This is a genomic window from Vibrio sp. 1F263, from assembly GCF_041439035.1.
GTDB classification, from domain to species: domain Bacteria; phylum Pseudomonadota; class Gammaproteobacteria; order Enterobacterales; family Vibrionaceae; genus Vibrio; species Vibrio tasmaniensis_A.
The window spans coordinates 1-57,671 of the sequence record NZ_JBGONI010000034.1; the positions used below are offsets into that span (position 1 = coordinate 1).

The following is a 57,671-nucleotide window of genomic DNA, read 5'->3' on the forward strand; positions in this document are numbered from 1 at the left end:
ATAACTAAAGGTATGGAAAGTCGCTTAACGTAGCGTCCAGTATTGATGGTGCAGACCACTGACAAGTATACGGGTCTTCTGACAATATGCCTTTTCAAATATTTAAAATCATGCTCTCTAATGCCTCTCAATAAAAAAGCCCAAATAAAGGATTGGGCTCAATTCAATAATCATGAAGCAATTGTCATGGTGGTTATATTCCGATTAATTTCCCCAGATTTGGCTTACAAACTCTGGATGGTCAATAAACGGATTACGATTCCCTTGAAAATCATGTACTGCCTTATTTCGGTCGATTTCTTTTTGGCTTACTGGATCTTCAGAATGCCAACGCTTTAGCGTAGTAAGTAGCCAAGGTTCAAAAACGGTTGTATTGGTTCCATCCAGAACGGCATCAGAGCTTGTAGAGTTCCCTTCCCAATTAGCGATTTCATTTTCATAACGTGTTGCCATGTAGAAATATGCTCTTGCGAAATCACCTTTAAACTCATCAATTGGCTCAAACACCGTACCCACATAACCAAGAGAGTTCGCTGCGCTGCCTAACTTAGAACCATTGCTTGATGTGTATGTCGCGCTACTCACCTCACCATATGGCCAATTACTACGTTTCGAGTTAACGTAGCCGTCAGTGGCAAATAAATGGTGACCGTCAGAGTTCATTGGCTCGACTTTCCCACCAAACCAGCTTTTCGGGAATGAGTGCTCACGGTTGTAGCAATCACCTTCTTTGCTGTATTGACCACATTGATCGGCCACCTTAGTAAATTGGATTGAATCAGAGCCTGAAGGTTTCTCCGAATACATATCGAGAATCGACCCATCAGTGTCATAGTATGCGTCTAGGTCAGCCTCAGACACCAACGTCCAAATAGCGGTGTAACCCTGACTGCTATGATTATCAATAATTTGATATAAGGCCGTTTTTAACGCAAAGCCCACTTTGCCTTCAGCGTCTTTATAATACTCACCTAAAACTGGTGGTTCAGTTGGTGGTGTAGTTGAACCACCAATTGTAAATTCTGTACTCTGACTTGCTTGGAAATCACCACCAGATGCCACAACGGTTCCGTTTACCGATAAACTGTATGAACCATTCCCCACACTGCAGCACATTCCATCTCCATAAGAGTCTAAGACTTCTAGGATGTAGCCACCATCCGCTAAACACATTTCCACTTCATTGATGGTGTTATTTTGATAGTCTGAACCAGAATAAAGAGTTTGAGAAACTGAGTTTTTGAGAGACCAACTGGTTTCAGAACCATAGTTATCCGTCACTAGCGTGAGTGCGGCACTTGTGTCATTGCAGCTTTGTGTGGGTGGAGTCTCCGTCGGCTGAAAGTTATCTAAATACACCACTTCCGAACCATCAAAACCTGCATCATCATAAAATCGTACGCCCACAACGATATCTTTAGTGCTCGTAGCGCTGTACGAGTGAGTCAATGCTTGCCACTGATTCGTTAAACCATTATTCGAGTAGCCTAAATAGCCATCAACAAAAGGCGAGCTTTCACGTTGCCTTCCGTGTGGTAAACATCGACAGAGAAATCATAAGTTTTCCCTTGTTCAACACGTATCGTTTGCAGAAAATCGGTATTACTTTGAGTGCCTGTATTCACTGTTACTTGCGCAGAGAAACTGCCGTTATTAACAGGTACGTTAGAGGGTGAAACTGCAATGCCGGAGTCAATCACACTCCATCCAGATGGTACGTTTTCTTCCCAGTTTTCGAAACTTCCATTTTGCATTTGCGCATGCGCACTCACTGAACAAAGTAATGCAACGCCACTTAGTGTTATTATTCTATTTATCATATAACCTTCTGTTTAATTAGATAAAAAACCAACTAAGCTTAGAAAGTATTCATAAGATGGATAGAGATATAAATCACATTTATAAATGTAAGCACTGTCAGATTTATTAATATATGTGATGTAAAGCAATGCAACATCGACCTGTTAAACAAACGAATAAAAAGCCGAGCAGATTACCTAACTCAGCCTTTTTACTCTCTAGACATAGATCATTTATCGCCAGTGAGCATATCGAAGAAAATCTGTCTCGACTCTGGGGTGTTGTCTCGATGAGTTTCGTATTTTATATGCGAATTGGTATCAACAGATTTTGATAACTTGATACTCCAAAGCGCTTTAAGTTGATTTGGTACAATTGAATATCGCACATCGATAATACGCAACTCGTCCGTTGGGTCCTGGGCAATATAACCATTAGAGAACCAGCGGAAGCGTTCAATATCTTTGGCTTGTTGAGAGTCTGGCTCAAGCCAAGGCAAATCACTGCTAACGTTCAGCTTAGCGATCGACTCTCCGGGGTATATATTTACCGATGTGCCAACCCGCACTGCGTCTACATGGTAATGAGCCTCTGTTTCGTATACCACTTTCCAAACCAAGATATTAGCAAAGCTCGGTTTTGCCTCTAATCGAATCGGCGTGTGTTGTCTTTGTTCCGCTAATTGCCACCCAATCGCCTCTGCCCTATCTCTTTGTATCATCCCTAATGTTGGATAAATTAGAGCCCAAGCAAACGCAACACGTGCTAGCCAAGGTGCTCGTTTCAACGTTGCAAACACAAGCAAAACTAAGATGGGCAGCGTATAAACAGGATCGATGATTGATATGGTATTCCAAGCAAAACGCGCATTAGTCAAAGGCCAAAGTAACTGCGTGCCATAAGTGGTACAAGCGTCTAACAGTGCATGAGTGCCATAACCCAGAGCGCAAAACAGCCAGCTTTGCCTGAAAGTAAGCCCGCGCCTTTTTGCAATCAGATGATGTAGAACAAAGGCACAGATCAAACTGCCAATGGGGATAAAGAAGAGTGAATGAGTAAATTGCCGATGGAACTCCAAAGCCAACAAAGGATCACTTTGAGACTTAATCAGTGCATCTAGATCTGGAGCCAATCCAGAAAGTAGCCCTAATACCCCAGCAACAACCAAATGTTGTTTTTTGCTTGCTGACTGTGCCAAAGAAGCGCCTAACACGCCCTGCGTTAAAGGATCCATAAATCACTCATTGATAGCATTCCGTTGAATCAAACAAGATACATTTAGCTATAGCAGTGAATTGGGTTAAATAACAATGTTTTATCAAAAAAATACTGTTGATAAAACACCCTGACATTAATGAATTCCATGAAGAGTTAGCGTTAAACGTTTTGCTGTGTGGCCTTGCTTAACAGCATTTCCCAATCAGATTTATCAACCTGTCCTTTGTGAACATTCACTTTGTAATAGCCATTTTTAGTCAGTGATTTAACTTGAATATACTGACGAGAAAAGACAGAGTTTTTGATCGCTAAGTTCGCTTTAACGTCATGTAGATGTATCTCTTCACCGACTAAAGATAAATGTCTTCGGGTGAACTTGGAGACCAAAGCATAGACAGTGATCATGATTAAGATAGAAGTAACGAAAGGGAAAAACTGGGGCTCAGTCTGATAAAATAAGTTGATAGCTAAAGATGCGATCACGTAACTTATTGTCATTGATAGAGCCACGTTCCAACGTGGGCCGTTGCCCTTAAATGAAATTTCTCGTGCCATCGCTCGCTCCTTTAGATAAGTATTTGACCACATTTGAATATTTATTAAACGCGAACAATCTTATTATGAACCATGGTGCATTAAAAGGAGTGGCTCATATTATTGGAGGGCTCAGATCGCAATTAGACATTTACATGCATTTTTTCGCACCTAAATGTCTAATGAATAAAGAAACTGATTCAGTTACAGGTTACTGAATTCTTTAATTAACGAGCAACCATGCTGGCTGCAATAACCACCAACAGTACTGAGAAGATCTTCTTAATCGTTGGAACCGGTAAATGGTTAGTTGCTTTTGCGCCTAGCGGAGCTGTAAACCAAGATGTGCACACGATACCCAGCAGCGCAGGTAAATAAACAAAGCCAGCAAAACCTTCTGTTAGAGCAAAGTGGCTGCTGCCCGAGGTGATATAACCGATAGACCCAAATAATGCGATCACAATGCCACAAGCCGACGCACAACCAATGGCCTTTTTCATATCGACAGAGAAGAACGTCAATAGTGGAACCAGCAATGCCCCACCACCAATGCCTATCATGGCTGACAAGCCGCCCGTAATAGTTGTAAGAACCGTTAGTACGCCCTTGTTCGGTAGCTTTCGTTCTTTAGGCGCGTCATTTTTGCTGCTTAAGAACATCTTGATCGCAATAAGAACCACACTTACGGCAAACACAATACGAACAACTTTTTCTGGCAGCAAAGCCGCCATAAAGCCACTAATCAATGCACCCAGAGCAACGCCCAACATGATCCAAGGTGCCAAATCCCAAGGCACGTTTCCATTTTTGTGGTGAGCAAGCGCAGAGGAAGTTGAGGTAAACAAAATTGATGCCAAGGAAGTCGCAATCGCTGCAACGACCACTTGGTCAGCAGGTAAAACTTCTAAGTGAAGTAAAATGCTGCTTAACACAGGTACAATGATAAGCCCCCCGCCAATCCCCAAAAGCCCGGCAAGAAAACCAACACCACTGCCTAATAATGCACAGTATAAAATCAACAACAGCAACTCACTCATTTCGTCCATCTCTTAATTAAATTAATTGTCTTAAATAACGCACTATTAATGTGGTTATATTTCCATCAAGCCAATTAATATAACTGACACCACCTAATATTTTCAAACATAATAGATCATGAATATTCCTCATGTTGAATGTGAAGGAATACCATTGTTAATCATTTATCGAACCAAGTATAAAAATACCAAGCGATTAACTTAATACCGTATTAATTTTTCATACAGTATTGCCTTCAACTATTAATCCGGTCACAAGCAAAAATAAAGCAATTTTAATTCTAAAGACCGAGAAAGTCAGACTACAGATTGGGATATCAGATCAACATGAATACAGAATTTAATTTTACAATTAAGAGCATTAGCCTCGACGAGAACTATCAACCTGCGGACAGCACACGTATCACCACCAACTTCGCTAACTTGGCGCGTGGTGACAGCCGCCAAGCAAACTTGCGCAATGCACTGCAGATGATTGACAACAGTTTCAACGCATTAGCACACTGGGACAACCCAAAGGGCGACCGTTACTCTGTAGAGCTTGAAATCATTTCTGTTGATATGGACATTGAAAGCAACGGCGAAGCATTCCCTTCCATTGAAGTACTGAAAACCAATATTCTAGACCGTAAAACCAACGAGCGTATTGAAGGCATTATCGGAAATAACTTCTCTTCTTATGTTCGAGATTATGACTTTAGCGTACGTCTATTGGATCATAATAAAGGCCAAGAGAAATTCAGCATTCCGGAAGATTTTGGGGATTTACACGGCAAGCTTTTTAAATATTTCGTTAACTCTGACGCTTACAAAAAGAACTTTAATAAACCACCTGTTATTTGCTTAAGCGTGTCAGATAATAAAACCTATTACCGCACTGAAAACCAACACCCAGTATTAGGTTTTGAATACCAACCGAATGAGTCTTCTTTAACTGAACAATATTTTAAGAAGATGGGGTTACAGGTTCGTTACTTCATGCCGCCAAACAGTGTTGCACCTCTAGCTTTCTATTTCTTTGGTGATCTACTGAACGATTACTCAAACCTAGAGCTTATCAGCACCATCAGCACCATGGGTACATTCCAAAAAATCTACCGTCCTGAGATTTACAACGCGAATGCGGTTGCAGGTAACTGCTACCAACCAAACTTGAAAAACTTGGATCACTCGCTAACTCAAATCGTGTATGACCGAGAAGAACGAAGCAAATTAGCTATCGAACAAGGTAAATTCGCAGAAGAGACTTTCATTAAGCCATACCAGTCAGTTCTAGAGAACTGGTCTGCCAACTACGCGCTTTAATCGAGCAATTGCGCTCTTAAATCACCAAGGATAGGCAGTATACGTTATGAAAACATTATTACCGACTTCAACAGCAGGCAGCTTACCTAAGCCATCTTGGCTAGCACAGCCAGAGACACTTTGGTCTCCATGGAAACTGGAAGGCGACGAATTAACCGACGGCAAACAAGACGCGCTACGTGTCTCTCTTCAAGACCAGCAACAAGCCGGTATTGATATTGTGAGTGACGGCGAACAGACACGTCAGCACTTTGTAACAACCTTCATTGAACACCTGAATGGCGTGGATTTTGAAAAGCGTGAAACCGTTAAAATTCGCGACCGTTACGATGCGAGTGTACCAACAGTCGTTGGCCCTGTTTCTCGTCAAAAGTCGGTTTTTGTCGAAGATGCTAAGTTCTTACGCCAGCAAACGGATCAACCAATTAAGTGGGCTCTACCGGGGCCAATGACCATGATAGATACGCTTTACGACGCGCATTACCAAAGCCGTGAAAAGCTAGCATGGGAGTTCGCAAAAATCCTTAACGAAGAAGCAAAAGAGTTAGAAGCGGCTGGTGTTGATATTATTCAGTTCGATGAGCCTGCGTTTAACGTATTTTTTGATGACGTGAACGATTGGGGTATTGCTTGTTTAGAAAGAGCCATTGAAGGGCTTAAGTGTGAAACTGCAGTTCATATTTGTTATGGCTATGGCATCAAAGCAAATACGGATTGGAAAAAGACACTAGGTACCGAATGGCGCCAATACGAAGAGGTATTTCCTAAGCTTCAGCAGTCGAATATCGATATCATCTCATTAGAGTGTCATAACTCTCATGTGCCGGTTGAATTGCTTGAGCTCGTTCGAGGTAAGAAAGTGATGGTCGGTGCTATCGATGTTGCAACCAATTCAATTGAAACGCCGGAAGAAGTTGCCGACACTCTACGAGAAACACTGAAGTATGTTGATGCCGATAAGCTCTACCCGTGCACCAACTGCGGCATGGCTCCCCTTCCTCGTGAAATTGCCTCAGCTAAGCTCAATGCGCTAAGCGCTGGCGCAGAGATCGTTCGTAAAGAACTTTCAGAGTAACGGTTTAAACTCAAACTAAAACCGAATTCTTGAAGCCTAAGTATCCTATTAATACTTAGGCTTTTTCTATATTAGTACATGATCTTTATAAGCAGCGGCTTACCAGGTTTTATCTAAGTCTTGAGCATATAAAGAGATCGCGCGTTGGTACTCTTTAATCGCATCGCTATTAGTCGTAGATACCAAAAGCTCAAGTAACAGCGACGTCGCCTCTTTATGGCGATCCAAATTGTACAAACACATTGCGTAGAAAGGTTTCACCTCTATCGAGTCAGGATATTCAGCCATAGTCTGTTCGAAATAGCCTAAAGCCTCTGCATAAAGACCAAGGCTTCGATAAGTACTCGCCAAACCGAACAGCGCATCAAAACGCTCTACTGAAGAAAGCACGCCAGACAGAGATAGCACATAATGCTCAATCGCCTGTCGCTCTTTACCTTGATTATCGTAAGACCACGCGATCTGCAAGTGCGCTTTCGCGGCATAATTTTCATCAGTGAGTAGCGTTGCCAACAAGTCACGTGACTCTTGGTACTTCTCTTCTTTTCGCAATTCGATTGCTTGTTTGATAATGGTGTCCATAGTTCTTCCTAAAATCAGTTCCATTTCAACGAGTCCTTTCACTTCAGACAACTGAGTAAAACCTTTTGATTGATAAAGCTTAATAGCGGGATTCTCACTGAACACACGCAACACTAACTGAGCTGATGATTGATTGTTCGCATGTTTAATAACTAAATCGAGACACTTAGAACCAAAGCCTCTACCTTGATATTCAGCTAATATCTGCAAGTCCCTAAGAAACGTTGTATCACTGTTGTAACTGAAGCGGACAACACCAATACGGCTATCCCCTACATAAACTTCATAGTTATCCAGTTCATCCCAGCTGCGTAAAAACTGACTATGACCCCAAGCGATGCCACGAGCTTGGTAGTAACTCGCCATATTCGTTTTAGTGATCGATTCAGCGAACTTAGGATCGGAACCTTTGACTAACCTTACTTCCATATTGTGTCCTTTGTTTCTAAATCAAACATTGAGCAATACGTAATTTAAGTACCAAGAGTATTGCATCGTGTTTAAACCATCCTAATCAATCTGGTTCCTTGGTTAACGCCTTCTCTAACCACATTGAACTGATGTATTGACCGTTTTTCTTCGCATATTCATTGAACACTCCGACTTCTCGAAATCCAAAACGTTTATGAAGTGCTATTGAAGCCTCATTAGGTAAAGCAACACCTGAGAGTACGCGGTGAACACCATAATCACTAATCGATGCAAATAGCTGAGAATAAAGCTTAGAGCCTAAGCCTTTACCTTGAGCTTCTGTCGCAAGATAAATAGTGACCTCTGCGGTATCTTCAAATGCCGACATAACCCGGTATTGCTGAGAACACGCGAAGCCTAATAACGCATCACCTTCTGTCGCGACATAAAGTTGATATTTACTTTGACTAGAAAATTGAGAAAACCACTGCTGGCGATTTTCCAACGACAACTTCTCTTCTTCAAAGCGCGCATTGGTATGTTCAATATAAAAGTTGAAGATATCGGTGATGCCTGCAATATCAGGTAATGTCCCTACTCTGATTTCCATGTAATGTCCTTTTAGTTGTCTATTTTGAATGACTAGTAAACAGGCATCAATAGTGACTGCAGAACTGACTCTCGCAAGGAATACCATCACGATCACCATCTATTTTCACATTGGGACAGTTTGCCAAATAAAACTTTGCTTCATCACAAGATAACATCTCACTGCAGTACATTTTTCCTTGGCAGCTAAAACCCATACTCTCATATGCCGGATTTAACTTTGGCTCTAACAAAAAAAGATAAAAAGCTGCCCCTATAAGACCAACGATAAGTGCAGACAAAATAAGTGATAAAGGATTGGATTTGAGTGGTTCTATACCAACTAACTGAGCACTCGAAGCGCTGAGTTTAGAAGAACTATGTGATAGTTGAAATTCAACGCTATCTCCCACTTTTGGAGAACGATAACCCTTTCGAAATTTGGATATATGAACAAAAATATCGCCCTTTAATTCATCTGAGTTGATGAATCCAAACCCCCTCTCATCAACCCATCGAACAATTTTTCCATTCATAACTATTCCTCTCCAAACCGTCTCTTGGTCTTAGTTCAAATCACTAACAATATTCCGTTACGCTTAATAGGGTTCAAGTTTTCCCATTAAGGACTCTTAACTTTACCCATTTTAGTCAGGATGCCTTTGCCCTTCTCATAAACAAAAGATAAACCAAAGTAGACTGAAACCCACAAGACAAAATCAAGAGCGGCTAACTTGATATCAAGTGGATCTGAAAAGATGTTATAGGTGTGTCCAAACTTTGCTTCAATTGATTTAACTAAAATCACTGTAACGATAAAAATCACAATCCTCATGGTTTTTCCTATCTATATCTTTAAACTAAATCGTACACATGCGTGTGGAAATTGTTTAAGTTATTCCAAGTATATAATGCGTTTACGGCCCTACATGTCATTGGCTTTTTCTATAAACCAAGTGCCTTTACACGGGCCATTGGTTAAATGCCAACGACCATCAAATCTATTGCTACTGTCATGTGCTGAAAGTCGATAATCCCACTGGCTATTGCGGACTTCTAACCATTTAACGCATTACGCCAATATTGCACCGTTTTATCAGAGACAGAACCGGTTTCGTTCGCTGATGCGATCAAGAAGCCACATAAGTTGGTCGCAACTTCCTCATTGCCTAACAAATATAAACTACGAATAGCTCGCGTTAACCTTAGTTGGTTATGATCATGGTTTTTAAGCCATACATGATTTGCGGGGCTAAGCGGTAACAACGAAGATATTTCACTTCCATCTCGCTGCATGCCCCAAAACTCAAGCATCAGGTCAAGCACTTTTAGATGAACTGTGCGGAGCTCTTCTGAATTAGCAAAAAGCGCCCTATCTTCTTGAGTAACCAACGGTGCATGTTGATTAAACTTAGTCCCCTCATCTATTGGGAAAAATACTTGAATGTACTTATGGTCATGCTCCAACCAAAAGTGATTGTAAGCTAACAACTGTTCTATATTTCGACCAAACTTATCCGGCGCTTCACCAGATATAAAGCGAGCAATCTCACTCATTTTCAAATCCTACTGACTATAAACCCCCACTTGTGGGCGAATGCATTATTACGCAGTAAGCCGTGAAAAGCCTAGTCCTTTACGTTGTAAGTACCGATCTGACTTCGAACGCCAAATACCGCACGTTAGGAATACTTGTTAATACTTCCAACTCACTGTTCTAACAGACGACACTGATACCCTGCGACGCATTTTAGCTCTGTAATATGTTCAGGGAATAGTTCGTGAAGAAAATACAATGCATCTGTTGGTGTTGGCGTAGCGCATGAGTTTTAGACTTAAGCCAGCAACCAGTGTGTTAATAACTGAGTACTAAAACCGGAACGACTAAAAGAGATAGGTAATATATGCACCGAAAGATTACATCTTTCAAAGACAAAATCCTTCAGAAAGCGTCCTTCGGTGCATACAATTTCAAGCGACTGACATTAGTGACTCATGTAAGTCGCTAACATAAGAGACTAACGCAAGCGTCTCAACACAACCTGCTGGTCGAGATCATTCTGATAGTCCGTGTAATCAAGCCCTTGATCAAATATGTACTCAGTCACAAGAGTACGAATGCACTCAACCAATGTGCTTGCTTGCCAAGGCTTTTCAAAGTAACGGTCGATGCCTGCTGCATTAATCGCATTGATGGTATCAGTATGAGTGGCTTGCCCCGTAAGAAGAATTTTCTTTGTATTCGGAAAGCGGCTGTCATGGAACACTTCAGTGAGTAACTCCACACCCGTTTTTCCTGGCATCACATGATCAGACACGATGACGGTAATGTGTTCGCCTTCTGCGTCAAGTTCATCAATGAGATCAAGCACTTCTTGCGCTGATTCACAATCTTCAATATTCAGCCAACTCGCCAGCGGCTCTAAATCTTGTACCACTGCGCTCAGTACTTCTCTCTGGTCATCGACACAGATTAAATTAAGCTTCTCCATGTTCACCCTCTATTGGTAACTTGATTCTAAATACAGTTTTAGAAGCATCACTTTTCACAATAATACTTCCGCCATAACCCGCCACAATCCGCTTAACGATTGATAAACCCAAGCCCAATCCAAACGATAAACCACCTTTTTTAGTGGTGAAGTTGGGCTGAAATACCTTTCTACGAGTCACCTCGTCTATCTCAGGGCCGTTATTCGTGATCGTAACTAATATTCTTTTCTTACTTAATCTGGTTTGAATTTCTATTGCGGCATCGTCTGAATTCGACATTGCATCACAAGCATTCTTTACAATGTTGACCCAAATCTGAACGAGCTCTGTTTTCGAGCCTTTAAAAGTCGGCAAATCTGCAGGGCTCAATCGCACAGAGACTCTACGTAACTCACTTTGTAACAACGATAAGGCATGGTTAATGGAGTCGTTAATATCAACCGCTTCTTCGGTGTCAATGTCAATTCTGCCAAGTTGTTTAACCGATTTTACGATGCCGACGGTGTGTCTAGATGCCAAACGTAAATCATGTAAATCACAACCCATCTGCCAAAAGCGAATCGCTTCTTCTGGGTTTTTCAGCCAATGTTTTGAAATAACGTCTGTTGCAGATAAAGCCTCTGTTGTAGATAAAGCGTCAATTGGAATCGCCTTTGCAAGAGAGCGAGCAATGTTTTTGTCTAAACCATATTTTCTTTCAAATTGTCGCCCACGTGTTCGCGCTTCTGACGACGACGTTTTCTGACCATGCATTAACCCAAAATCGAAAAATTGACTGGCTTCTGGATGCACTTCTTCAAGTAGCTCCATGATGACCGTTTCAAGTCGGCCAGATTTACTATTTACTACACCAATAGCGTTGTTAAGCTCATGGGCAATCCCTGCAGCCAATTGACCCAAGGTCGTCATTTGCTCAGCAGTATGTAACTTCTCTAGCGCTTTTTGTTTCGCTATCGCTTCTTGTGTTGCACGGCGTTGACGACGCGACAACTCATTGACAATCACAGGTGTGAACTGTGCGGTAAGAGGACCAAACTTACGTTCATCTTCTGCCGGCGTGTCTTTATCGATCCACGCTAACTCGACATCGGTTTTAGCAACAACCGTTGAAGATGCTGTCCAATTACCTGAAAAGAAGCTATGAACACCTATAAAAGCCCCACTACCCGCGCTAAACACTCGTACTTGCGGTGTATTCGCTTCGGAATAAAACCCTTCCAGTTCTCCACTAAACACATAATACAAACGAGTGTTTAACGCTGATTGTTCAATAATGGTGTTACCGGCACGGCACGTCACCCGACGTTCTGTCTGATTAAAATAACGATCGATAAGTGCTTCTAGCTTTTGTTGATACACGTATCGTTATCCTATGTGACCAATTGAATGTAGCACCCACACCATAACAAAACTCAGTAGCACACCAACCACACCCAAAATAATACCGATTCTGGCCATTTGATTACTTTGCACATGACCAGTGGCATGAGCCAACGCATTCGGTGGCGTACTGATTGGCAGCGACATACCTAATGAAGCGGCAAAAGTCACAACCAGAATTAACGTTAACTCACCGCCTAGTGGCGTGAGTGAAGCCATAGACGAACCCAATGCAGCCATAATTGGCATTAACAAGTTAGCCGTTGCGGTATGAGACATAAAGTTTGCCATTACCAAACACAAGAACGCCGCTCCGAACAACACCACATAGGGTGAGTAAGCATCAAACGGAATGCTGTGTACCACGAGCCTTGCTAAGCCAGTTTTATCGAGAGCTAAACCAAGTGCAATACCACCTGATACAAGCCACAGTACGTCCCAAGAAATTTTCTTCAGGTCTTCTTTATTGATGATCCCTGTGAGTGAGAACACAGCGACAGGAATCAGAGCGACGGTATAAGAGTTCATGCCATGGCTTGAGCCCATTAACCAAAGAATGATGGTCAGCGCAAAAGTGACGTATACCGCAATGGCTTTGGGCGTTTTAAGGAATTTACCTTTGATGCTTAGCTCGATTTTCTTTTGGTCAGCTTTGTACATAAAGCCTATTAAAAACCACGCTAACGCCATCATAATCACGACAAACGGCACACCAAACGCCATCCATTCACCGAACGTAATGAGGTTATCGCCAACTAAATATTTAAGGGCGATAGCGTTCGGCGGGGTACCGATCGGGGTACCAATGCCACCGATGTTAGCGGCAACAGGAATACAAAGCGCAAACGCTATACGACCGGGGTCTTTCGGGCCAAACACAGCCAGTACCGGCGTTAAAATAGATAGCATCATTGCCGTTGTTGCTGTGTTAGACATAAACATCGAAAAGATACCAGTGATCAACATTAAGCCGAGCATCACAAACTTTGGGTCTTGTCCAAATGGCTTCAACAACACGCGAGCTAAGTTTACGTCTAATCGATATTTAGTGGCAGCCATCGCTAAGAAAAAACCGCCCAAAAACAGCATGATGATTGGGCTAGCGAATGTCGCCATGATGTCGCTGTATTTTAACAGCTCACCAAAATGTTCTTCCCCATGATCAAACCTTAAAAAGATCAGCCCTTTATCCGACAACATCAACAATTGCAGAACGATAATAACAACAGACGTCGCGTAAATCGGGATAGGCTCGAACACCCAGCACAATGCCGCTAATAAAAAGATCGCGATAACGCGTTGTTGAATAATCGTAAGGCCTTCAAATGGAAACGCTGATAGCGGCATTACGAGGATAATGAAAGGAATTAAAATAGGGATAATGTATTTAATATAGGGGCGCATAGCACAAAAACTCTTCCTGAGATAACAACTACTTAGAAATTAGATTTAAAGTTCTAATTTAGTCCGACAACGAATTATCGACCTCTTATCATTAACTCACTATCGGCTAGATCAATGATTACGTAATCGCGATATCCCCGTTTTCGTTTCTGTGCGCTACCTCTACGTTTGTGTGTCATTTACTTTTGCAATATAACTTGATCAATCTCGTCGTCAGGATCTTCCAAAGGGCTACTGGCCTGTCGATAAAGATTAGAAAGCATCACGTCTCTGCCTTGAAGCATTTACGTGCGTGGTTCAGATAGGTGTTCTATGCCCAACTCTCGTTGTTTACGTTTACTTAAACCACTAGCAACAATACGATAAGACTCAGACAAGTAATACTTTAGGTCATCGTCTAATTGACCGGAAGTTTCAACTTGCTGTATCCATTTCATCCCACGGTTAGCAAAGTACGGAGCCGGTTTATAACCCTCACAATCACTGAGAAAATCGTAATTTAAGTTGGATGTCTTAAAAGTAAATGCCGCTTTTTTGCCATCACTCCAACCACCAATGGCAAAGACTTTACCACCCACCTTCCAGACATCTGAATTGCCCCATTGAACGACATGACTCGTCCCAGTAAATGTCCCGCAAAAATGGTTAAACTCATCGTAATTCATACTCATTTCCTTATGCACACAACCTCGGATTAAATGTCTAACGTCAGTTCTTGTATGTCAATTAGATCGACTTCCCTACCTAATATTCGCTTGTACTCTACTAAATGATGAACTGGGATTACTGGCAATTCGATACCGAGATAGCTTTTACTGACTGACTCTGAAAAATCGATTTCGAGTTGATGCCAAGATCCATCTAGAGCCGACTGTATCTTCGTATTATGAGATAAACCAATTTCAATTTTTTGGTCTTGGTAAACTAACTGGAAATACTCGAGATCCCAACCGTATTCTGCATAGTGAATTAACGGCTTAGATATGAATTGCGATACGCGAGCCAAAACCTTGTTTGCGTCAAAGTTGTGGATATAAAGGTCTATGTCTGCGATCTCACGACTGCCACCATGTATCGTTGCAGCTAGCCCTCCGACAATTTGATACTCAACACCATCAGCATCCAAGAGTTCTTTGAGCCACTTCAGTGCTACTTTCACTTTTTCACTCATCTAATTCCCTTAGCTGAATTTTCCCTATACCAAAACATCTAATTGAGCAGCAATCATCAGTTATAGATGCCGTGTACATTTGTTATGCCGCTATTTCAACTTAAATGGCTCTTTGAATATTCAAACAATTTGAAATCGTCTGATTGGTCTGGCTGTACTTCGCCGACTTTGATATAGCCTAACTTTTCGTAGAAATGGTGGTTTCTGTATGACTGATAAGGGGTGAACAAAGTCCAGTTTGTGATATGCGAATACCGGTGTTCAATAAGGCTCATGGCTTGAGAGCCAATATGTTTATTTTGATACTGAACATCAATGTAGAAATATCGGATCTCAATACTGCTCTGCTCACCACACTCTACGCAAATTGCCCCAGCATAGTCGCTGTTGTACAGCACTTTATAAAAATTGCCTTTACTAACCTCAGCTTGGAACCACTCTGTTGATTCTATGTTTGGCGGGAACGCACCGTATTTTTCCACATCGTCTGCAAATGCGCTGAGTGCAGACTTCTGCAACTGTTGGATATCGTCAGCGCTGGCAAGTTCAAGTTGGAGGGAGATATCCGGCATAATTATCCTTAATTCATCACATACATCTATTTCATGTCAGTTCGTCGGCTCATAAAGTTCATGTCCCCCCCTTACGAGAGGTTCCACTTATTCCTTCGACACAGAACGTGTTATGAAACTATAAAGTATAAGCCCGACAAACAACACTTGGCGTTTACCAAGCTCAATCATGGATCTCAATTTGCAACATCCCTAGGCTACAGACACAACAAAGTTGCACTTGCTTCCTCGCTTGAAAAACCAAATAGGGAGCACTTTTCATACTGCCTTCTTCTAAACGTAGATTCTTGTTAGAACGCAATTTTTACTTGTACTGTGAGAATACCGGAGAAACTAAAGGATTAGCCCGCAGGTAAAATTGAGCTGCAAAACAAAACAAAAACCACTGATTGACTTCAAACCCATTCAGATTACTGATAGATTAGAGCTGTAGAGTAAAAAACCTATCGATATAAGAATTCGAATAAGGGTTATATATGAGACTATCTTTTTCTATCAGTATGGCGCTTGCAACGACAGTGGTTGGCTTCCAGTCCTATGCAAATAATATCGACACAGCAAACTCAATCTCTCCCGTAGATCCACTCTCTATTTCAGAGCTGCACTTTATTTCAGAGCCCACATCTATTACAAAGAGCAGTGCTGCGCAAAAACAATCTTTGGCTTTGCAAATCAGCGAGCGTTATTCCGATCTTGAGCTTTCATTGAAGGCTCAGATCTCAGAAAAGAACTTATCCGCGCCTGTAGATAAATTGAGCTCTACTCAGCCCTACTCTGCATTTTCAAGCCGGATGCAGAAAGCGGATCTTGGTTATCGCAAGATGAAAGGGATCAACGACTTCAGCGACTCTGTGTTAGAGGTTCGCATGGCTGATGAAGCGATGATCGAAGCTTGGAAGAATGGTGAAAACCCGCTGTTTGCTTTCGAACCATCAGGCGATGATTCAAACTGGCAATACATCGAAGCCTATGATGTGTATGGGCAGGTTCACGAACTAGACGTGTACCAAATGCCAGACGTCCCAGTGTTTGTGGTTGATAGTAACGGTGCTGAAGAGCTCAAAGCAGGCCTAATGGCGATGCAGGCAGAGATGCAAAAGCTGGGTACTACAACGAAAATCAATGCCGTTAGCGATACCAATGCCGACGAGAGTAAACCTCAAAAATCGTCTTTGATGAACAGGGCTCGTCGCTCGATGGCCTTGTCGGAACCTGAGCCGTTGAATACCACACAATTAACCAAAATCCGTTTAGCCGTCGACCAAGAACCTTGGATCTCTGGTAAAGCGGAAATCTACGCTATCGTGACGGGTGTCGATTCAAGTCGTTTAGAGCCCCAGATCGACCTCGTTGAGATGCCTTATCTGGACTACGACAAACAGACGTACTACCCGAACCAGACCGTCATCTTCTGGCCTCGCTACCGTTGGGGCGCTGCAGACATGATCTTAATGGAACACGATGATGGCACAGACTACAAAGCGCTAGCAAAACTCTTAGTTCAAGCCGCAGAAGAGATACTGAAGATGATTCCTGATCCAGAAGTTCAAGGTTATGCGATCATCCCTCAGATCACAGGCAAGATTATCGATGTGATTCCTGATGGCGTATTAGTCAATGATGACGACTTCGTGGACGTGTACTACACCTTAATGCAGAACACACCTTATGTAGACCGTCCGGGCGCAGGCGGAAATGCTGTCGCATCGTTTGCACCAGTCACCATTTCACCAACAGAGTAAGTCGTTTCTTATTTAGTTAGGGCTTAATCGCTAGGCCCTAACTCTTCATTATCGAAGGTAAGTCAAACACAAAAAATCTACTCAGAACCTAATTACAAGGAGTAATCAAACACAATGATGTCTTCTAAAAGCGGACGAAACACATCTTTCAGCGCATCATGCTCAGGGTGCGGAAGGTAATTCTGGCGGCCTTCTTCATCGGCGAACGTCATTAACACCGAGTGGGTATAACCTTGATTCTTGTTTTCAGGGCTGTCATTTAATCCCCATTCTACTGAAGTGACCCCTTCAACCTTGTTTGGCATCGCTTCAAACAGCATCTTTAGTTTTTGAACCTCTGAAGCTTCAGCGTTTTCTTTAAACTTAATCAGTAGAATATGACGAATCATTCCCGTTTCTTTTTGAGTCATTCCTTGTCCTTTCGAGTCGTTCGCTTACTGGTTTGTAATGCTTAACCAACACCCAATAGCGATCTAAAGTTAGAGAACAACAAAATGCCACACGTTACACAACATGCCAAGGCTAGATCGCTAGAGTTTATAAAATACTCCACAACCCAATAACGAAAAATGCTGCACCCGAGGGCGCAGCATTTCTCATGACAATGGTAAGCACATCTTTAACGTTAGTCACGACGACCTGTAAGCTGGATCGTTTGGTCTTGATCAACGTTCTTTTGGAATTGGATTCCGCCGTTAGACGCTTCATTTCTTCCTTCAAGTGTTAAGTCAGATTCAACACGCTCAGCCTTTACTTGATTAGCTTCGCTCGTTGCCATGTCGATAGTACCGGTATAAGTTCCGTCAGCAGCGAAAGCTGTGTTCATTGAAAGAGCCATCAAGCCTAGTGCGATAAACTTGTTCATACATCACCTCATATTATTTTTAATTATTTGTTCGTTTGATATCTGTGTTTCTTTGTTGGGGTAACTTTAGCGCTTGAGTGATAGCGACTCGAGGAAAAGCAAGATTTACCAAATGGAAAATCAAGGGATTAGCGAAGTTCTGACGCGGTGCTGTCTTATGGGATTTTTATTGGCACTATGATATTAGAGTCATACAATCTCAGTACGCCTGCCGCGCCGAGATTACTGCCTATAAAAGGATTCATTTGGAGAGCCTGTGGACATCAATCTAGACATTCAAAATATCCTCGTAATCAAGCGTATGTATGAACTTCGCAATGTTGGATTGGTTGCCGAGTCGCTAGGCAAAACCTCCGGTGCGATCAGCAAGAACCTTTCGAAGTTAAAGTTACAGCTCGATGATCCGCTGTTCATTCAAACCAAACACGGGTTTGAACCCACGACTTTTGTTGAAACCAACATCGAAAACTTTGAGCAGATTCTGAGCAGCGTTGAAGCCATAACACACCAAGTGTTCTCGCCAGAAACTTACCATGGCGATATCAAAATCTACGCGAATACCCTGTTCTGGGAGCGTTTTGGTTCGAAGCTCTACTTTGCTCTGAGTAAAGAAGCCCCGCATGCTCACTACTCATTCGTTCGATGGGGAAGCAATGTGAGGAACAGACTCATCGACGGCGAAGAATCCATAGCGGTTCATTACTTTGATGAAACCTTGCCACAGTCGATTTCTCAAATGGAATTCGGCAAAGGCAAAGTGGTTTTCTTCGTGAGAGAGGATCATCCAGCACAAGACTTTGAGTCGCTCGCCAACTACCCAATCATTCTATTTAAAACCCCGGGATGGAATGACAATAAATACCCTATCCTTGATCGACTTAGGAATATCGGTTTTCACGTAAACCCAAAAATAGAAGTTGACCACCCTGCAATGATTCATGATGTCGTACTTAAATCTGACTATTTTAGTATCACCCTCAATGGCAACGTACCAGAAGGTTTTCGTAGTATTGATTTGCCGGAAAAGCTGACTATCGATGTCAGCTATGTAATGAGCTGTCGTCGCTCACAGAAAGACGCGCCTTTGAATCAATGGCTATTCCAAATGCTAAAGTCTACGCTAAAAAACAAACAAGCGTAGTTCAACATCTAAAGGCCTAAATGATTACCGGGTTAACTGCTTAAAGGCTTAACCGCTTAGCTGCTTAGCTGCTTAACGACATAACTCCCCTACCATCCAAAAAAAGAAAAGGCTCCCGAGGGAGCCTTTGATTATGTTTCTAGTGACTATTCGCTTATGTTTTTATTTTAAAATGCTTCTTCGAGCGTTTGTTCATTCTTTTTTTCTGTTTGTTTCTCGCTGGTCTCTACCTCTTTCAAGCGCGCAGTGAAGTGTCTTAACACCGGCGGCTCGTAAGTAAAATCGAGCCCTTTCACTTGTCCTGCATTCTCTTTCACTTTTTCGAATGCTTCGATGATGAAGTCCATGTGCGTTTGTGTGTAGGTCGCGCGTGGAATGGTTAAGCGCAATAATTCTGCAGGACATGGATGTTGTTCACCGGTTGCTGGGTCGCGACCTTGCAGCAATGAGCCAATCTCAACCGCTCTGATACCCGCGACTTTATAGAGTTCACACGCCAAAGCATGTGCTGGGAACTGACCTGCAGGAATATGAGGAAGCAGTTTACCCGCATCCACAAACGCAGCATGACCGCCTGCTTGCTGGCACACGATGCCCATCGCTTCTAAGCCATCAACAAGGTATTGCACCTGGCCAATGCGGTACTCTAACCAATCTTGGCGCATACCGTCATACAGACCAACCGCAAGACGCTCCATTGCGCCGCCTTCTAACCCACCATAGGTTGGGAAGCCTTCTTGCACCACACACAAAGTTCGACACTCTGTGTACACATCCATGAAAGAGTCGTCTTTAAAGCACAACAAGCCGCCCATTTGTACCATGGCATCTTTCTTGGCAGACATGGCTAAGCCATCCGCGTATTTGTAAGACTCACGTGTGATCTGTTCGATTGTCCAATCTTGATAACCGACTTCACGCTGCTGAATGAAGTAAGCATTTTCAGCGTAGCGTGCAGAATCCATAATTACTGGGATGTCGTACTTCTGAGCAACTTGATACACGGCTTTTAGATTGGCGATAGACACTGGCTGCCCACCAGCAGAGTTACAAGTAATGGTACTCACAATGTAAGGAACATTAGCAGCCCCCGCTTCTAAAATAGCTTCTTCCAGTTTCACCACATCGAAGTTGCCTTTGAAGTCCGCATTCACTGAGGTATCGAACGCTTCTTTGGTATAAACGTTCTTCGCCACACAGCAATTCACTTGGGTGTGACCTTGTGTTGTATCGAAGAAGTAGTTAGACAGGGCGACCATTTTGCTGCGATCGAGTCCTTTCTCCATTTCACGCTTCTTGATAAGAACAGGAATGTAGATCTGCTCTGCGCCGCGCCCTTGGTGTGTTGGAATCGTCAACTCGTAACCGAAGATATCCTTAACCGCGTTCGACAATGCGTAGTAACTGCGGCTACCACTGTAAGCTTCATCCCCCATTAACATCGCGGCTTGCATACGCTGAGTAATAGATCCTGTTCCGCTGTCTGTCAGTAAGTCGATAAACACATCATCACTATCAAGTAAGAATGGGTTCATCCCCGCATCGACAATGGCTTGTTCACGATAGGCACGAGTTGTTCTTTTTACTGGCTCTACAACACGAATACGAAACGGTTCTGGTAGATGTTTGAAGTTTTCCATAATAATACCTTTCAATACATTCCGATCAGGTCGAAATCTATTTTCTTTAGATGTCACGAATCCTCACCATTAAATTATTAGTTCCGTATAAATACACACATAAAATTAACAGTGAAAATAAAAAATTAAAAATTAAAAATGACTTATTAATCAAACCTAAACAGAGGCTGAGATAATTAGCGAGAACGACAAAACAACGAATATTCCGCACGAAATAATAAGTGCGATATTCATGCGTTCAAAGGTTATCAAAGCTGCTGATAGGTAAACAAAGCATGCTGCTTTGCTGGCGCGTGACGCCTAGAGGGTACTACTCTGAAGAAAGGCGGAACGAGAGCTGGTGATCTAAGGTATACCAAGCTAACAAGGTTAGCCATGTTGTTGATTGCCATTTCAGATACATGTTCACAATATATCCCTACGTTGAAATCAAGATGAACCGAAAATTAAATATAGTGCAATTGTTTTATAAATACAGCTTAGAAAAGTATAAATGTGATCAAAATTTGGAATGGTAATTAAATACGATAGCATGTTATATAAACTGTGAATCACAGCCGTTTATATACTATTAAACTAGTTCAACGAGTTACTTAATAATATCGAATCTCTTTTGAACTCAATATCTCTCTAATAAGAGGCGAAGATGGCTGTTTTCTAAAAAGCTATCTTCTAGAAATCTACTAAGCTAAAAACGCCAAGCTCTGATGAGGCTCAAACCTCACCAGAACCATATTCGCAGTGAATGACTTACTTCTTCTTAACAGCTTGCTTGATGGCCATTTCAGCCAGTTTTGGTGTCGCAGCTTTCAATGCGCTGGGTGCCACCTTCTTACCCGCCTTGACCGCTTTATTCAGTTGGCCTTTAACCGACGTCCCTCTTTTCATTGCTTCTAAACGTTGGCGGTTTCTTTGCACGTTATTTGCGTCAGCGATACGCTCGATCAACGTCTGCCTTAAAGTATCTAAACCAAACTGTACCTTTTCTGGCGCAATCGCCAGCGGTAACACGATATCGGTTTGCAGCAATATATTATTGTATTCGAGCGCTTGAGCAATGATCTTTGCTTTGGTCGATGTTGGATTCTCTAAGTCATACGGCGGTTGCCAATCGTCTACAGGCTTTAATCGGTCTACCTGATTCACAACCGACACCACAATCGGTTTCTTGCGTGAGATGTTCTTAGGATCGTCATAGAAAGCATCAAATCTATCTTTCAATTGCTTATCCAAATCACGCGCAGATTGATTGGCTTTAAGCACCCATAACACCACATCGGCTTGGGTCATCTCTTTCAGCATTAAGGCTTCGATTTTAGGATTGCCATCAAGCCCTTGAAGATCAACCACGCGAACATCATTGTCGTCGACAAACGCGTTGTATACGGTTGAAGTGTCGGTTGATGGTAGAACATCGACCTCGGCAACCAGCTCTTGCTTAAGGGCATTAATCAGGGAGGATTTACCCGAACTTGTTTGCCCCACCAGCACAATTCGCACAGGCTCTAATTCAGGAGCAAAGCGTTGTTCGTCGAGTTCAGAAACATCGGACGCTTTCAATGCTTCATCTTCAATGCTGAAACGCCCGCTATAGAGATCAATCGCCACCGCCGCGACTTCATCTAACAAGGCTTGTTTGGCGGCGTATTGCATGTCATCAACCACACCTCTTGTCATTGAAGATGTCGCTTGCTCTCTCCCTAAATCAGAAACAACTTTTAACGGGTTCAAATAGAGGTTTTTGAGGTGATTCCCCCAAATAGCGGCCTTAACGATCTTCTGCCCTAGCTCGCCATATTTATCATAGGCTTCGTAGCCCGCCTTAATGTAAGAAACCTTGAGATACTCAATGCCGGGTATATGCTCTCGCACTACCAATTTGTAGCGTCGGCTTACCTCTTCAAACAGCTTTAGTCCTTCAGGAATCGAGAAATCGAGCGATTTTTTATCAAACTTTCTCGCAACAAATTCAAGTACCTCTAAACCGGTTTGGTCTAGGTTGCCCCACTCTATGTCGACCATTAATTGTTGGCGTACATGGTGTTTTGAATCATTCCAAATCGACAGTTCTTTTTGAGACCAATCAGCCGAAGCCTTAACCAATGCATCGTTGATATCAGTTTTGTTATGTTGTGATTCAGAATCAGAAACATCCTCACCAAGGTCGTCACTCTCTTTGTTTGAGAAGGGCTCCGTACTTGAAGATCGGCGTGAAGAGCGGCTAGAAATGAACAGAGGAATGGTGAACACCAAGGTACTCACGGCAATGGCAATCGACATTTCGAGTAGATAACCGTATTTGACCGCCAAGAAGACACCAAAACCCATCATGATAATGCTTGGGAAGATCGCCGAAATCAGAGCAATGCCCCAACGGCCGCTCGATAGCACCGCCAGTAATCGAAATAGGTTTCTAATTTTCTTCATAGCCCGACGCCGCCTTTCCTTTTTTCAGGGATTCTTTGTAGATCTTCTGCATCTCTTGTTCAGACACTTCTTCGCCTTTGTTCTTATGATAGAAGTAAAAACAAGCCGCGCGACCTAAACCATAAGAGGTGCCGAAACTCATTGCCGCTGCAGCCACTGCCCCTACCGTTTGACCATAAACTGGAATCAGCTTTATCAACTGTCGAGTGCCCAGCTTCATTCCGTATTGCAACGCAAAGCTGCTTCCCAGAGTGCCTATCAACTCACTGAAGACTCTCTTGTTCCATTCGACCCCATATTGATTCGCTAAACTATGAAGCATTTTCGCTTGAATCGCAGGTACCGACACCAAACCAACACCCGGAATCAAGTCACTGGCGGCTGCACTTCCTGCGTACCAAAGCACTTCATTTTCTACTTGATCAAAGTTGGCTTCTTCTTGCGTGGAATGCTCTTTGTCTTGCACCATCATTCCAATAACAGGAAGAATACTGGTCAGCTTTTCTAACAAGATGTCATAGTTGTAAATTGAACCACTGTTATTGCTCGAGTCATCCGTTTCGAAATCGACTGCTACCGATTCAAACTCTTTACCCCAAGCCTTCTCGACTTGGTTGGTGTTGAACTGAACCTGCCTTGCTCGATCTGGTTCACTGGAAGACAACACTGCAGTATGAACCAGCAGCAAGTGTTTAATTTTCTTCTGTTTCTTAATCTGCTTTAGAGCCGCAAGCACTGAGGATTGTTCAGGTTCGTCGGCTTTCATTACAACGACTAACGCATTACCTGCCTGGCCAATCTCTTCCAGATCCTCTTTCGCATCATAATTCGCTTCGCTTAATCCTCTGGTATCGAGAAAGCGCATCACGGGTTTGTCTTGTGGAAATTCGTAAGACATCGCCGTCATGGTACAAGGCGCAAAACCATTGCCCACTTCTACAGAAGAGTCGCCAGTCACCGCCTGAATAAACGATGACTTGCCCGCCCCCGTTTTTCCCAACAGCCACAATGTCGGCAGATGCTGACGCTGGTATTCATGGGCCTGAGTAAGATCTGGGTTCTTGCTCGGATTTATGAAGTCTTTTATTTGATCAAACATGTTCAGAGTAACGCTCACTTGATGTTGAGATTCGAGTTGATGACAAAGCAATACTGACTTATATAATCACAAATCATATTAAACTTATGTTTGTTCAGTCGCACAGGTTTACAATACCTAAACGCTTGTTTTTATTTGCGCGCTCATTTTTATAGACGCTTTTTTATACGTGCGGGTATCATCGTATTGATTCACACATCGCACAAACATCAACAAACACAGAGAAGTAAAAGGTAAGTATGGAACAAATTTATTTAGCTGGCGGTTGCTTATGGGGCGTACAGGAATTTATTAAGTACGTTCCTGGTGTTATCAGCACAGAAGCAGGTCGTGCCAATGGAAGCGCCCAGCTAACCGAAAACGGGACGACACAATGCAATAGCACGCAATGCAATGGCACACAAAGCGATTACGATGGCTATGCAGAGTGCGTACAAATTGAATTTGATCCAAGCGTCACGTCTGTAATGATTTTGATGAAACACTTGTTTGAGATTATCGACCCTTACAGCGTCAATAAACAAGGTGTCGATGTCGGAGAGAAGTACCGCACAGGCGTATACAGCACCAACGCAGCACACTTAAAAGAAGCTAAGCACTATATTGCTTCAAGAGATGATGCCGACCGTATCGCACTCGAGATATTGCCGTTAACTCATTATGTCGCGAGTGATGATATCCACCAGCATCACCTAAGCCAGTTCCCTGAAGATCACCACTTATGCCATATCCCTTGGGATCTGCTGCATAAGTACAAATCCTAGACTTAAACGTTACGCCTTGAGCCCTGAGCCCTGAGCCCTGAGCCCTGAGCCTAGAAACAGAACACTAAAAAGCCCCAATAAGCATTTACCTATTGGGGCTTTTTAAATTATTTCAGTATGAGCTAAAGCCAGAAAGCTTATTGAGTGATTTTCAAAAGCTCTCCGTACATATCACATTAAACTTTGGCAGTTCAAACGAACGGCTACCGCAATCGGTAGCCGCTGTAAAAAGTTATAGTTTTTGATTTAAAAGGAATTAGCCTTCGGCTGGCGTCACTTCGTCTTGTTGCTCGACTTTGTCATCGACCGCTTTAACAAGTAACAGACCGACAGAGAACACAATCAAACCACACAGAACGAATACCATGCGTCCCCACATAGGGTTTGGCAGTACGAACATTGTCATTACGCCCACACCCGCTACCGCGATAAGTGAACCCAACATACGACGTTGCTTGTTATCCAGTTTCTTCTGTTCATTACTCTCAGCAACTAACGGTGTTGCTAGATTGTTGAAGAACTTGTCGACATCTTTCTCACGGTGTTCCGGTAATGGCTTGTAGAACAGTGTTGAAAGAACGAAGAAGCCAGCAGTAAATACGATGTGACCGATAAGGCCGATAGCCACTTTCAGGTCAGCCCACTCACGGCCAGTTAGTTCGTTTAGACCGAACCAGTTTTGAATCATGTCCGCTGTGATAACGAAACCAACGAAGTAAGAAACCACACCACCGACTACTAGCGTACCCCAACCTGCCCAATCCGGTGTTTTACGGATGAAGAAGCCACAGAATGCTGGAATTGTCATAGGGAAGCCGATCAATGCGCCCACGTACATCATGGTGTCGAAAAGGCTCAGACCTTTAAGAGAGTTGATGAACAGAGCAACCAAGATGATCGCGATACCGAAGAAAGTAGACGTTAGCTTAGAAACAACCATTAGCTCTTTCTCTGTCGCTTTAGGACGAAGAATCGGCTCGTAGAAGTTCTTAACAAAGATACCTGAGTTACGGTTTAGACCAGAGTCCATTGAAGACATAGTCGCAGCAAACATAGCGGCAATCAGAAGGCCAACCATACCTGCAGGCATGTATTCTTGAACAAAGTAAAGGTAAGCGAAGTCAGCGGCTTTGCTGCCAGCGTCTGGGTAAGCTGCTGCTAAATCAACACCTTGACCTGCCATGAACCAAGAAGGCATGAACCAGATGATTGGACCAAGCGTCATTAGTACACAAGCAAGCAGTGCAGCTTTACGTGCGTTGTTTGAATCTTTCGCTGCAAGGTAACGGTAAGAGTTAAGCATGTTGTTGGTGATGCTGAACTGCTTTAAGAAGATGAACACAGCCCAGATGCTGAAGATGCTCATGTAGTTCAGGTTATCACCCGTAATGAATGAATCTGTTGGGAAGTCGTTAACGATCTGCGTAACGCCGCCACCGTGGTAAATCGCAACCACAGCACACGTCACCGTTACCGCCATGATGATAACCATCTGCATAAAGTCAGATGCGATTACCGCCCAAGAGCCGCCTGTTACTGACATTACCAGTACAACCAGACCCGTTAGGACAATCGTCGTTGTCATATCAAAGCCGAAGATACCCGATGCGATGATCGCAAGGCCGTTCAACCAGATACCAGCAGAGATAACGCTGTTTGGCATGCCAGACCAAGTAAATACTTGCTCATTAACCTTACCAAAACGCATACGAATCGCCTCAATTACCGTCACAACGCGCAGTTGGCGGAACTTCGGAGCGAAGTAAAGGTAGTTCATTAGGTAACCGAATGCGTTCGCGATGAAGATAATCGCTACGGCAAAACCATCGGTAAAAGCTTTACCTGCTGCACCAGTAAATGTCCAAGCACTGAACTGGGTCATAAATGCGGTTGCACCTACCATCCACCACAGCATATTACCTCCCCCACGGAAGTAATCACTTGTCGTACTTGTAAACGTTCGGAACATCCACCCTATCGCAATTAAGAATAGGAAGTAGATGCCAACTATCAGGGTATTGAGTTCCATCTTGAGACCTTTTTATTCATGTTTTTTGTTAAGGTCACTATAGATAGATGGCAATCACATTTGTACTACAATAATTTAAATGCGTGACAGTAATCTTACAGTCCAGGACTTAAATAATCATACAAGTGATCGAGTTCAAATTTGCAACAACAGTCAACACGATGCATCAAACTTACACCTCCCAAACGTTAATTTTCAGTTCAAACATCAAAGACAAGAACCATAAAACACCAAGACACTGATATATAACAAAATAAGCACAAAGGACAAATAACTAACATAGATGCTAACGTCATATACGAGCCATCTACAAGGTAAATGGATAGAGAAACTCCATTTACCAACAAAGTGAAAATGTTTATTTTGTATGATTACTAGATTCTACAACTAAATAAAAAACCGAACCGTTCCGAAGTTCCGCAACTTGGCACCTCAATAATGAAAACTTGAAAACCACTAATAAAAGCTGACAGTCTTTCACGGAAGTGAAATGCTTTTAACACACCGATTACACTTTCCCCGTCCATTAAAAAGGTGTCATTATGAAGAAATACGTCCCAATCTTAATTGCTCTTAGTACGATGTCTTCTATGAGCTATGCAGCCACCAGCAATGATGATGTTGTTGACTATTTGCAGATGCGAAAAGGCGTGGCTTACCAAGTCAACCATTCAAAGCCATTTACTGGCCAATTTGAAGAGAAGTTCGATAACGGCCAAATCGCGACCAAAGCCCAATTTTCCGATGGTCTAGAACTTGGGTTAGAAACAAATTGGTATCAGAATGGCCAAGTCGCTTCTAAAGTGAATTACGTTAAAGGTAAACTGCAAGGCAAGGCTGAAACCTGGTATCCCAACGGTCAGAAAAAAGCTGAGCTCAGCTATAAAGACAATGAGCTGTCGGGTGCTGGCTCTCGTTGGTATCCGAATGGCGAACAAAGCCTAACAGCCGAATTCAGTCACGGGAAAACAAATGGATTAGTAACGAACTACTACCCTAATGGCAATAAGGCTAGCCAAGCGAAATTTGATGAAGGCGAAGTAGCAAACGGGAAACTCACTCGCTGGAATACTAACGGTGACAAGGTTGAAGAACTGACCTTTAAAGACCACAAAATCACGTCTAAACAAGTTTGGATGCCGACAGAAAGCTAGTCCAGTATAAGTTTGTGCTAAGGGCTAGTTTACTGAGACTGTCCTAAATCCTGTATAATTGGCCCATAGCACTGCTCTTCCTGAGCGCATATTACTAGAACGGACTGCATTGTCATGAGGCTACTTTTCAGAGGTAATCTCAGCGTGAATAACGTTGATCTTATCTATCAACCTCACCTACCTATCAACCCCACCTCTTCGTACCTGATACATTGAAAAGTGCAACTGCAGTAGTGGGTCAAACGGATTCACTTGAACGTGCGGTGAGCAACCGAAAAGCTTAATCGTTAATCGTCTTGATAGATGCCCCAGATAACCCTCAACTCAGATTTCAGACAAAAAAACGCTCATGTTGCCTGTATCAACATGAGCGCAAGGGCAGATCTTCACTACCATGTCCTACCTTTCTAAACGAAAGCAGAAGTTATAATTAGAATAGTTGGGAGCAATAATTAAGGTATTACCTAAAACACCTTAATTATTTTTTTTAACATAGACTGAAGACTGACAGCCTTCTCCACCTCTAGCTTACTGTCCCCAAAACAGATAAAGCCCACATGTTTCAATTCATTCAAAAATTCACATCGTCGATGGTTCATCCGACAGCATTAGACAACCTGCCCTCATACCAATCTCAAATTCAAGATCAGCTTTGTCGCTCAGCCATCATAGTGATCTTATTCACCCACCACCCGAACGCCAAAGAATAATAATGTATTACAAATAAAATCTACAGTGAAACATTACTATTTTTGCTATAGCGCACATTACAGAAAGAACCCCTAACAAATAAATTAATATTTATTCTTTTAAAACAATGAATTACTTAACTTATCAATTTGTAACGATCTGTGTAAATGAGATTTATGATAACAACAAGATCTAATTCACAGATCGACCTTCACATTATCTATAGCATATTTGTATTATTTTAATGCAAACAGAGCTCGGCGAATTCAACAGATTTAAAAAGACTGTTGCATTAATCAAACGAATTACCCTATTTGGCTCTAACTTGAGGCCAATACTCAACCTATAAATATGGAATTAATACCATGAATAAAACTAAAATCGTGATTGCTGTGGCATCTGTACTCGCTGCTGGCTCTGTATCTGCGGCGTCTTTCGATATGAGACACGAATACAAGAGTCATACAGATCAACACGCTACTCGTGTAAAACTGGGCGATAGCATTGGCAACTTCCTTGTAGATATCGAAGCGAAATTCAAGGGAGAAGACGGCGAGTTTATGGAAGATTTGAAGAATAATGGTTGGGAACTTGGTCTTAATTATCGCCATGTGCTTAACGATAACTGGACGATGACTTACGGTATGCCAATAGAAGGTCGCGAGTCTGGTGTCACATACAAACCTCAAGTTCGCGCGACATACAGTGTCGACAGCATTGACGGTTTAAGCCTAAGTGCACGTTACCGTTACGATATGAGACAGAACACAAAATCAATTGCAACTGACTCAGACGGCAAGCCAATCTTAGATAACGGCTACTTAACTTATCAAAACGATGAAAACCAACGTCGCCATCGCTTAACAGCAAACATCAACTACTCAATGGAGAACTGGCGTTTCGGTTTTGAAGGTAACTACTACAAAGCAGATGATTACAACATCTACGACAACGATGATACAAACTACGAGTTAAATGCAAGTATTCGCCACATTATGGGTCAATGGGCACCATATGTAGAGTTTGGTGATGTGAGTACTTCATCGACTAAAGCGACTCGTGAACTGCGTAGCCGTGTTGGTCTAACTTACAGCTTCTAATCGATAGCTATATAAATAATCTAAGGTAATTACTGTCCTAATTTTCTAAGACCTAAACAAAAGCCAGCTTAATCGCTGGCTTTTCTTCTTTCAAATCAGGTCATTCAACAATGATTCGCTTACAGGAAGATACAACCCTAACGGCTGATCCGATATAAAAAGGAAAGTGTCACTTCATCATTAGGCACGACTCGCTTCTGCTGAGCCAAAAACAATTCCGCTGTCGAAACGGCATCGGCTAATGCATTGTGGCTGTTGTACTCAGGAAGCCCGTACCTTTCGCGAGTCCCTGCCAAGGTTAAATCGACTTCTTCATGATTGCTGATCGCTTTCTCCATGCTTTTCTCAATACACAAGGTATCAAGCCAAAGCAGAGGAATCGCTCTTAAACCGTAGCATCGAAGAAGGTATTGGCTAATGAACTTCTCTTCGACCACACAAGCGTGCGCGACGATGATCTTACCTTTTGCGGCTTCGAAAAACGTCAGCATAGCATCATGAATTGAAGCGCCCTCTTCCAGCATTTGTGGTGTGATGTGGTTGATAACTGCAGTTTCAGCATTGATCTGCGAATCGTTATCCAGATAAATATGCTTGGCGGACGCTAAGTCTATTCGCCCCTTGACCACATCGACCCAACCCATAGATAGAATAAGGTCTTGCTCGCTGTCTAAGCCTGTAGTTTCAAGATCTAAAACGATATATTCGCTATCTTTGGCCAAGTCCGTCATCTCTGGGCAAGGTTGATCCACAAGAGCATGTAACGCCTCTGGCAGCTTAACCGTATTCAAATATTGCTTTCGTGTGCGCTTAATTTTCTCAAGAGGATGAAAGTAATTTAAAAACGATTTCATTAGCGTGCTCCGAAACGGATTTTCGCGGCTTCTTGAAGGTCAGCAATGATCCTAAAGGCATCTTTCAAGTGTTTACGCTCAAAGCTACCAAAGCTATCTGGGTTGATGTTGTTGTCAGGCACATCCCCGTTCTTCAGCGCTTCAAGTTGATGACCAAATCGGAAAGAGAGAATGAACTGGTAAGAGCCCAGAATGTTCTTGAATGCGTCGTCGCTCAGCATGCCTTTTTCATTGGCAGCTGCGAAACGTTCATCGGTTGCTGACAAATCACATTCCACCGCTAATCCGTAAATACGCGCAAGATCAATAATCAAGTTAATGGCGTACTTCTTCACATTGAGTGTTTTCTTGTTCTCACCCGATTTCTCTAGAACCAAACTATTGAAAATACCCAATGGCGGGTTGGTGTTTACCGCATCTTTCACTAGTGTGCTTAAAAACTCACGGTTACTGCGAATGTTAGAATGCAACTCATCACGAAGAATGCCTTCGAACTCACTGTTGCCATAGATGGTTCGAATTTCTAGGAACACACTGATGTTGAGTAAGCGTTCGTACTCAGGGTTAGCCACCCACTTCTTGTAGTAGTGCTTCCAAACGCTGAGTGGCTGACACCATTTTGGTGTCGCAGCCATGAATTTACCCGGACACAATGGATAATCACAACTCGCTAATCCGTTAGTCACCATCATCGCTAAATGTTTGAAGTAAATACGGTCACTGTCTGTCGCATCGTCAGAGAGTACAATCGCACTATCTTGATCCGACAGCATATGAACTTCATTACGAGCGTGCGAGCCCGCAACAATCCAAGAAAAATCACAAGGTGGTGGGCCTAACTTATCAATCGCTATCTGAATCAATCGGCGTGTGTAGGCGTCCATAATCATGGTCATGACCTTACCTACGGTTTCCGGTGCAACCTTGCCTTCCACCAGCGCTTCAAAAATAGCTTGTCGCTCTGGGGTAAACGAAGACATGGTTTTCACACTGCCCGCGTATTTGATTTTCTCGATTAAGAAGATCGCTTGGACACGGTGGTTTTGAACTAAGTGAGACGTAGTGAGAAGACCAACGACCTTATTCTCTTTCACAACGGGCAAGTTACGGATGTTGAATTGCATCATGATAGACGCAGCATGCAGCACCAGATCATCCGGTTTTACCGTCAGTGGAGAATGCGTCATCACCTCGGAGATCAGGCTATCAGTGCTGACACCGTGGGCGATCACTCGCTTAGTCATGTCACGGTCGGTAATCAAACCAACAATGGTTTCACCCTCATAGATCACGGCACATGGTGAGCGTTGATGAAGCATTTCAACCGCGACCGACTGAATAGTTTGTTCAGACTTAACGATAGCCACCTGCCCGCTTGCCACTTCTTCAACCTTACGAATGAACAAGCCTTTTTCTTTATTTGACCACACAACATCAAGTGCCGACTTCAACCGAACCTGCGCCTGTGATGCAAAGTGTTCTGCGCAGCTTGGGAATGCCTTGAACAACGCTTGAAGCGCCGAATGTGGAATCACATAAAGTAAGCTATTTTCGATTGCGATCGCTCTGTAGCCTTTCTCGTCATTAACTTCAGAATCTAAGAACGTAAAGCCGAACAAGTCTTCACTGCCTAAACGAGCACGAAGTACACCGTCTGACTTTCTTTGCTCCATAGAACCGGTTCGGATGATGTAAAGCGACTTTTCTTTACCCGACTCACATAGATCAACCACATCCCCCTTGCCGAGATAAGTGATCTGAACATTGGAGGCAAGTTCACGAAGTGCTTGTTTAGGGATCTTATCGAAAGGATCTATCTGACCGATAAATTGAAGAATATTTGGCAAAAGAGATTGAGGCATAACCATACTCGCATTTGTTTGATTAGTATTATTATATAATTAATATATCGAGTTGCGAGTTGATTTTTAGGTTGAATAGCAGAATTGATCAAGTTTTAGAGATCAGAATAAGAAGTGCAATGTCAGAAACATAAAAATACAGATACAAAAAAGCACGCTAAATGCGTGCTTTAAAATTTGTAAGGGCACATCAAGTGCTTTCAGTTAGCTTGTTACAGGCAATCGGTGATTTGATTCTTGCAAGTGACTTGCCGAAACTTGGCGTGCTTTATCACTATTGCCTGCCATAATGGCTTCGTATATTGCGCGATGTTCGTTAATGCATGTGCTGCCTTCTTCTGAAGAGTGCACAATAAAGTTAACAAACATCGTCGTCAATATGTTGCCAAACGGTAAGTAGAAATCATTACCCGTTGCATTGAAGATAAGGCTATGGAACTTCATATCAATATCTAACCAGCGAGCTTGATCAAGCGTTTCTTCGCTAGAAATCTCTACCATTTTTTGAAAAATTTCTGATAATTCAATACGTTGCTCTGCAGTTGCAAACTTAGCTGCCAATGCACACGCTTCAGGTTCAATCGCACGACGTAAACCTAAAAACTGATGACAAAACTGATCGGTATCAGCTAGTCCATCCATCCATTCGATAAGCTGAGGATCTAAAAAGTTCCAGTATGCACGGTCGACAACACGAGTACCGATTTTAGGACGAGATTCTAATAGGCCTTTTGAAGTCAGAAGCTTAACTGCTTCTCTTAATGCAGTTCGACTGATACCAAATTGCTCACATAGAGCCATTTCACCAGGGATAATAGAACCTTGAGGCAAATTGCCCGACAAAATACCACGAGCGATTTCACGTGCAACTTGCACATGAAGGCTTCGCTTAGAGCCTGAAATTGAATTGAAAGAGCCAGCCATGTGTCTACTTACTTATAAGATATGTATTATTTAAACCGGATTATAGCACTGATTTATATCTGCACCAACTTAGCGTATGAATAACGAGAGGTCACTACTGATATGGCCTAGAGCAACATTTAACCTACTTTATACGTATTATTCACATAAAACCAAACCTAACTATTTATTCATACAAATAGTTCTTATTTACATATTTTCGTATGCGTGAACTCACAAAACCACTCTTACTCTCCCTAATTATGCCGTTAATGATCAGTTTTGAGATGAACCCTCTTGAACATGGCAAGTGTTATTGTATGATTTATATAAGGGTAAGCTGTAAGATAGGCGACTCTGATGTGTAGCGATTTAAAAAGTACTATTCGATGAGGGAAAACCTCACACTATATTAGACGTATACACTGACACCAAAACGCCAAATTCGTCTGGCTTTTTTTGTTTTTAAAGTTTCAATTTCAGGTGGTTTAAATGTCAATATTTACATTGGTGGAAGATTCAAGCCGCCGAATTCATGTTCAAGTAGCGAGACAAATTGCTCGCAAAATCTTGTCCGGCGAGCTAGAAGAAAATCAGAAATTACCCAGCGAAATGGAGTTGTGTGAGATCTTTGGAGTCAGCAGAACTGCGCTTCGAGAATCGACTAAGCTACTTTCAGCCAAAGGGTTGATTGAATCTAAGCCTAAAGTAGGCACTCGTATCAAGCCAAGAACGCAATGGCACTTTTTAGATCCACAATTACTGTATTGGATTCAAGACTTAGAAGACACCAAACCCTTCTTGTCTCAATTCTTAGGCTTAAGAAAAGCGATTGATCCAGAAGCGTGTGCACTTGCGGCATCCAACGCTACGGTAGAGCAACGCAAAGAGCTTTCGATTCTGTTCCAAAAGATGACCATCGCAGCAAACGGCTTTGATTATGAAGAGTGGACAACCAACGACCACCTGTTTCACCAAACGATCTTCCTATCGACGGGTAACCAATTTTATATTCCGTTCGCAAACATTCTGTCGACAATCTTCAAGCAGTTTATCGACCACTCTGTCGAAGGCGGTCGCTTTTGTTTAGAAGAGCATAAAGCAATATACGATGCGATTATGTCAGGCAATGCGAATCAGGCTCGAATCGCCTCTCAAGCTTTACTTGATGATGAAAACCAAAAGCTGTCTCGGGTTGAACTAGCCATCGCATAATTAAGATTTACCAGACTGACTCGTGCATCCCAATACACGAGTCAGTCATGTTTTAGTGCCCATTTTTTAACCATCCATTACCGTAGTGTTTCACCTATAAATGGTGAACTCGGGTCCTCTCAGAGAAAACTTACGGTTATACACATAAGGTGTTGTTTGTGTCTTCGCAATCGTATGTTAGGAAAAACTTCTCTCTCGCTTGGCCCCTAGCCTTAAACGCATTATTGATGCAGTCGATGTTGATGATCGACACGCTATTGGTTTCTCCGCTCGGTGAGATTCCTCTTGCTGCCATGGGGATTGCTACGACCATCATCGCGTTTGTGTTGGGTATTCAAATGGCGCTGGCGAATGGTACGCAACTGGTTCTCAGCCGTGCGGTTGGTTCTGGTGTCACCTCTTCGTTATCCAAAGCATTTTGGGCAGGATTGTTCATCAACTTTGGCGTCGCAGCAATATTCTGGCTTCTACTTACCTTTTTTGAACAACCTTTGATTCAAGCCTTAACCGACGATAAAACTCTTCACCTTGAGATCAGCCACTATCTGGATATTTCAAAATATCTGGTGATTTTCACTGCATTAACGCAGGTGATCATCGCGTTGTTTAACGGGTTAGGAAGAACCAAAGTTCCGTTTAAAGGCTACTTGATCGAATTGCCGATCAACGCTGTGCTCTCTTATGTGCTTATTCACGGCTTCACAAACTTTGACGGGATTGGCGTACAAGGTGCAGCGCTCGGCAGCGTTATCGCTATCACCATTCGTCTTGTGTATTTGATTCTGTGTGTTCACTACGACTCATCTGTTTCATTAAAATTGGATACGGAAAAGTCAGAGTTCATCACCAACATTCGTCGCCATTTCATTGAGATATTCCCTGTCGCTGCAAATGTGACCATGCTTTCGATTGGTGCCACGATTTACCAATTGCTGTACTCGCAACTTAATATCAACGCCTACGTAGCGATTACCTTGGTAATGCCGTGGATCCGTGCCGGTACTCAATTCATTACCGCTTGGGCTCACTCTTCCGCGATTACGATCAGCCAAGCGATCGGTTCGAAGCAAATGGATGACCTGACCAAAAACGTTGATACCAGTATCGATGTTGCGGTGGGCATTTCGGTAGTTTGTGCGGTGATGTTTGCAGGATTAAGTTTGGTGATTGGCGATGTGTATCCAGACTTGGATCCTTCTACCTATCAAGCGCTGGCTGTGATTACCCCGCTCTACATCTTCTTGCCGATCGTTCGTGGCTACAACACCGTTCACGGGCACGTGTTAAGAGCGCTAGGTAAAACGACCGATGTATTCAAAATCAACTTTACTGGCCAATGGGTCGTTTCAATCCCGCTTTGCGCATTGATCATCTTTGGTTTAGACGGTTCTATCTTTTGGGCGTTTGCTATCCAACCATTCGAAGAGATAGTTAAAGCGTTCCCATTCCGACATCTAGCACGTAAGTCTTTAAAAGAGTTTGATGCGAACAAAGCCGACGAGCTGATGTATGACTAATCGTCTTACCTAGCTCCAGAAAAAGCTTTAGCTGAGCTGTCGACAACAACCTTGCCACTTGGCGAGGTTGTTTTGTTTTAGGAGCCTGACTTTGGAGTGTAGGTAAGTAGTAAGTAGCTGGAGGTTTGGTTGATATGAGTTAACCAACGTTTAAACATTGGATAAGATTCACCGTCAACGCATCACTAGAAACGCTTGGGGCGAGCTCGACTCACAAAAAGGCCACTTAACGTTGTGTTAAGTGGCCTTTGAACATGTTCTTTGAGGCTAGCGTTTCGATCGCCCTACTCTGTTATCTAATCAGCTCTAGCTATTAACTGCTAACTGCTAACTGCTAACTGCTAACTATTTTCCATTCAGCTTAAGTGCTGAGAAAGTCACACTGTTGTAATCGCCATTCTTTTTATCGACAGCGAAATCGCCAGTACCACCACAACCAGGCCCCCATACAGGGTGAGACTCACTCACGCTACATTGGCCGTATGCGCCCGCTTTGTAGTAGAAGTCATCTTCCGCATAACCCGTAGGTGAATCGAGTTCATCGATGCCCTTACTCAGGTCGATCTCATACTTAACGGTATCGTGGCGAGCAGTTTCAAATGTCAGGTACATCATGGTGCCTTTCACTTCCACTTTGTAGCTGAACTCTTCACCTAACGCTATCCCCGCTTCACCTGGATCTGCTGGGTTTTCCCAAGTATTGCCCCATACTGGGTAAGCAATATCGGCACGGTTAGGATCTTTTTTCTCTAGGTTACGTTCATAGTTCCAGAATACTGAACCCATTTCTTGGTCAGGAAACTTCTTATAGAAGATCTTCAGTGGTTCATTACCATGTCCATAACCAGTTCCAGCTTTGATTAGCTCGTTGTGTTTTTTAGCATGAATCTGACCAACCACAACAGAATGCGCTGGGTATTTTTCTGGGAACTTAGCGTTAATCGCAACGTGATTCACTTTTAGCGTCGCTTCTAGCGTTCCGCCAACCGCACTGTATTCAGTCGCTGCTGGGTGGCTCGACAATGCCCATTGGTTTCCTTTATCGGCCGTATCAATCGAGAAATCGGCTCCGCGCGGCATCTGACGTAACTCTGAGCGAGCATTTTTCGAGTTCTTAGTCGTAATAGCTTGGTTCTGCACTTCAAATACAAGATTGCCGTCTTTATCGAGATGGAAGAAATCACTATGTGAGTAGCTCATCATGGCTACCCCTTCTATTTCATCAACACGACCATCTTCATTAATATCCGAAGGAATCGTTATTTTCCAATTATGCATATCGAATTTATCGGCAGGTACGGGGTAAGAAACACCGTTATTTGCGAAAGTAACCATTGGCACAGTCGCTAATAACGCCACTGCTAATATGTTTTTCTTAAACATGAGTCATCCTTTATTGTTAACAGATACTGAGTACACTCTCAGCACAGAAACTACTTTTGAACACTAATTCGTCATCACGATTTTCTTTAACTCGAACAAGTCACCTGCAAAACAACATCTCTAAACCAATTTCAAATACCTGCCTCGTATTCACTGGCCTTGCCTTTTGCTACGACTGCTATTTCTAACAGTCGAGACTGTTCCCATCATCATTAGCAAACGTAAAACAATCAATTTGTCTTATGTTAACTCAATTTAAAAGGCGTATTTTTGAAGCTTAACAATATGAGAACCAAGTCATGATTAACTTGGAAAATAGAGCCACAATTGAGATGTTCATTACATTTAACTATATAAACAAGTCACTATTCGGAACTTTTGATAAATCTCACAGAAATACCACCCAGGAATAAATACCATATTTGTAATACATTAATTCAATATAATTTAAATGTTGATTTGTGAGCCACGGATATATTGGATGTATCCAAAATAAAAAATAATAGTGAGACAAAGGTATGAACTCTGTTACAAAAATTGCTGCAATTATCGCTACAACTCTTCTTGCAGGCACAGCGACTGGCGCAACTCTTGATTACCGCGCAGAACATAAGCATGAAGACGATAAATACGCGCATCGTATTAAAATTGGTGGAAGCACGAAAATAGCAGATGAGACAAAGCTATATTTTAGCGTTGAACAAAAATTTGCTCCAAATGCAGAAGGCGATATATACAACCAATTGGAGCGCGGAGATTCTGAATTTGATTGGGGTGTTCGTTATGCGTTAGATGACAAATGGTATTTGCAGCCAGGTATGCCTATTACGTTTGGCGATGAAAAAATGACACTTAAACCACAGTTTCGTGTTGGGTATAAAGCCGACTTCGGCCTAACAACGGCTCTTCGTTACCGTCATGAATTCCAAAACTATACAGACAGCTCAAGTAGTTCTCTCACAAAAGTTAACGGCGAAAAAATAGCATTAGCTGGTGAAACGGTTCAACAAGGTAAATTTACATTGACTGGCGCTTATAAGTTCCAAGATGAAGATTTAAAAAACCTTCAATTAAGTTATGAGGCGAACTACGTCAAAAGCTATGAAGATCAAGTCAAAGCGAATGGAAAAGATTGGGAATGGGATTTAGGGGTAAAAATCGGCTATAAATTCGATAATCTAAGACCTTATGTTGAATTTTGGACATCAGATTATGGCTCAGCGGAAGAGAGTGAACGTCAGTTAAAAACACGCGTTGGTGTTACATACTCATTTTAATCGCTCTCATGAACCATATCTAACGTATGCTTTAAATAGGCTTAAAAAATATCTAAGCCTTTTTTATATATAAAACCCCCTCCCACCATGCTTAGTAATTTAATATCAACTAGTTACGTAAGATTATGGGAATAGCGAAATACAATAGAAACTAACCAATAAAAACAACAAAAAATGGCCGCTAGTACTAGCGGCCATTTTTGTATGTGCAGCTGACTCGTTATTCCTGATATTTATCGTGCGACGTCGCTATTTTGTAGAATGTCGCTTGGGCATAGTCATCAAGCTCACCGTTGATGTTTTGATTGTAAACACCCGCTTTGAAATACATGTAACGCCCACCTTGATCGTAACCACTTTCGCTCATATCAACCATTTGAACAACGTCATCTTTGCCTTCACGCATTAGCGTAACAGTCATCGTGTTACCTTTTACATCAATGCGGTAGCTAAACGTCTCGCCAAGTGCAATACCTTGGTCGCCGATCTCTCCTGTCATGTCTCCGACTAAGTTGAAATAGTTATCTGTGCCTTCGTTGGTATTCTCATGAGCAAAATAAACCGTCCCTGTTTCGTGGTTCGGTAATTTTCGGTAGTAAAGACGAATGGGCTCATCATCTTTATCATGTATCTGACCAATGATGAAACGGCCAACTTCGTGCGCGTCACCGGTTGTCGTTGTATGATCAATCTTAAGCGTTGCTTCTAAAACACCATCAATCGCGCCTGCAGCTTTTAGATCTTCAACCGGAGCCGAACTAAATACCCAGTTGTTCTCATTGACACCTTTAGTGCTAATAGACGTATCACCACGACGTAGCATCTCACGCATCTCTGTACGTGCATATTTAGTATTTTTTGAGGTACGTGTACCTTTTACGTATGTCTTGAAAACCAAACCACCATCGTCTGCTGTATAAAAAATTTCTGGATGCTGATAACCATTCGCTAGGTTCCATTCTGAGACATCGTCTGGCTTGCCATTTTTATCGTGGTCAAAAGGTTGAGACAAATACCATGTCGTTAGATCGAAGTTTTCGCTTGGTGCATTACCCGCAACTGGTGACTTGGGTAGATTAGTCGGTACTGGTAAAGGAATACGAGTGTCGCATTTTACGGTGGTTTCACAAGGATATACCGCAGGTTCCCCAAAGTTACCTTTACGTAAATCTTTACGAGCTTCTTTAAGAGCTTTACTTGCTGCGGCCATTTCAGCGATCACCACTTTCTCAGCTTCAACCACATCATCGGTAATGATATGGCTTACCGGACAAGCATTGATTCCACAGTTAATTGCTGCAAGCTCAGTAACTGAGTTCCAACTGTTTTTGCTGTTACCGTGACCTACATATTTTACATAGCGTGCTTGCACTGGTTGGAACTGAAAACGCTCTAAACCAATCACTCTTCCCGAGCTTAATTGACCTTCTAAAATCGTTGTCCAGTTTTCGCCATCAACACTGACGAGCAGATCGAACTTAGATTGGCGTTGGTTCCCTTTACTAAAGGATGCTTGAATCGCATCGATTTCAATCACCGAACCGTAATCTAGCATTGCCCATTCACCGACACCGTTTGCAGACCAACGAGTCGTGATATCTTGATCAAAGATCCGATCAGGGCCATTACCATCGTGACTACTAGCCGTAATAGCGGTCGGCGTTAAAATATTTGACTTGGTGTGAGAAGCACAACCAGATATTGCGAGAATGATAGAGACAGCTAAGACGCTTTTTATATTGACCTGTTTCATATGAAATCCATTATTGTATTTAAGGTGCAGCATTAAGAGCTAAAACGAGATCGACAATGATGACACTAAAGCCGTTTATCTAACTTCATCATCTCGATAAGTTCAAACCTTACATATTCTTATAATACAAATATATCGATTAATAAAAGAAATGAGAAGATACGCAACTCCATAGAGGCTTTCTGATTTAAAAGTGTGTTGAGAGGTAAATTATGGTCACTAGCAACAGCTAAGAGCACCTTACCCTCTCGTAAAAGCTAAGAACACCAGAGAGTAGGAAGATTATAAATCTCAAATAGAACTAAGTCATAAACTCGTTCCCTTTTAAAAAACTCGTCGAGTTTCGACATAAAACGAGTGCCAAGTCACATTTTTATCAACTAAGCATTCACTAAAACCATTCAAGTCTTAGATTTATTTGTAATACAATTATCCTTAAGGTATGGTGTGTTTGAATCATAACTTAAGTTCTTTCTGGATACTTTTGTGCAATTCAAAGTGGTAATTGAAGCAACGTGCTTTAAGGTCATTGAACACGTTTAATGTAGAAACTGTCGGGGGATCTCGTTAATCGTTACTTCACTTGTCTTGCTCATTGGTTTGTCCAGACGGCTAGTCCGAATACGCCCACACAGTCACCAGCTGTGTGGGCTTTTTTTTGCTTTTCATTGACGATTGAGGACGTGATTGCTCATCCGCGCGAACGACCACACATCAACGTTACTTTGAAATATATGAGAATGGTGAGTCAGTTTATATCTAACAATGCGTGTCTATAACAAAGAGTTTCGAAGGAAATGAAGTGTTAGCAAGAAACATTGAAACATTGAAACATTGAAACATTGAAACATTGAAACATTGAAAGGCTGAGCTTAAATGAGACGAGAAACAGGTAGAGTTTAACTCAGGCAGAACAGACAGAAGCAAAAAGGTAGAGCTAGAAGAGTAGAGCTGATGATAACGGACTTTGCGAGAAAGAGTGAAGCCGTGGGAGCAAACAGGGAACTTTTGATAAAGCGGAATTGCAGATAAATCGGAATTTGGATGAGACGGGCTTGTAGATAAGACTTTGTGTAGATAAAAAACGAACCTCGCTGAGGTATCGCCGCCTAACAGACAGGCAATACCCTAGCGAGGTCGTACGTCGATTACTTCTCTAGTTTAGCGAAGTAGTCGAAGATTACTGGTACATCGTTGTTACCCATGCCAGCATCAACAGCAGCTTGTAGGCTTGTTGCAGTACCTTGAGCGATTAGAGACTCAGTACCTAGCTCTTCACAAAGTGCAAGGAAGTAACCAAGGTCTTTGTTAGCGTTAGCAACAGAGAAACCTAACTTCTCTTCGCCATCTACAGCGTAGAACTTACAGAATTGCATGAACGGAGAGTTAGATGGACCTGCAGACATGATATCAAACAGTTGTTGCCCATCAACACCAGCGCGTTGAGCAACAGCGAAAGCTTGAGACATAGTCGCAACAGTTGTCATACCCATGAAGTTGTTTACAAGCTTAGTCACGTGACCTGAACCTAGAGCACCTAGGTGGAATACGTTTTCGCCTTGCTCTTCAAGAACAGGTTTAACTTTGTTGAAAGTTTCCATGTCGCCAGCAGCCATGATGTTCAGAAGACCATCTTTAGCGTGTGCAGGTGTACGGCCTAGAGGAGCGTCGATCATGCCTGCGCCTTTCTCAGCAAGAGCTGCGCCGATCTTCTTAGTAGATGCAGGGATAGAAGTACCGAAGTCTACTAGTACTGCGCCTTCTTTGATGCCCGCTAGAACGCCGTCGTCGCCGTAAACAATTTTTTCAACAACAGCAGAAGTTGTAAGACAAAACTCAACGATGTCACTTGCTGCAGCTAGTTCTTTAGCAGAAGTGAATGCAGTCGCATTGCCGCGATCTGTAACGCGAGCAACGGCTTCAGCGCTTAGATCCATTACGTTTACGTGGTAGCCACGCTTTTGTAGGTTTTCAACCATGTTGCCGCCCATAAGACCTAGGCCAATGAAACCGATTACAGGTTTAGTCATGTTCAAACTCCAAATATAGTATTGTATGATTATATGCCCATTATAATAACTACGTCTTTCTCGTTACGCAATAGTTTTAGGGTATTGATTCGAAGGTTCGATGCAAGTTGTGACGGGGGTTCACTTTAAGAGAGAATACAGCCACGTTTTATATTTCCCCAAACTCTATGATGGGTTAAAAACCGTTCATCGGTAAAATAACAAGCGCTATATGTCATACTATTAATAGTCACAACAGATTCGTTACGCAGTTACGTTTAAATTAATTTTGCTTGGGTGGAAAAGTCTTGCTCTTGCCGCCTATGCCCTGCTTCATAAGCAAAAGCTTAGATAAAGGCTCAAGGCTTAGCTGATAATTTCCTACAATGTGGCTGGCCAACTAAGCTGCTCATCCCATCTAGAATATTTTTCTACTCTCTATCGCGGCATAGATTACTTTCTCACTTGAAAGCTAATGTCATGAGCATTTGCTGATAAAGATTAGAATCTGTAAAACAAAAATGCGACGCCCTTTCGAGTCGTCGCATTCTATCTAAATTTTCGCTATGTATTAGCTTTCAGTTACAACTTTAGCTTGCTTGCCGCCGTCATCGACCGCTTTCACAAGTAGAATACCGACACCACCCACTATCACACCACATAGGATGAAGACTAAACGCCCCCACATTGGGTTAGTCAGAAGAGCCATCAGCATAATACCAACACCCGCTACCGCAATCAGTTTACCAAGCATTTGACGTTGTTTGTTATCCAACACTTTTTGCTCTGCCGATTCTGCTACTAATGGGGTATCTAAGTTGCCAAAGAACTTATCAACATCCGCTTGACGTTCTTTTGATAGAGGCTTGTAAAACATTGTAGATAGTACGAAGAAGCCACCGGTTAGCGTGATGTGAGCAATGAGACCAATCGCAACTTTAACATCAGACCATTCACGTCCTGTTAGAGTATCAAGACCAAACACCGCTGCTACCATCTCTGCGTCGATAACAAAACCAACCACATAAGATACGATACCACCAACAACTAGCGTACCCCAACCAGCCCAATCCGGAGTCTTCTTAATAAAGAAACCAAGGAATGCAGGAATAGTCATAGGGAAACCGATTAACGCACCTACGTACATCATCGTATCAAACAGGCTCAAACCTTTAAGCGAGTTGATGAACTGTGCGATAAGGATAATAGCGAAGCCAAATACCGCTGAAGTAATTTTAGATACGGTTACTAACTCTTTCTCAGATGCTTGACCTTTACGAACGATTGTTTCGTAGAAGTTCTTAACGAAGATACCTGAGTTACGGTTTAGACCAGAATCCATTGAAGACATTGTCGCTGCAAACATCGCGGCAACTAATAGACCAACCATACCTGCTGGCATGTACTCTTGTACGAAGTATAGGTAAGCAAAGTCACCCGCTTTTTTACCTGCATTCGGGTAAGCCGCTGATAAATCAACACCTTGGCCTGCAATGAACCAAGAAGGCATGAACCAAATAAACACACCACACAACATCAACACACAAGCAAGCAGTGCAGCTTTCTTAGCGTTCTTTGAGTCTTTAGCCGCTAGGTAACGGTAAGAGTTAAGCATGTTGTTAGTAATAGAGAACTGCTTAACGAAGATGAAGAATGCCCAAATCGTAAAGATGCTTAGGTAGTTGATGTTGTTGCCCCAAAGGAACGAACCACCATCTTGTACTGGGAAGTTGTTAACAATCTCACCAACACCGCCACCTTGAACAACCGCTACAACCGCACAAGTTACCGTTACCGCCATGATAATAACCATCTGCATGAAGTCAGATGCGATTACCGCCCATGAACCACCTGTAACCGACATTGCCAATACCACTAGGCCAGTCACCCAGATAGTCATGTTCATGTCGAAACCGAAGATACCGGAAGCAATGATTGCTAATGCGTTTAACCACACACCCGCAGATACCACTGAGTTCGGCATTGAAGACCAAGTGAATACTTGTTCGTTGGTTGCACCAAAACGCATACGAATCGCTTCAATTACAGTAACAACGCGAAGTTGACGGAATTTCGGCGCGAAATATGCGTAGTTCATGAAGTAACCAAATGCGTTGGCTACGAAGATGACCGCTACAGCAAAACCATCGTTATACGCTTTACCTGCCGCACCGGTGAATGTCCATGCACTAAACTGAGTCATAAAAGCGGTTGCACCAACCATCCACCACAACATGTTACCGCCCCCGCGGAAGTAGTCACTAGTCGTACTTGTAAATGTTCTAAACATCCAACCTATCGCGATCAAGAATAGGAAATAAATGCCGACAATAATCGTGTTGAGTTCCATCGTGTATCCTTTGTCCGTTGTAATTTGTTACACGGACTATAGGTAAACAGCGAAATCATTTGTAGTACAATACTCCAAATAAGTGACCGCGATCTATATATCTGTAAAATCATTCATCATACAAGTGATCGCTATCAAATATACATCCCTCTAGATACCTTGCATATCACCTATAACCAGGGTGATTGAGAGCTTAAGTTGCGGAAATAGGCCCCAATTATTACTTCTCTTATTATAATAATTGGGCGGAATTGGATACTTAGCAGACCGCGACTTATATTGTAAATAATGATAAAGAGGTACGCTTCACATTGGTAATAAACCAATCAAATGGCAACTTGATTACCTAATGAAAAACCGATATTGATCTATATAGGATACGTAGTTCCACCTATTAAATTTAGTTGGTTAACAAGTAACGGAACGACAAACATGCGTATGCGATGACTTTGCAACTGAATAACAAACTCAACGTTAAGCCCTACCTTACCTTTGTAAATCAATCTTCCTCAAAAACTTAATACTCATTAAAATTCAACACCTTAAATTGAATTAATTAATAAAAATGGCACTTAGTAGAATTGATGTAAGAAAAATCCAATCATGAAAACCGACAAGTTCACTTAATTTTACTACTATCGACTTTAAGAATCCGTCACGAAAACAAACGCATATTGTCACGTAAAATGTCAAAGACCCGACTCTAAAATTTTAAAGCATAAATTATCTAAGGTGTTCATATCTATCCGATAATTTAATCCAATATCCGATTGCTACGCTCAACTTTCCACGGCAAATTAGTTCACACAGTCACGCCAATAAGCACTGACATTCACATTCTGATAATCAGCCGCAATCGAACTGAAACGACACCTATTCATATCACGCCTAAAAAAGACCAACATCACACTAATTTCTTAACATCATGGTTAAAACAAGACTGAAGTCTATTTAGGAGACTTCTACTTGTGATCGAAAGCGACTTCCAGAGCTTCATCAATTGAAGAAAAATTGTCATACAATATTCTATATTAAACATTCAAACATAAGGACATGTGGCATGCGCTCAATGAAAGATATCACTCAAGATGCTATCGATATCGTTAAACCCTCTATCGACAAGCTGTTTGAAAGAACCAATAGAAAAGAACTGCATATTGTCGTTATGAATCCACACCTCAAGCCTTGGGAAGCCTCTTTCGAAGACGCCATTCTTTATGAAGAGTCTTTGGGAACCCCTGATAACTGGACTATCAAGTTTGATCACCTTGCTCGTAAGAAAGCTCAGCAAGCATGGCGAGAATCGACAAGCAATCTAACACTTCATTCCCAACACCCATCTTCATTACGTGACGAAGACTTACTGTTTTATGGTTCGTTTGTTTACGGAAACGTGGTTGTTGCCTGCAGTGGCGTACAACAATGGTATGACATGCTGATCAGTGGCTGGATAGCGGTAACTATTGAACAGCTAGCAATGCACGAATACCAAACAGAAAAAGCAGAAAACCCTACAAAAACATATCGCTAATAATTAGAAACAGAAGGAACTTACTATGAGTAAATTATTGAAATCCATCATGCTGGCAGCTGGCATACTTGTTTCTGCAACGTCGATTGCAGCAGACTACCCGAGCAAAAACATTCGCTTAGTTGTCCCATTTGGCGCGGGCGGCGGTACAGATGCCGTTGGCCGTACCCTTGCAAATAGTGCGAAAGACATTTTAGGACAAAACATTTCAATCATGAACCGTACGGGTGGTGCGGGTGCCGTAGGTATGAGCTTTGGTGCCCAGCAGCGTGCGGATGGTTACACATTAACAGTAGTAACACGTGAAATCGCTTCGCTCCCTCAAATGGGTTTGATGCGCCATACCGCAGACGATTTTAGACTCATTCGCTTAGTAAATCTCGACCCAGCGGTCGTATTAGTTGCAGCAGATAGCCCATACAACACCATTAATGATCTGATTAAAGAAGCCAAAGAAAAACCTGGTAGCGTGAAATTTGCTTCAACCGCTGCGCCAAACTTCTACTTAATGTCTCTTGAAAAAGACCAAGATATTAAACTCAACGCTATCCCTTATAACGGTGCATCTGAAGCGATTCCTGCAGTACTGGGCCACCACACAGACGTAACCATGGTGACACCGGGTGAAGCTATCGCTCAACTTCGTTCAGGCCAACTAAAAGCATTAGGTGTCATGTCTGAAGAACGTATTCAGTACATTCCCGATGTTCCTACTTTGAAAGAGCAAGGTATTGATGTAGTAACAGGAACATGGCGTGGTATCGGCGCTCCAAAAGATACGCCGGATGCAGTAATCGAGAAACTAGGTGCGGTATTTGATGAAGCAATGGCAAGTGAAGAGTTCAAGTCTTTCATGGCAAAAGGCGCAATGACTATCCACAACCTTGACGATAAAGCCTTCACTACGTTCGTTTCCGAAGATACAAAATCGCTTACTGAACTAATTCAATAACATTCATCCAGAGGCACAACGATCAGTTGTGCCTTTTTTATCGGTATGTACCTTTCCCTTGCTTTACTTTTTAGGGGTAAATTCTATGTCTAACGCCAACTTAAATCGGAATGTCGTTTTCCCTTCCATAATCATCATACTAAGCGCAATAGCACTCGCGTTGATTACTCAGTTTGATCGTCCGATGTATCAAGATGCAAGTGTTGATGCAAAATTCTTCCCGATGATGATTGTGATTGCTCAAATTGCTATCTGTATTGTTCTCATCGTTCAGCACAAACTCAAAGGTGTTCCAGAACAACAAGAAGCGATGATAAGCAAGATGTCGATCTTCGGCGTGGCCTTTCTTATTGGATACGCATTACTCATCAGTGTGGTTGGCTACCTTTACGCGAGTTTGATTGCCTTTATGTTCTACCTCGTTTACTTCAAAGTTAAGAAGCCAATCTACTACGTTGTCGCCGTTGTCTTTGTGTTTGCGGTTTACTATTTGTTTGGCGAGGTGTTCTACATCGCGCTTCCTGAAGCAACCTGGTCATAGGAGGTCATGATGTTTGAATATCTAATCGATGGTCTCGCAACCGCTGTAAGTTTTGCAGTGCTACCTGTCCTTGTTTTTGGTGTACTGGGCGGCGTAATTTTAGGCGCACTACCCGGTCTAACGGCGACGATGGGCGTTGCGATTCTCCTTCCGTTTACCTTTGGCATGGAACCGACGTCAGCCCTCGTGATGTTAATTGGTGTATACATTGGTGGCATTTACGGTGGTTCTATTGCCGCAATACTACTTAAAACACCAGGGACACCAGCGTCTGCAGCAAGTGTACTCGACGGCCACACCATGGCTGTGAGAGGACAAGCAGCAAGAGCATTAAGTATTTCGGCTGTTGCTTCATTCATTGGCGGGTTACTCAGTACTATCGTCCTTATTGCCATTGCGCCTAAATTAGCGACCTTTGCACTTCGTTTTAATGCTCCAGAGTACTTCGCACTTGCTCTGTTTGGTTTAACTATCATTGCGAGCGTTTCTTCGAACAACATCTTTAAAGGGCTACTTGCGGGTACGATTGGACTACTGGTTTCTACCGTTGGGCTCGACCCAATCAGCAGTGTGCCAAGGTTTACTTTTGACATCATGGATCTCTACAGCGGAATCAATGTCATCCCTGTTTTGATTGGTTTGTTCGCTCTATCTGAAGCATTAAACCAGCTAGAGAAACTGTTCTCTGAAAAGAAAGTCGTCGCGCCGAAGTTTGACCACAAATTATTGAGCAAAGGCGACCTTAAAGAAATGCTACCAACCGCAATAAAAAGTGGTTTGATGGGAACAACCATCGGTTCTGTACCGGGTGCTGGTGCTGATATTTCGGCATTCGTTTGTTACAACGAAGCAAAACGTTCATCGAAAAATCCCGAAGAGTTTGGTAGAGGATCAGTACGAGGTCTAGCAGCAGCCGAATCTGGAAACAACGGTGTAACGGGTGGTTCGTTAGTTCCATTGTTAACACTTGGCGTTCCGGGGGATGCTGTGGCAGCGGTTCTTTTAGGCGCACTCATTGTTCAAGGTTTAACACCGGGGCCTCTGCTGTTTGCCCAAAACCCCGAAGTGGTTTATGGCGTATTCAGCTCGATGTTGGTTGCTAACCTTGTGATGCTAGTGATTGGTTTACTGGGTATTCGTTTCTTCTGCCGTATCATTGAAGTACCGAAGATCATCATGATTCCAATCATTGTCTTCCTTTCAATTGTCGGCGCTTACGCAATTAACAACTCGATGTTTGATGTGGGTATTGCAATCGGTTTCGGTCTACTTGGCTTTATCTTAACTAAACTGGATATTCCGTCTTCACCAATTCTGCTTGCGATCATCTTAGGGCCAATGGCAGAAACAAACCTTAGGAAATCACTGCTGATGTACGATGGCAGTTGGTCTTTCCTTTATGAGCGCCCTATTGCTCTCGCGTTTATCGTGTTAGCTGTATTCTCGGTTTATTCAACGTTAAAAATGAAGAAAAAGCAGAAACAAAAGCAAACTTACGAACATCATGATTAGCCGCTTGTTTAAGCTATAATATTCAAAGAACTCAAAGCCAGAGACAACAGTCTCTGGCTTTTTTCATACATGAAAGCAGCCAATTTTCGTAAACGGTAGACAACAAAAAAGTATGCACTTGGCATACCCTTTTAAGTCGTTTATCTGAGCGTAATGCTGTTCATCTCTATATGAAGTGACTCATCTACGCTCTAGATTATTTCTATTACGCCGTCGCCAAACGGTGGTTGGCATCCTGCAAGTGTGCCGCAGAAACAACTCGTGCCTTATCACTATCACCAGCCATGATTGCTTCATAGATTCTGCGGTGTTCATTGATACATGTGCTGCCCTCTTCAGAAGAGTGCACGATGAAGTTAACGAACATGGTCGTCAGAATATTGCCGAATGGCAGGTAGAAATCGTTACCTGTCGCATTAAAGATCAAGCTATGGAACCGAGTATCAATGTCTGTCCAACGCTCTTGGTCAAACACTTCAGCTTCATCCACTTCGACCATCTTTTGGAAGATCTCTGAAAGCTCGATACGTTGCTCAGCGGTCGCAAATTTTGCCGCCAGTGCACACGCTTCAGGTTCAATCGCACGGCGAAGACCTAAGAACTGTGAACAGAATTGGTCTACGTCGGTTAGGCCGTCCATCCATTCAATCAGTTGAGGATCAAGGAAGTTCCAGTATGCGCGATCCACTACACGAGTACCGATTTTCGGGCGGGATTCTAACAGACCTTTAGAGGTCAATAGTTTAACTGCTTCACGAAGTGCCGTTCGGCTGATACCAAACTGTTCACACAACGCCATTTCACCAGGAATAATAGAACCTTGTGGCAGTTCGCCAGACAAGATTCCACGAGCGATTTCACGCGCTACTTGCACGTGCAGGCTGCGCTTCGAGCCCGAAATTGAATTAAAAGTGGTAACCATAAGTTCACTTATTTTATATGTTATGTTTATGTATTATTTAAGGACCACTATAACAGTATTTCAACCTACAGCCAATTGAGTAAAATCCAAACGAATCACAACCTGCAAATTTTTATAATCAGAGATTTAAAAAACATCCTGTGAGAAACGTTATCTTAAATCACTCATAAATCCGTACTCAAAACTAACCCTCTCTGTATCGGTATGAAAACCACCAGCACAGCCTCGAAAAACCATGGAAAAAAGGTACACCTTTAGAAGCGCAATTCATTAACCGCCAGAGATTATTAAATGAGATCCCCTTCCCAAATTACATCAGCCTCTTTCCTACACGCATAAAAAAACCGAGCAACTCACAACGAGTTACTCGGTTTGACTTATTTCCGATATTCTTTGTCATCGACATTAATTTCGTTCAGTTACTTAGATGCGAACACCCTTACAATCGAACATGATATGGCGCTTCGTTCCCGCAAAACACCACATCAACACAAGCCATCGTTAAACGGCCTATGTGTCAATCATTTACAGTTGAGCAAATGACCCTTCCCACGAGTATGTCTCACCCGCGAACTCAACTGTGTGAGTTGCTTGCTGCGTGTCTTCAGCTTGGTTTGAAATACCGTAATGGTAAGTGTTACCAGAAGTAGTCTGAATGCGAACAACAGTCCCGACACTGTTATGGCCCACAACAGACACTGATTTAACCAGACCACGAGCGCCTACAGAGGCTTCGATAGACTCGTTAAAGTAACCATGCGTTTCTAGTACAGAAGCAAACACGTGGTTTTGACCAGACTGACGTAAGATAAGCGCAGGCTCACTCTTAAGGTTAAAGTCTGGATCGTTAGCACCAGTGCGAGCAAAGATTACTTCACTGCCCGCATTCGCGCTGGATACTAGGCTGTAGTAGCTGCTGTCATGTAGCCAGCTCACCAGAGAGCCCTCTTGGTTCACTTTGCCTGAAGCAACGTTCCATAAGTGCTGGTAACCGTTGTCTTCACCTAGCGGCTTCAGCGTGCTTTCGATGTTGTAGTCGAAGTCAGTACGGATGATTTGACCCGAGTGGTGAACGGGTAGGTCGTACTGGTGTTCAGCGTCAGCTTCGATGCGGTATACATCGATAACTAGTGGCTTCTCGAACTCAGGAAGTTCAGCAAGAATCACGCTGCGTTGCATGTCTACGCCGGTGTAGTACTCAGAAATTGTGCCGCTCATACCTTGCAGAGACTGGTCGTCTGCTACGAAGAAGTGCTTCTGACCAAACTTAGATTCAGCCAATGCCGTATCGAAGTTGTTCTGTGTTTTCTGATCAACCGTTACTGTGTTGTGAGCAACTGTCTGCTTACAGTAAGACTTGTTCTCTGGGATGTAACGACCGCCAAACTTAGGCTCAACGTTTACCCAGCGACCGAAGCCGTAATCGTGCAGCACTTCATGGCCACGGTTGAATACGCTTAGGTGTAGCCCATCGTAGTGACCGTGGTCTAGCGCAGAGTGGTACTGGTGATCGCTGCCGTGTTGACCAAACCAAATCAACGCCATCGTGTCGTCGTCTTGTTCGTCACGGTGACGAAGAATGCTTACGCCGCCTTTTTCGCCTTCAGGGCCGTCCGTTACAAACAGGCTACCCCAGTTGAATGCTTTGATGTCGTCTGCTGCATTGACAGCGTCAGATAGCGTTTTACCTGAAGCATGGACCCAAACATCTTGTTGGTGATTAGCCATACCAAGTAAAGTTTCAGTCTGCTCATAGCGGTGGTAACACACAGACGTTGCCATAATAACGCCTTCATCGTTAATAGAAATCGTCTTCGATGAATCGTTCAGAGCTGGCAATGTACCGTCTGGGAATGCCGTTTTGAATACCGCGTAAGACGTTGTCTTGATCACTGAGTCGTTGAATTCGTAAATACCAAGATCTGGCTGACGACGTTCAATCGCTTCTGCGAACAAGTAGATTGGACGTAGTGAGAAACGGTGGTAGTAAGGACCTTCCATGTAGTAGCCGTCTGGCGAAAACAGTTGGTCAAGTTGCGCTAAGAAACCGCCGCTTACTTTGTCGAGTTTCAGGCCGTAAAGCGCTTTGTCTACTGACTCTTGATCGTTGATTGCGTAACCACAGATACCGACTGCAGCCACTGCCCATAAACCGTGGTTGTGTACGATATCGAAGTCGTGTGCGTAAGTAACAACAAACATTTCGATCATTTGCTTAAGAAGATCGTCTTCAATCAGACGCTTTTGTTCTTCAGAAATGGTGTGGTAGATGCAGCTGTACGCACAAGAAGCGTAAAGCATCCACATGTTTTCGTTCAACGTTTGGTGGAACAGCTTACCCGGAGGGTTAGAGTCACGGCTTACGTTACTTTCAAGTGTTGGGTACACCGTCGCGTACGCAGTTAACATATCAACGATGTAATCACGGTACTTTGTTTCCTCAGTGATAAGGAACAAACGACCCGCTAGATCCATGTGGATGTAGTTTTGTTTATGACGGTTATGTTCGTAGCCGCCGCCTTCACCGTGACCTGGAACTTCAATGCCAACTTCCGCCATGTAAGCGTCAGTTTGTTTAATATCGCGAGTCAGTGCGTTACCTAAAAGGCTATCCTTGCCAAGTTCTTTACGAAGCTCTGCTGCTTCCTCAAAGTTAAGTAAAAGTGGTTGATAGCTCATTATTATTTCCCCTGCTCTGCTGTGCTTGCTAATTCTGGGTTTAAAATTGTTTCTACTGAGTAGAAGCCTGTCCAGCTGTATACTTTACCGTTCAGTTCTACTTTGTGTTCAGTGCTCTCAGTCGCGCCAAGTTGGTTGCTGATCATCACTGTCACATTTGACTTCTCTGTGGTGATTTCGACGACTGAACCGACGTTTGTATGCGCTACAACCTTGATGTCTTTCACAACGCCGCGAGCATTTACTGATTGTTCGAACTCTTCGTTAAAGTAACCGTGCGTTTCTAGAACAGAAGCGAACAGTGTTGTTTCGCCTTTGCTACGTAAAATGAATGCAGGCTCTGAACGTAGGTTGAAGCTTGGATCGTTAGCACCAGTGCGAGTAAAGACAACTTCAGCATTGTCGTTAGACGTTGCGCCTAGCCAAGTGTAGTACGTGTTGTTTTGTAGCCAGCTCACAAGTGCTGTGCCCTTCACTTCACCACTTGCGACGTTCCATAAGTGTTGATAACCGAAATCGCTGCCTAGCGTGTTTAACTCTTTGTTTGCTTGGTATTCAAAGTTAGTGCGAACAATCTGACCTGCATATTGGTGTGAGTAGTCGTATTGGTGCTCGCCTTCGCCGCCTTTTGTAGAGTCTAAGCGGTAAAGGTCTAACAATAGCGGAGATTCAAGCTCTTCAAGGTTTAACATGAACACGCTGCGTTGCATGTCAAAACCTTGGTAGTGATCGTTAGCAAATGCACTCATGCCGTTGATTTTCTCGTCTTCTACTTTAAAGAAGTGAGGCAAGCCGTGTACTGAGTCTGCACGCTCAACGTCAAAGTTATTCTGACATTTTTCATCAATGGTTACTGCATTATGAGCAATCGTTTGACGTGCGTAAGATTTGTTTTCATCTAGGTAACGACCGCCGAATTTTGGCTCAACGTTCACCCAACGGCAGAAGCCGTATTCACGTAGCACTTCTTGACCTCGGTTGAAGAAAGAAATACCCAGCGTATCGAAGTTGCCGTGACCCATGCCGTGTTGGCCGTAGTTCATCACTAACTGAGAAACGTCGCCTTTCTTATCCTGCATGCGGATAAAGCCTTGCGCGCCATTATGGCCTTCAGGGCCTTCGTTCAATTCAACACTTGGCCAGAAAGGCATGCCGATTTCTTGCTCAGCAGAAGCCACTTCATAAGCTTTAGAGAGATCAAGACCACATGGGTGCATCCATACTGCGTCTTGAATCTTCGCCATACCAAGAATGTTATGGTCTACGCCGTTTTCTGAAGAGTAGTGCTTGCTGTAAACACTCACTGCAACCTGAACACCCATGTCTGTGATGCCCATTGTACGAGAAGCATCATTCAGAGCCGGGAACTCACCGTTCGGATACGCTGTCGCCAGCATGGCTTGTACCGTGTTACCAATCACGCCGCCTTTGTAGTTGTAGATATCAACTTCAGGCATATGACGGTGAATGACTTCAGCGAAAACACATGTTGGGCGAATCGCGTAACGGTGGTAGTAAGGACCTTCCATGTAATAACCAGAAGGTGCAAACAATTGAGAAATTTGCGCTAGGAAACCGCCCGTATCGTTGCGGTCGATGCCGTAAACCGACATTTCAAGGTACTCATGCTTACCTAAAGCAAGACCACAAATACCGACTGCAGCTACTGCCCAAATACCGTGGTTGTGAATTCGGTCGAAGTCGTGTGCGTATTTAACCGTAAACATTTCTAGCATTGGTTCGAAAATGCGAGACTCAATGTTGTCACGTTGCTCTTGTGTCAGGGTTGAAGCAATACAAGAGTAAGCCAAGCTTGAGAACATTAACCAGCAGTGTTCGTTCAGGATTTGGTGGAACAAACGGCCTGTTGGGTTGGTATTTTTCTGTACGTGGTAATCAAACGTTAGATATTTGTCTGCGTATTCTTCTAGTAGTTCTGTAACGAAGTCAGCGTACTTTTGCTCTTTAGTGATCAAGAACATGCGACCAGCTAAGTTCATGTACGTGTAGTTTTGCTTATGGCGGTTATGCTCGTAACCACCCGCTTCTCCGTGACCAGGAACATCAATAGGTAAGCACATAAACGCTTCTAGGTCTTTCGCGTTCGCTGCAATGGTTTTGCCCATTAAGCTAGAACGGCCCACTTCAAGGTGAAGTTGCTCTATTTCTGCTTCAGTCAACAATACTGGTTTAGTCGTCATATTCTTTGTCACCCTCAATAAAGAGTTTATCGGTTTAAACTTTGATTAAATTTTCAAACTCCATATAAAGTAATACAATATTAGCTTTAATTGTACCTATTCGTCGCAAAATGATGAGCAGAATCACATAAACCCGCATAAGCTATTGATATGAATAGATAACACCAAATATCAGGCATTTGTTAAGTTGTTGATTTATTTGCGCTATATAAAGTATCGCTTGATCAATATCACACAACGCTAGATATATTGTATTACAATTAATCTCATTCCCTTATGATGAACACAGTTAAGTAACACTTAAAAGATTTAAACAGATTAGGAGATACACAATGAACTCTTTCTTTATTCTAGATGAAAACCCATGGGAAGAATTGGGCGGTGGTATCAAGCGTAAAATCGTCGCGTACACTGACGATCTTATGGCTGTACACCTATGTTTTGATAAGGGCGCAATTGGCCATCCTCATACTCACGAAATTCACGACCAAATCGGTTATGTTGTTCGTGGTAGCTTCGAAGCTGAAATCGAAGGTGAAAAGAAAGTGCTTAAAGAAGGCGACGCTTACTTCGCTCGTAAACACATGATGCACGGCGCCGTTGCACTAGAGCAAAACAGCATCCTTCTAGATATCTTCAACCCTGCGCGTGAAGACTTCCTAAAATAATGAATAGCGCAACCTCAGTTGCTAAGGTAAGCATATGAAATCATTAAACATCGCGGTCATTGGCGAGTGCATGGTTGAGCTACAAAAGAAACAAGACGGGCTTAAGCAAAGTTTTGGTGGCGATACACTAAATACGGCGCTTTACCTGTCACGCTTAACAAAAGAGCATGGTATCCAAACAAACTATGTAACCGCGCTAGGCACTGACCCATTCAGTACTGACATGCTAGAAAAGTGGCAAGCTGAAGGTATTGATACAAGCTTAGTGGCTCAGCTCGATCACAAACAACCAGGGCTGTATTACATCGAGACCGATGACACTGGTGAGCGTAGCTTCCACTACTGGCGTAGTGATGCTGCAGCGAAGTTCATGTTTGATCAGCAAGACACGCCTGCTCTACTTGATAAGCTATTCTCTTTTGATGCGGTTTACCTAAGCGGTATTACACTTGCTATCTTGACAGAGAACGGACGCACGCAGCTATTCAACTTCTTAGACAAATTCAAAGCTCAAGGCGGCCAAGTATTCTTCGACAATAACTACCGTCCAAAACTTTGGGAAAGCCAACAAGAAGCGGTTTCTTGGTACTTGAAAATGCTTAATTACACCGATACAGCGCTACTTACGTTCGATGACGAGCAAGAGTTGTACGGTGACGAAAGCATTGAACAGTGTATTGCACGTACGTCTGAGTCTGGTGTGAAAGAGATCATCATTAAGCGTGGCGCGAAAGACTGCCTAGTGGTTGAAAGCCAAAGCGCTCAGTACGTTGCACCCAACCCAGTAGACAACATTGTTGATACGACAGCCGCTGGCGACTCGTTCAGTGCAGGCTTCTTAGCTAAACGCTTGAGCGGTGGCAATGCGCGTGATGCAGCATTAGCAGGCCACATTGTGGCAGGGACCGTGATTCAGCATCCAGGTGCTATCATTCCTGTAGATGCGACGCCTGATTTGTCTCTATAATTACGCACTTTAACTATTAATCAAGGGTTTGCTTAGTTGAAAGCAGACCCATTATTAACGTGAGAAAGAATTCATGACTACATTAAATGAACAACTAGCAAACCTAAAAGTAATCCCTGTAATCGCTATCAACCGTGCTGAAGATGCCATCCCCCTAGGCAAAGCACTGGTTGAAAACGGCATGCCATGTGCAGAAATCACACTACGTACAGAATGTGCAATCGAAGCGATTCGCATCATGCGTAAAGAGTTCCCTGACATGCTAATCGGTTCAGGTACTGTACTGACTAACGAGCAAGTTGACGCATCTATTGAAGCTGGTGTTGATTTCATCGTAAGCCCAGGTTTCAACCC

The 57,671-nt window shown here is 42.9% G+C and carries 47 protein-coding genes and 2 pseudogenes (1 of these 49 running past the window's edge); 17 read left to right on the top strand and 32 right to left on the bottom strand.

The window, feature by feature from the left end:
* Positions 1-204 precede the first annotated feature (204 nt).
* The 4 genes and pseudogenes from ACED25_RS18090 to ACED25_RS18105 form a co-directional block, all read right to left on the bottom strand.
* Positions 205-1,820 (bottom strand): annotated as a pseudogene (locus tag ACED25_RS18090) (endonuclease).
* Positions 1,821-2,029: 209 nt separating this feature from the next.
* A complete protein-coding gene (locus tag ACED25_RS18095; RefSeq protein WP_102582982.1) occupies positions 2,030-3,034 on the bottom strand; it encodes a metal-dependent hydrolase in 1,005 nt (334 codons plus the stop codon).
* A gap of 143 nt (positions 3,035-3,177) precedes the next feature.
* Positions 3,178-3,606, bottom strand: a complete 429-nt coding sequence (locus ACED25_RS18100) for a hypothetical protein (RefSeq protein WP_371695825.1) — start codon at positions 3,604-3,606, stop codon at positions 3,178-3,180.
* A gap of 173 nt (positions 3,607-3,779) precedes the next feature.
* Entirely contained in the window at positions 3,780-4,589 is an 810-nt protein-coding gene (locus ACED25_RS18105) for a sulfite exporter TauE/SafE family protein (RefSeq protein WP_009846561.1), read from the bottom strand.
* 327 nt (positions 4,590-4,916) lie between these two features.
* Here ACED25_RS18105 and ACED25_RS18110 point away from each other — a divergent pair, with 327 nt between their 5' ends.
* Complete coding sequence (locus ACED25_RS18110) at positions 4,917-5,894, top strand: DUF1852 domain-containing protein (RefSeq protein ID WP_029222927.1); 978 nt, start codon at positions 4,917-4,919, stop codon at positions 5,892-5,894.
* A 46-nt stretch (positions 5,895-5,940) separates the two neighbouring features.
* Positions 5,941-6,969: a methionine synthase gene (locus ACED25_RS18115; protein ID WP_009846559.1), complete on the top strand. Its 1,029-nt coding sequence runs from the start codon at positions 5,941-5,943 to the stop codon at positions 6,967-6,969.
* A 99-nt stretch (positions 6,970-7,068) separates the two neighbouring features.
* Here the strand turns inward: ACED25_RS18115 and ACED25_RS18120 are convergent, their stop codons facing one another.
* The 12 genes and pseudogenes from ACED25_RS18120 to ACED25_RS18175 form a co-directional block, all read right to left on the bottom strand.
* Complete coding sequence (locus tag ACED25_RS18120) at positions 7,069-7,551, bottom strand: tetratricopeptide repeat protein (RefSeq protein WP_032555233.1); 483 nt, start codon at positions 7,549-7,551, stop codon at positions 7,069-7,071.
* Positions 7,549-7,980: pseudogene (locus tag ACED25_RS18125) on the bottom strand (GNAT family N-acetyltransferase); the annotation flags it as partial. The gene ACED25_RS18120 and the pseudogene ACED25_RS18125, both read right to left, overlap by 3 nt.
* An 85-nt stretch (positions 7,981-8,065) precedes the next feature.
* Positions 8,066-8,572, bottom strand: coding sequence for a GNAT family N-acetyltransferase (locus ACED25_RS18130; protein WP_009846557.1), 507 nt, complete (start codon positions 8,570-8,572; stop codon positions 8,066-8,068).
* Positions 8,573-8,618: 46 nt separating this feature from the next.
* Positions 8,619-9,086: a cold shock domain-containing protein gene (locus ACED25_RS18135; RefSeq protein ID WP_012603768.1), complete on the bottom strand. Its 468-nt coding sequence runs from the start codon at positions 9,084-9,086 to the stop codon at positions 8,619-8,621.
* Between the two features lie 86 nt (positions 9,087-9,172).
* Positions 9,173-9,385, bottom strand: coding sequence for a hypothetical protein (locus tag ACED25_RS18140; protein ID WP_009846555.1), 213 nt, complete (start codon positions 9,383-9,385; stop codon positions 9,173-9,175).
* A 221-nt stretch (positions 9,386-9,606) separates the two neighbouring features.
* The gene (locus tag ACED25_RS18145) at positions 9,607-10,107 is read right to left on the bottom strand and encodes an opioid growth factor receptor-related protein (protein ID WP_371695826.1); all 501 of its coding nucleotides are present in this window, start codon (positions 10,105-10,107) and stop codon (positions 9,607-9,609) included.
* 461 nt (positions 10,108-10,568) lie between these two features.
* On the bottom strand, positions 10,569-11,042 hold the full coding sequence (locus ACED25_RS18150) for a response regulator (RefSeq protein ID WP_009846553.1): 474 nt from the start codon (positions 11,040-11,042) through the stop codon (positions 10,569-10,571).
* Positions 11,029-12,402, bottom strand: a complete 1,374-nt coding sequence (locus ACED25_RS18155) for an ATP-binding protein (RefSeq protein ID WP_371695827.1) — start codon at positions 12,400-12,402, stop codon at positions 11,029-11,031. The genes ACED25_RS18150 and ACED25_RS18155 overlap by 14 nt, the downstream gene beginning before the upstream one ends.
* A 6-nt stretch (positions 12,403-12,408) precedes the next feature.
* Positions 12,409-13,827, bottom strand: coding sequence for a DASS family sodium-coupled anion symporter (locus tag ACED25_RS18160; RefSeq protein WP_017104926.1), 1,419 nt, complete (start codon positions 13,825-13,827; stop codon positions 12,409-12,411).
* A 284-nt stretch (positions 13,828-14,111) separates the two neighbouring features.
* Positions 14,112-14,492, bottom strand: coding sequence for an MmcQ/YjbR family DNA-binding protein (locus ACED25_RS18165; RefSeq protein ID WP_009846550.1), 381 nt, complete (start codon positions 14,490-14,492; stop codon positions 14,112-14,114).
* A gap of 29 nt (positions 14,493-14,521) precedes the next feature.
* Positions 14,522-14,998, bottom strand: a complete 477-nt coding sequence (locus ACED25_RS18170) for a hypothetical protein (protein ID WP_009846549.1) — start codon at positions 14,996-14,998, stop codon at positions 14,522-14,524.
* 95 nt (positions 14,999-15,093) lie between these two features.
* Positions 15,094-15,570: a GNAT family N-acetyltransferase gene (locus ACED25_RS18175; RefSeq protein ID WP_371695828.1), complete on the bottom strand. Its 477-nt coding sequence runs from the start codon at positions 15,568-15,570 to the stop codon at positions 15,094-15,096.
* Positions 15,571-16,046: 476 nt separating this feature from the next.
* On the opposite strand from ACED25_RS18175, the gene ACED25_RS18180 reads away from it, so the two are divergent.
* Positions 16,047-17,312: a DUF3103 domain-containing protein gene (locus tag ACED25_RS18180; RefSeq protein WP_017103035.1), complete on the top strand. Its 1,266-nt coding sequence runs from the start codon at positions 16,047-16,049 to the stop codon at positions 17,310-17,312.
* A 92-nt stretch (positions 17,313-17,404) separates the two neighbouring features.
* On the opposite strand, the gene ACED25_RS18185 is transcribed toward ACED25_RS18180, so the two are convergent.
* The gene (locus ACED25_RS18185; protein WP_009846539.1) at positions 17,405-17,722 is read right to left on the bottom strand and encodes a Dabb family protein; all 318 of its coding nucleotides are present in this window, start codon (positions 17,720-17,722) and stop codon (positions 17,405-17,407) included.
* A gap of 215 nt (positions 17,723-17,937) precedes the next feature.
* The gene (locus ACED25_RS18190; protein WP_009846538.1) at positions 17,938-18,177 is read right to left on the bottom strand and encodes a hypothetical protein; all 240 of its coding nucleotides are present in this window, start codon (positions 18,175-18,177) and stop codon (positions 17,938-17,940) included.
* Between the two features lie 256 nt (positions 18,178-18,433).
* On the opposite strand from ACED25_RS18190, the gene ACED25_RS18195 reads away from it, so the two are divergent.
* Positions 18,434-19,318 carry a LysR substrate-binding domain-containing protein gene (locus ACED25_RS18195; RefSeq protein ID WP_371695829.1) on the top strand — a complete coding sequence of 295 codons (885 nt, stop codon included), beginning with the start codon at positions 18,434-18,436 and terminating at the stop codon, positions 19,316-19,318.
* A gap of 167 nt (positions 19,319-19,485) precedes the next feature.
* Here ACED25_RS18195 and tnaA read toward each other — a convergent pair whose 3' ends face one another.
* The 3 genes from tnaA to ACED25_RS18210 all read right to left on the bottom strand — a co-directional run bounded on the left by tnaA (position 19,486) and on the right by ACED25_RS18210 (position 24,484).
* Positions 19,486-20,958: a tryptophanase gene (gene tnaA, locus ACED25_RS18200; RefSeq protein WP_371695830.1), complete on the bottom strand. Its 1,473-nt coding sequence runs from the start codon at positions 20,956-20,958 to the stop codon at positions 19,486-19,488.
* Positions 20,959-21,708: 750 nt separating this feature from the next.
* Entirely contained in the window at positions 21,709-23,385 is a 1,677-nt protein-coding gene (locus ACED25_RS18205) for a GTPase family protein (RefSeq protein ID WP_371695831.1), read from the bottom strand.
* Positions 23,372-24,484 carry a YcjF family protein gene (locus ACED25_RS18210; RefSeq protein WP_004733539.1) on the bottom strand — a complete coding sequence of 371 codons (1,113 nt, stop codon included), beginning with the start codon at positions 24,482-24,484 and terminating at the stop codon, positions 23,372-23,374. Before ACED25_RS18210 ends, ACED25_RS18205 begins: the two co-directional genes overlap by 14 nt.
* 239 nt (positions 24,485-24,723) lie before the next feature.
* Between ACED25_RS18210 and ACED25_RS18215 the strand changes: the two genes are divergently transcribed.
* Positions 24,724-25,248, top strand: coding sequence for a peptide-methionine (S)-S-oxide reductase (locus ACED25_RS18215; protein WP_371695832.1), 525 nt, complete (start codon positions 24,724-24,726; stop codon positions 25,246-25,248).
* 256 nt (positions 25,249-25,504) lie between these two features.
* Here ACED25_RS18215 and ACED25_RS18220 read toward each other — a convergent pair whose 3' ends face one another.
* Complete coding sequence (locus ACED25_RS18220) at positions 25,505-27,277, bottom strand: transporter (protein ID WP_102383490.1); 1,773 nt, start codon at positions 27,275-27,277, stop codon at positions 25,505-25,507.
* A gap of 542 nt (positions 27,278-27,819) precedes the next feature.
* Here ACED25_RS18220 and ACED25_RS18225 point away from each other — a divergent pair.
* Together ACED25_RS18225 and ACED25_RS18230 are read left to right on the top strand one after the other, a co-directional pair.
* Positions 27,820-28,431 (top strand): toxin-antitoxin system YwqK family antitoxin, encoded by a 612-nt coding sequence (locus ACED25_RS18225; RefSeq protein WP_371695833.1) that lies wholly within the window; start codon positions 27,820-27,822, stop codon positions 28,429-28,431.
* A 1,055-nt stretch (positions 28,432-29,486) separates the two neighbouring features.
* Positions 29,487-30,221 (top strand): oligogalacturonate-specific porin KdgM family protein, encoded by a 735-nt coding sequence (locus ACED25_RS18230; protein ID WP_009846528.1) that lies wholly within the window; start codon positions 29,487-29,489, stop codon positions 30,219-30,221.
* A 137-nt stretch (positions 30,222-30,358) separates the two neighbouring features.
* On the opposite strand, the gene ACED25_RS18235 is transcribed toward ACED25_RS18230, so the two are convergent.
* From ACED25_RS18235 to ACED25_RS18245, 3 genes are all read right to left on the bottom strand, one after another.
* Entirely contained in the window at positions 30,359-31,075 is a 717-nt protein-coding gene (locus tag ACED25_RS18235) for a 3'-5' exonuclease (protein ID WP_012603745.1), read from the bottom strand.
* On the bottom strand, positions 31,075-32,937 hold the full coding sequence (locus ACED25_RS18240; RefSeq protein ID WP_017103045.1) for a DUF294 nucleotidyltransferase-like domain-containing protein: 1,863 nt from the start codon (positions 32,935-32,937) through the stop codon (positions 31,075-31,077). Before ACED25_RS18240 ends, ACED25_RS18235 begins: the two co-directional genes overlap by 1 nt.
* A 204-nt stretch (positions 32,938-33,141) precedes the next feature.
* Positions 33,142-33,861, bottom strand: coding sequence for a FadR/GntR family transcriptional regulator (locus tag ACED25_RS18245; RefSeq protein WP_371695834.1), 720 nt, complete (start codon positions 33,859-33,861; stop codon positions 33,142-33,144).
* A gap of 471 nt (positions 33,862-34,332) precedes the next feature.
* Between ACED25_RS18245 and ACED25_RS18250 the strand changes: the two genes are divergently transcribed.
* Both ACED25_RS18250 and ACED25_RS18255 read left to right on the top strand, forming a co-directional pair.
* Positions 34,333-35,055 carry a FadR/GntR family transcriptional regulator gene (locus ACED25_RS18250; protein WP_139684996.1) on the top strand — a complete coding sequence of 241 codons (723 nt, stop codon included), beginning with the start codon at positions 34,333-34,335 and terminating at the stop codon, positions 35,053-35,055.
* A 149-nt stretch (positions 35,056-35,204) separates the two neighbouring features.
* Entirely contained in the window at positions 35,205-36,572 is a 1,368-nt protein-coding gene (locus ACED25_RS18255) for an MATE family efflux transporter (protein ID WP_371695835.1), read from the top strand.
* A 345-nt stretch (positions 36,573-36,917) separates the two neighbouring features.
* Here the strand turns inward: ACED25_RS18255 and ACED25_RS18260 are convergent, their stop codons facing one another.
* Positions 36,918-37,955, bottom strand: a complete 1,038-nt coding sequence (locus tag ACED25_RS18260; RefSeq protein ID WP_371695836.1) for a polysaccharide lyase family 7 protein — start codon at positions 37,953-37,955, stop codon at positions 36,918-36,920.
* 518 nt (positions 37,956-38,473) lie between these two features.
* Here ACED25_RS18260 and ACED25_RS18265 point away from each other — a divergent pair.
* Entirely contained in the window at positions 38,474-39,232 is a 759-nt protein-coding gene (locus tag ACED25_RS18265; protein ID WP_102257326.1) for an oligogalacturonate-specific porin KdgM family protein, read from the top strand.
* A 220-nt stretch (positions 39,233-39,452) separates the two neighbouring features.
* Here the strand turns inward: ACED25_RS18265 and ACED25_RS18270 are convergent, their stop codons facing one another.
* The 3 genes from ACED25_RS18270 to ACED25_RS18280 all read right to left on the bottom strand — a co-directional run bounded on the left by ACED25_RS18270 (position 39,453) and on the right by ACED25_RS18280 (position 45,344).
* Positions 39,453-40,985 carry a polysaccharide lyase family 7 protein gene (locus tag ACED25_RS18270; RefSeq protein WP_371695837.1) on the bottom strand — a complete coding sequence of 511 codons (1,533 nt, stop codon included), beginning with the start codon at positions 40,983-40,985 and terminating at the stop codon, positions 39,453-39,455.
* Between the two features lie 1,148 nt (positions 40,986-42,133).
* Complete coding sequence (locus ACED25_RS18275) at positions 42,134-43,015, bottom strand: NAD(P)-dependent oxidoreductase (protein ID WP_102257328.1); 882 nt, start codon at positions 43,013-43,015, stop codon at positions 42,134-42,136.
* Positions 43,016-43,565: 550 nt separating this feature from the next.
* Entirely contained in the window at positions 43,566-45,344 is a 1,779-nt protein-coding gene (locus ACED25_RS18280; RefSeq protein WP_371695838.1) for a transporter, read from the bottom strand.
* A gap of 1,060 nt (positions 45,345-46,404) precedes the next feature.
* Here ACED25_RS18280 and ACED25_RS18285 point away from each other — a divergent pair.
* The 4 genes from ACED25_RS18285 to ACED25_RS18300 all read left to right on the top strand — a co-directional run bounded on the left by ACED25_RS18285 (position 46,405) and on the right by ACED25_RS18300 (position 49,880).
* Entirely contained in the window at positions 46,405-46,875 is a 471-nt protein-coding gene (locus tag ACED25_RS18285; protein ID WP_017077171.1) for a hypothetical protein, read from the top strand.
* Between the two features lie 25 nt (positions 46,876-46,900).
* Positions 46,901-47,827: a tripartite tricarboxylate transporter substrate binding protein gene (locus ACED25_RS18290; protein WP_102257330.1), complete on the top strand. Its 927-nt coding sequence runs from the start codon at positions 46,901-46,903 to the stop codon at positions 47,825-47,827.
* 85 nt (positions 47,828-47,912) lie between these two features.
* A complete protein-coding gene (locus tag ACED25_RS18295) occupies positions 47,913-48,368 on the top strand; it encodes a tripartite tricarboxylate transporter TctB family protein (RefSeq protein ID WP_029222392.1) in 456 nt (151 codons plus the stop codon).
* Positions 48,369-48,377: 9 nt separating this feature from the next.
* The gene (locus ACED25_RS18300) at positions 48,378-49,880 is read left to right on the top strand and encodes a tripartite tricarboxylate transporter permease (RefSeq protein WP_102257331.1); all 1,503 of its coding nucleotides are present in this window, start codon (positions 48,378-48,380) and stop codon (positions 49,878-49,880) included.
* Positions 49,881-50,085: 205 nt separating this feature from the next.
* Here the strand turns inward: ACED25_RS18300 and ACED25_RS18305 are convergent, their stop codons facing one another.
* The 3 genes from ACED25_RS18305 to ACED25_RS18315 form a co-directional block, all read right to left on the bottom strand.
* Positions 50,086-50,802, bottom strand: a complete 717-nt coding sequence (locus ACED25_RS18305; RefSeq protein WP_102257332.1) for a FadR/GntR family transcriptional regulator — start codon at positions 50,800-50,802, stop codon at positions 50,086-50,088.
* Between the two features lie 525 nt (positions 50,803-51,327).
* Positions 51,328-53,481 (bottom strand): heparinase II/III family protein, encoded by a 2,154-nt coding sequence (locus ACED25_RS18310; RefSeq protein ID WP_371695839.1) that lies wholly within the window; start codon positions 53,479-53,481, stop codon positions 51,328-51,330.
* 2 nt (positions 53,482-53,483) lie between these two features.
* Positions 53,484-55,682, bottom strand: coding sequence for a heparinase II/III family protein (locus ACED25_RS18315; protein ID WP_371695840.1), 2,199 nt, complete (start codon positions 55,680-55,682; stop codon positions 53,484-53,486).
* Positions 55,683-56,014: 332 nt separating this feature from the next.
* Between ACED25_RS18315 and ACED25_RS18320 the strand changes: the two genes are divergently transcribed.
* The 3 genes from ACED25_RS18320 to ACED25_RS18330 all read left to right on the top strand — a co-directional run.
* Positions 56,015-56,350, top strand: coding sequence for a cupin domain-containing protein (locus tag ACED25_RS18320; protein WP_371695841.1), 336 nt, complete (start codon positions 56,015-56,017; stop codon positions 56,348-56,350).
* 34 nt (positions 56,351-56,384) lie between these two features.
* Positions 56,385-57,317, top strand: coding sequence for a sugar kinase (locus ACED25_RS18325; RefSeq protein ID WP_371695842.1), 933 nt, complete (start codon positions 56,385-56,387; stop codon positions 57,315-57,317).
* 73 nt (positions 57,318-57,390) lie between these two features.
* Positions 57,391-57,671 carry the start of a bifunctional 4-hydroxy-2-oxoglutarate aldolase/2-dehydro-3-deoxy-phosphogluconate aldolase gene (locus ACED25_RS18330; protein WP_017069898.1) on the top strand. Its footprint extends 346 nt past the window's final position, so the window shows 281 of its 627 coding nt (coding positions 1-281); its start codon is at positions 57,391-57,393; the stop codon falls past the right edge of the window.

Bases quoted from the DNA above. Each gene is read 5' to 3' on its own strand.
- ACED25_RS18095 (WP_102582982.1), bottom strand. From the start codon at position 3,034: ATGGATCCTTTAACGCAGGGCGTGTTAGGCGCTTCTTTGGCACAGTCA.
- ACED25_RS18100 (WP_371695825.1), bottom strand. From the start codon at position 3,606: ATGTGGTCAAATACTTATCTAAAGGAGCGAGCGATGGCACGAGAAATT.
- ACED25_RS18105 (WP_009846561.1), bottom strand. From the start codon at position 4,589: ATGAGTGAGTTGCTGTTGTTGATTTTATACTGTGCATTATTAGGCAGT.
- ACED25_RS18110 (WP_029222927.1), top strand. From the start codon at position 4,917: ATGAATACAGAATTTAATTTTACAATTAAGAGCATTAGCCTCGACGAG.
- ACED25_RS18115 (WP_009846559.1), top strand. From the start codon at position 5,941: ATGAAAACATTATTACCGACTTCAACAGCAGGCAGCTTACCTAAGCCA.
- ACED25_RS18120 (WP_032555233.1), bottom strand. From the start codon at position 7,551: ATGGACACCATTATCAAACAAGCAATCGAATTGCGAAAAGAAGAGAAG.
- ACED25_RS18130 (WP_009846557.1), bottom strand. From the start codon at position 8,572: ATGGAAATCAGAGTAGGGACATTACCTGATATTGCAGGCATCACCGAT.
- ACED25_RS18135 (WP_012603768.1), bottom strand. From the start codon at position 9,086: ATGAATGGAAAAATTGTTCGATGGGTTGATGAGAGGGGGTTTGGATTC.
- ACED25_RS18140 (WP_009846555.1), bottom strand. From the start codon at position 9,385: ATGAGGATTGTGATTTTTATCGTTACAGTGATTTTAGTTAAATCAATT.
- ACED25_RS18145 (WP_371695826.1), bottom strand. From the start codon at position 10,107: ATGAGTGAGATTGCTCGCTTTATATCTGGTGAAGCGCCGGATAAGTTT.
- ACED25_RS18150 (WP_009846553.1), bottom strand. From the start codon at position 11,042: ATGGAGAAGCTTAATTTAATCTGTGTCGATGACCAGAGAGAAGTACTG.
- ACED25_RS18160 (WP_017104926.1), bottom strand. From the start codon at position 13,827: ATGCGCCCCTATATTAAATACATTATCCCTATTTTAATTCCTTTCATT.
- ACED25_RS18165 (WP_009846550.1), bottom strand. From the start codon at position 14,492: ATGAATTACGATGAGTTTAACCATTTTTGCGGGACATTTACTGGGACG.
- ACED25_RS18170 (WP_009846549.1), bottom strand. From the start codon at position 14,998: ATGAGTGAAAAAGTGAAAGTAGCACTGAAGTGGCTCAAAGAACTCTTG.
- ACED25_RS18175 (WP_371695828.1), bottom strand. From the start codon at position 15,570: ATGCCGGATATCTCCCTCCAACTTGAACTTGCCAGCGCTGACGATATC.
- ACED25_RS18180 (WP_017103035.1), top strand. From the start codon at position 16,047: ATGAGACTATCTTTTTCTATCAGTATGGCGCTTGCAACGACAGTGGTT.
- ACED25_RS18185 (WP_009846539.1), bottom strand. From the start codon at position 17,722: ATGACTCAAAAAGAAACGGGAATGATTCGTCATATTCTACTGATTAAG.
- ACED25_RS18190 (WP_009846538.1), bottom strand. From the start codon at position 18,177: ATGAACAAGTTTATCGCACTAGGCTTGATGGCTCTTTCAATGAACACA.
- tnaA (WP_371695830.1), bottom strand. From the start codon at position 20,958: ATGGAAAACTTCAAACATCTACCAGAACCGTTTCGTATTCGTGTTGTA.
- ACED25_RS18205 (WP_371695831.1), bottom strand. From the start codon at position 23,385: ATGAAGAAAATTAGAAACCTATTTCGATTACTGGCGGTGCTATCGAGC.
- ACED25_RS18210 (WP_004733539.1), bottom strand. From the start codon at position 24,484: ATGTTTGATCAAATAAAAGACTTCATAAATCCGAGCAAGAACCCAGAT.
- ACED25_RS18215 (WP_371695832.1), top strand. From the start codon at position 24,724: ATGGAACAAATTTATTTAGCTGGCGGTTGCTTATGGGGCGTACAGGAA.
- ACED25_RS18220 (WP_102383490.1), bottom strand. From the start codon at position 27,277: ATGGAACTCAATACCCTGATAGTTGGCATCTACTTCCTATTCTTAATT.
- ACED25_RS18225 (WP_371695833.1), top strand. From the start codon at position 27,820: ATGAAGAAATACGTCCCAATCTTAATTGCTCTTAGTACGATGTCTTCT.
- ACED25_RS18230 (WP_009846528.1), top strand. From the start codon at position 29,487: ATGAATAAAACTAAAATCGTGATTGCTGTGGCATCTGTACTCGCTGCT.
- ACED25_RS18235 (WP_012603745.1), bottom strand. From the start codon at position 31,075: ATGAAATCGTTTTTAAATTACTTTCATCCTCTTGAGAAAATTAAGCGC.
- ACED25_RS18240 (WP_017103045.1), bottom strand. From the start codon at position 32,937: ATGCCTCAATCTCTTTTGCCAAATATTCTTCAATTTATCGGTCAGATA.
- ACED25_RS18245 (WP_371695834.1), bottom strand. From the start codon at position 33,861: ATGGCTGGCTCTTTCAATTCAATTTCAGGCTCTAAGCGAAGCCTTCAT.
- ACED25_RS18250 (WP_139684996.1), top strand. From the start codon at position 34,333: ATGTCAATATTTACATTGGTGGAAGATTCAAGCCGCCGAATTCATGTT.
- ACED25_RS18260 (WP_371695836.1), bottom strand. From the start codon at position 37,955: ATGTTTAAGAAAAACATATTAGCAGTGGCGTTATTAGCGACTGTGCCA.
- ACED25_RS18265 (WP_102257326.1), top strand. From the start codon at position 38,474: ATGAACTCTGTTACAAAAATTGCTGCAATTATCGCTACAACTCTTCTT.
- ACED25_RS18270 (WP_371695837.1), bottom strand. From the start codon at position 40,985: ATGAAACAGGTCAATATAAAAAGCGTCTTAGCTGTCTCTATCATTCTC.
- ACED25_RS18275 (WP_102257328.1), bottom strand. From the start codon at position 43,015: ATGACTAAACCTGTAATCGGTTTCATTGGCCTAGGTCTTATGGGCGGC.
- ACED25_RS18280 (WP_371695838.1), bottom strand. From the start codon at position 45,344: ATGGAACTCAACACGATTATTGTCGGCATTTATTTCCTATTCTTGATC.
- ACED25_RS18285 (WP_017077171.1), top strand. From the start codon at position 46,405: ATGCGCTCAATGAAAGATATCACTCAAGATGCTATCGATATCGTTAAA.
- ACED25_RS18290 (WP_102257330.1), top strand. From the start codon at position 46,901: ATGAGTAAATTATTGAAATCCATCATGCTGGCAGCTGGCATACTTGTT.
- ACED25_RS18295 (WP_029222392.1), top strand. From the start codon at position 47,913: ATGTCTAACGCCAACTTAAATCGGAATGTCGTTTTCCCTTCCATAATC.
- ACED25_RS18300 (WP_102257331.1), top strand. From the start codon at position 48,378: ATGTTTGAATATCTAATCGATGGTCTCGCAACCGCTGTAAGTTTTGCA.
- ACED25_RS18305 (WP_102257332.1), bottom strand. From the start codon at position 50,802: ATGGTTACCACTTTTAATTCAATTTCGGGCTCGAAGCGCAGCCTGCAC.
- ACED25_RS18310 (WP_371695839.1), bottom strand. From the start codon at position 53,481: ATGAGCTATCAACCACTTTTACTTAACTTTGAGGAAGCAGCAGAGCTT.
- ACED25_RS18315 (WP_371695840.1), bottom strand. From the start codon at position 55,682: ATGACGACTAAACCAGTATTGTTGACTGAAGCAGAAATAGAGCAACTT.
- ACED25_RS18320 (WP_371695841.1), top strand. From the start codon at position 56,015: ATGAACTCTTTCTTTATTCTAGATGAAAACCCATGGGAAGAATTGGGC.
- ACED25_RS18325 (WP_371695842.1), top strand. From the start codon at position 56,385: ATGAAATCATTAAACATCGCGGTCATTGGCGAGTGCATGGTTGAGCTA.